Annotated in this window: 53 protein-coding genes (1 of these 53 running past the window's edge); 22 read left to right on the plus strand and 31 right to left on the minus strand. The window is 74.2% G+C overall.

Features of this window, described 5'->3' with window-relative positions; all coding sequences use genetic code 11:
* Positions 1–189: 189 nt before the first annotated feature.
* The 3 genes from hemQ to hemE are packed head-to-tail and all read right to left on the minus strand — an operon-like array spanning position 190 to position 3406.
* On the minus strand, positions 190–891 hold the full coding sequence (gene hemQ / locus ACIBTV_RS09235; RefSeq protein ID WP_396703516.1) for a hydrogen peroxide-dependent heme synthase: 702 nt from the start codon (positions 889–891) through the stop codon (positions 190–192).
* The gene (gene hemG, locus ACIBTV_RS09240) at positions 888–2294 is read right to left on the minus strand and encodes a protoporphyrinogen oxidase (protein ID WP_396703517.1); all 1407 of its coding nucleotides are present in this window, start codon (positions 2292–2294) and stop codon (positions 888–890) included. The genes hemQ and hemG overlap by 4 nt, the downstream gene beginning before the upstream one ends.
* Before the next feature lie 5 nt (positions 2295–2299).
* Positions 2300–3406 carry a uroporphyrinogen decarboxylase gene (gene hemE, locus ACIBTV_RS09245; RefSeq protein ID WP_396703518.1) on the minus strand — a complete coding sequence of 369 codons (1107 nt, stop codon included), beginning with the start codon at positions 3404–3406 and terminating at the stop codon, positions 2300–2302.
* Positions 3407–3523: 117 nt separating this feature from the next.
* Between hemE and ACIBTV_RS09250 the strand changes: the two genes are divergently transcribed.
* The 5 genes from ACIBTV_RS09250 (at position 3524) to ACIBTV_RS09270 (ending at position 10255) form a co-directional block, all read left to right on the plus strand.
* The gene (locus tag ACIBTV_RS09250; RefSeq protein WP_396703519.1) at positions 3524–4096 is read left to right on the plus strand and encodes a DUF3000 domain-containing protein; all 573 of its coding nucleotides are present in this window, start codon (positions 3524–3526) and stop codon (positions 4094–4096) included.
* A 138-nt stretch (positions 4097–4234) separates the two neighbouring features.
* Positions 4235–5569 (plus strand): HRDC domain-containing protein, encoded by a 1335-nt coding sequence (locus ACIBTV_RS09255; RefSeq protein WP_396703520.1) that lies wholly within the window; start codon positions 4235–4237, stop codon positions 5567–5569.
* 162 nt (positions 5570–5731) lie between these two features.
* Positions 5732–6928 carry a thiolase family protein gene (locus ACIBTV_RS09260; RefSeq protein WP_396703521.1) on the plus strand — a complete coding sequence of 399 codons (1197 nt, stop codon included), beginning with the start codon at positions 5732–5734 and terminating at the stop codon, positions 6926–6928.
* Positions 6925–8994: a 3-hydroxyacyl-CoA dehydrogenase NAD-binding domain-containing protein gene (locus ACIBTV_RS09265; protein ID WP_396703522.1), complete on the plus strand. Its 2070-nt coding sequence runs from the start codon at positions 6925–6927 to the stop codon at positions 8992–8994. Before ACIBTV_RS09260 ends, ACIBTV_RS09265 begins: the two co-directional genes overlap by 4 nt.
* A 163-nt stretch (positions 8995–9157) precedes the next feature.
* Positions 9158–10255, plus strand: coding sequence for a hypothetical protein (locus ACIBTV_RS09270; RefSeq protein WP_396703523.1), 1098 nt, complete (start codon positions 9158–9160; stop codon positions 10253–10255).
* Between the two features lie 51 nt (positions 10256–10306).
* Here the strand turns inward: ACIBTV_RS09270 and ACIBTV_RS09275 are convergent, their stop codons facing one another.
* On the minus strand, positions 10307–10810 hold the full coding sequence (locus ACIBTV_RS09275; RefSeq protein ID WP_396703524.1) for a levansucrase: 504 nt from the start codon (positions 10808–10810) through the stop codon (positions 10307–10309).
* A gap of 138 nt (positions 10811–10948) precedes the next feature.
* Between ACIBTV_RS09275 and ACIBTV_RS09280 the strand changes: the two genes are divergently transcribed.
* On the plus strand, positions 10949–11263 hold the full coding sequence (locus ACIBTV_RS09280) for a cold-shock protein (RefSeq protein WP_396703525.1): 315 nt from the start codon (positions 10949–10951) through the stop codon (positions 11261–11263).
* A gap of 55 nt (positions 11264–11318) precedes the next feature.
* On the opposite strand, the gene ACIBTV_RS09285 is transcribed toward ACIBTV_RS09280, so the two are convergent.
* The 3 genes from ACIBTV_RS09285 to ACIBTV_RS09295 are packed head-to-tail and all read right to left on the minus strand — an operon-like array spanning position 11319 to position 13588.
* Positions 11319–11714, minus strand: coding sequence for a VOC family protein (locus ACIBTV_RS09285; protein ID WP_396703526.1), 396 nt, complete (start codon positions 11712–11714; stop codon positions 11319–11321).
* A 21-nt stretch (positions 11715–11735) separates the two neighbouring features.
* Complete coding sequence (locus tag ACIBTV_RS09290; RefSeq protein ID WP_396703527.1) at positions 11736–12923, minus strand: sensor histidine kinase; 1188 nt, start codon at positions 12921–12923, stop codon at positions 11736–11738.
* On the minus strand, positions 12920–13588 hold the full coding sequence (locus ACIBTV_RS09295) for a response regulator transcription factor (protein ID WP_396703528.1): 669 nt from the start codon (positions 13586–13588) through the stop codon (positions 12920–12922). Before ACIBTV_RS09295 ends, ACIBTV_RS09290 begins: the two co-directional genes overlap by 4 nt.
* Positions 13589–13766: 178 nt before the next feature.
* Here ACIBTV_RS09295 and ACIBTV_RS09300 point away from each other — a divergent pair, with 178 nt between their 5' ends.
* Positions 13767–14966 (plus strand): C39 family peptidase, encoded by a 1200-nt coding sequence (locus ACIBTV_RS09300; protein WP_396703529.1) that lies wholly within the window; start codon positions 13767–13769, stop codon positions 14964–14966.
* Here the strand turns inward: ACIBTV_RS09300 and ACIBTV_RS09305 are convergent, their stop codons facing one another.
* Complete coding sequence (locus ACIBTV_RS09305; RefSeq protein WP_396703530.1) at positions 14967–16259, minus strand: PQQ-binding-like beta-propeller repeat protein; 1293 nt, start codon at positions 16257–16259, stop codon at positions 14967–14969.
* Positions 16247–17536 carry a PQQ-binding-like beta-propeller repeat protein gene (locus ACIBTV_RS09310; RefSeq protein ID WP_396703531.1) on the minus strand — a complete coding sequence of 430 codons (1290 nt, stop codon included), beginning with the start codon at positions 17534–17536 and terminating at the stop codon, positions 16247–16249. Before ACIBTV_RS09310 ends, ACIBTV_RS09305 begins: the two co-directional genes overlap by 13 nt.
* A 112-nt stretch (positions 17537–17648) precedes the next feature.
* On the opposite strand from ACIBTV_RS09310, the gene ACIBTV_RS09315 reads away from it, so the two are divergent.
* Positions 17649–19535: a hypothetical protein gene (locus tag ACIBTV_RS09315; protein ID WP_396703763.1), complete on the plus strand. Its 1887-nt coding sequence runs from the start codon at positions 17649–17651 to the stop codon at positions 19533–19535.
* A gap of 84 nt (positions 19536–19619) precedes the next feature.
* Here the strand turns inward: ACIBTV_RS09315 and ACIBTV_RS09320 are convergent, their stop codons facing one another.
* Both ACIBTV_RS09320 and ACIBTV_RS09325 read right to left on the minus strand, forming a co-directional pair.
* Complete coding sequence (locus ACIBTV_RS09320; protein ID WP_396703532.1) at positions 19620–21458, minus strand: hypothetical protein; 1839 nt, start codon at positions 21456–21458, stop codon at positions 19620–19622.
* Positions 21458–23281 carry a hypothetical protein gene (locus ACIBTV_RS09325; RefSeq protein WP_396703764.1) on the minus strand — a complete coding sequence of 608 codons (1824 nt, stop codon included), beginning with the start codon at positions 23279–23281 and terminating at the stop codon, positions 21458–21460. The genes ACIBTV_RS09320 and ACIBTV_RS09325 overlap by 1 nt, the downstream gene beginning before the upstream one ends.
* Before the next feature lie 293 nt (positions 23282–23574).
* On the opposite strand from ACIBTV_RS09325, the gene ACIBTV_RS09330 reads away from it, so the two are divergent.
* The gene (locus ACIBTV_RS09330; protein WP_396703533.1) at positions 23575–24768 is read left to right on the plus strand and encodes a hypothetical protein; all 1194 of its coding nucleotides are present in this window, start codon (positions 23575–23577) and stop codon (positions 24766–24768) included.
* Positions 24769–24851: 83 nt separating this feature from the next.
* Here the strand turns inward: ACIBTV_RS09330 and dxs are convergent, their stop codons facing one another.
* The 4 genes from dxs to ACIBTV_RS09350 all read right to left on the minus strand — a co-directional run bounded on the left by dxs (position 24852) and on the right by ACIBTV_RS09350 (position 31448).
* A complete protein-coding gene (gene dxs / locus ACIBTV_RS09335) occupies positions 24852–26807 on the minus strand; it encodes a 1-deoxy-D-xylulose-5-phosphate synthase (RefSeq protein WP_396703534.1) in 1956 nt (651 codons plus the stop codon).
* A 93-nt stretch (positions 26808–26900) separates the two neighbouring features.
* Complete coding sequence (locus tag ACIBTV_RS09340; RefSeq protein WP_396703535.1) at positions 26901–28079, minus strand: anhydro-N-acetylmuramic acid kinase; 1179 nt, start codon at positions 28077–28079, stop codon at positions 26901–26903.
* A 47-nt stretch (positions 28080–28126) separates the two neighbouring features.
* The gene (locus tag ACIBTV_RS09345; RefSeq protein WP_396703536.1) at positions 28127–29401 is read right to left on the minus strand and encodes a class I SAM-dependent RNA methyltransferase; all 1275 of its coding nucleotides are present in this window, start codon (positions 29399–29401) and stop codon (positions 28127–28129) included.
* Positions 29385–31448 (minus strand): APC family permease, encoded by a 2064-nt coding sequence (locus ACIBTV_RS09350; protein WP_396703537.1) that lies wholly within the window; start codon positions 31446–31448, stop codon positions 29385–29387. The genes ACIBTV_RS09345 and ACIBTV_RS09350 overlap by 17 nt, the downstream gene beginning before the upstream one ends.
* A gap of 155 nt (positions 31449–31603) precedes the next feature.
* Here ACIBTV_RS09350 and ACIBTV_RS09355 point away from each other — a divergent pair, with 155 nt between their 5' ends.
* Both ACIBTV_RS09355 and ACIBTV_RS09360 read left to right on the plus strand, forming a co-directional pair.
* Complete coding sequence (locus tag ACIBTV_RS09355; protein ID WP_396703538.1) at positions 31604–32269, plus strand: potassium channel family protein; 666 nt, start codon at positions 31604–31606, stop codon at positions 32267–32269.
* Positions 32270–32272: 3 nt separating this feature from the next.
* Entirely contained in the window at positions 32273–32962 is a 690-nt protein-coding gene (locus ACIBTV_RS09360; protein ID WP_091590665.1) for a TrkA family potassium uptake protein, read from the plus strand.
* 29 nt (positions 32963–32991) lie between these two features.
* On the opposite strand, the gene ACIBTV_RS09365 is transcribed toward ACIBTV_RS09360, so the two are convergent.
* From ACIBTV_RS09365 to dut, 4 genes are all read right to left on the minus strand, one after another.
* The gene (locus tag ACIBTV_RS09365) at positions 32992–33687 is read right to left on the minus strand and encodes a DUF3159 domain-containing protein (RefSeq protein ID WP_396703539.1); all 696 of its coding nucleotides are present in this window, start codon (positions 33685–33687) and stop codon (positions 32992–32994) included.
* A gap of 35 nt (positions 33688–33722) precedes the next feature.
* Entirely contained in the window at positions 33723–34103 is a 381-nt protein-coding gene (locus tag ACIBTV_RS09370; RefSeq protein WP_396703540.1) for an OB-fold nucleic acid binding domain-containing protein, read from the minus strand.
* 124 nt (positions 34104–34227) lie between these two features.
* Positions 34228–34896 (minus strand): DUF3710 domain-containing protein, encoded by a 669-nt coding sequence (locus ACIBTV_RS09375; protein WP_396703541.1) that lies wholly within the window; start codon positions 34894–34896, stop codon positions 34228–34230.
* A gap of 25 nt (positions 34897–34921) precedes the next feature.
* Positions 34922–35434 carry a dUTP diphosphatase gene (gene dut / locus ACIBTV_RS09380; RefSeq protein ID WP_396703542.1) on the minus strand — a complete coding sequence of 171 codons (513 nt, stop codon included), beginning with the start codon at positions 35432–35434 and terminating at the stop codon, positions 34922–34924.
* A gap of 82 nt (positions 35435–35516) precedes the next feature.
* On the opposite strand from dut, the gene ACIBTV_RS09385 reads away from it, so the two are divergent.
* Entirely contained in the window at positions 35517–36035 is a 519-nt protein-coding gene (locus tag ACIBTV_RS09385) for a DUF3093 domain-containing protein (RefSeq protein ID WP_396703543.1), read from the plus strand.
* Between the two features lie 130 nt (positions 36036–36165).
* Here the strand turns inward: ACIBTV_RS09385 and ACIBTV_RS09390 are convergent, their stop codons facing one another.
* Together ACIBTV_RS09390 and ACIBTV_RS09395 are read right to left on the minus strand one after the other, a co-directional pair.
* Positions 36166–36966, minus strand: coding sequence for a hypothetical protein (locus ACIBTV_RS09390; RefSeq protein ID WP_396703544.1), 801 nt, complete (start codon positions 36964–36966; stop codon positions 36166–36168).
* A 136-nt stretch (positions 36967–37102) separates the two neighbouring features.
* A complete protein-coding gene (locus ACIBTV_RS09395; RefSeq protein ID WP_007075406.1) occupies positions 37103–37399 on the minus strand; it encodes a DUF4193 domain-containing protein in 297 nt (98 codons plus the stop codon).
* Positions 37400–37833: 434 nt separating this feature from the next.
* On the opposite strand from ACIBTV_RS09395, the gene ACIBTV_RS09400 reads away from it, so the two are divergent.
* The gene (locus tag ACIBTV_RS09400) at positions 37834–38346 is read left to right on the plus strand and encodes a LytR C-terminal domain-containing protein (protein WP_396703765.1); all 513 of its coding nucleotides are present in this window, start codon (positions 37834–37836) and stop codon (positions 38344–38346) included.
* Between the two features lie 91 nt (positions 38347–38437).
* Here the strand turns inward: ACIBTV_RS09400 and ACIBTV_RS09405 are convergent, their stop codons facing one another.
* Positions 38438–39259, minus strand: a complete 822-nt coding sequence (locus tag ACIBTV_RS09405) for an inositol monophosphatase family protein (RefSeq protein ID WP_396703545.1) — start codon at positions 39257–39259, stop codon at positions 38438–38440.
* 287 nt (positions 39260–39546) lie between these two features.
* Between ACIBTV_RS09405 and ACIBTV_RS09410 the strand changes: the two genes are divergently transcribed.
* Together ACIBTV_RS09410 and ACIBTV_RS09415 are read left to right on the plus strand one after the other, a co-directional pair.
* Complete coding sequence (locus tag ACIBTV_RS09410; protein ID WP_396703546.1) at positions 39547–41163, plus strand: RNA polymerase sigma factor; 1617 nt, start codon at positions 39547–39549, stop codon at positions 41161–41163.
* 242 nt (positions 41164–41405) lie between these two features.
* Positions 41406–41639: a hypothetical protein gene (locus tag ACIBTV_RS09415; RefSeq protein WP_073835435.1), complete on the plus strand. Its 234-nt coding sequence runs from the start codon at positions 41406–41408 to the stop codon at positions 41637–41639.
* A gap of 177 nt (positions 41640–41816) precedes the next feature.
* On the opposite strand, the gene ACIBTV_RS09420 is transcribed toward ACIBTV_RS09415, so the two are convergent.
* The 3 genes from ACIBTV_RS09420 to ACIBTV_RS09430 form a co-directional block, all read right to left on the minus strand.
* Positions 41817–43550 (minus strand): DEAD/DEAH box helicase, encoded by a 1734-nt coding sequence (locus ACIBTV_RS09420; RefSeq protein WP_396703547.1) that lies wholly within the window; start codon positions 43548–43550, stop codon positions 41817–41819.
* 247 nt (positions 43551–43797) lie between these two features.
* Positions 43798–44454 (minus strand): trimeric intracellular cation channel family protein, encoded by a 657-nt coding sequence (locus tag ACIBTV_RS09425; protein WP_396703548.1) that lies wholly within the window; start codon positions 44452–44454, stop codon positions 43798–43800.
* Between the two features lie 39 nt (positions 44455–44493).
* The gene (locus ACIBTV_RS09430; RefSeq protein WP_091590693.1) at positions 44494–44712 is read right to left on the minus strand and encodes a DUF3039 domain-containing protein; all 219 of its coding nucleotides are present in this window, start codon (positions 44710–44712) and stop codon (positions 44494–44496) included.
* An 87-nt stretch (positions 44713–44799) separates the two neighbouring features.
* On the opposite strand from ACIBTV_RS09430, the gene ACIBTV_RS09435 reads away from it, so the two are divergent.
* Positions 44800–45732, plus strand: coding sequence for a pseudouridine-5'-phosphate glycosidase (locus tag ACIBTV_RS09435; protein ID WP_396703549.1), 933 nt, complete (start codon positions 44800–44802; stop codon positions 45730–45732).
* Positions 45729–46628 carry a carbohydrate kinase family protein gene (locus tag ACIBTV_RS09440; RefSeq protein WP_396703550.1) on the plus strand — a complete coding sequence of 300 codons (900 nt, stop codon included), beginning with the start codon at positions 45729–45731 and terminating at the stop codon, positions 46626–46628. The genes ACIBTV_RS09435 and ACIBTV_RS09440 overlap by 4 nt, the downstream gene beginning before the upstream one ends.
* 125 nt (positions 46629–46753) lie before the next feature.
* On the opposite strand, the gene ACIBTV_RS09445 is transcribed toward ACIBTV_RS09440, so the two are convergent.
* On the minus strand, positions 46754–47110 hold the full coding sequence (locus ACIBTV_RS09445; protein ID WP_396703766.1) for a DUF3099 domain-containing protein: 357 nt from the start codon (positions 47108–47110) through the stop codon (positions 46754–46756).
* A 105-nt stretch (positions 47111–47215) separates the two neighbouring features.
* On the opposite strand from ACIBTV_RS09445, the gene ACIBTV_RS09450 reads away from it, so the two are divergent.
* Together ACIBTV_RS09450 and ACIBTV_RS09455 are read left to right on the plus strand one after the other, a co-directional pair.
* Entirely contained in the window at positions 47216–47503 is a 288-nt protein-coding gene (locus ACIBTV_RS09450; RefSeq protein WP_231922366.1) for a hypothetical protein, read from the plus strand.
* Between the two features lie 12 nt (positions 47504–47515).
* Positions 47516–47827 (plus strand): hypothetical protein, encoded by a 312-nt coding sequence (locus ACIBTV_RS09455; protein ID WP_091590702.1) that lies wholly within the window; start codon positions 47516–47518, stop codon positions 47825–47827.
* 81 nt (positions 47828–47908) lie between these two features.
* Here the strand turns inward: ACIBTV_RS09455 and ACIBTV_RS09460 are convergent, their stop codons facing one another.
* Together ACIBTV_RS09460 and ACIBTV_RS09465 are read right to left on the minus strand one after the other, a co-directional pair.
* Complete coding sequence (locus ACIBTV_RS09460) at positions 47909–48487, minus strand: HhH-GPD-type base excision DNA repair protein (protein WP_396703551.1); 579 nt, start codon at positions 48485–48487, stop codon at positions 47909–47911.
* Between the two features lie 69 nt (positions 48488–48556).
* Entirely contained in the window at positions 48557–49774 is a 1218-nt protein-coding gene (locus tag ACIBTV_RS09465) for a S8 family peptidase (protein WP_396703552.1), read from the minus strand.
* A 190-nt stretch (positions 49775–49964) separates the two neighbouring features.
* Between ACIBTV_RS09465 and ACIBTV_RS09470 the strand changes: the two genes are divergently transcribed.
* Together ACIBTV_RS09470 and dtd are read left to right on the plus strand one after the other, a co-directional pair.
* Positions 49965–51449, plus strand: coding sequence for a methyltransferase (locus ACIBTV_RS09470; protein ID WP_396703553.1), 1485 nt, complete (start codon positions 49965–49967; stop codon positions 51447–51449).
* Positions 51449–51871 carry a D-aminoacyl-tRNA deacylase gene (dtd, locus tag ACIBTV_RS09475; protein WP_396703554.1) on the plus strand — a complete coding sequence of 141 codons (423 nt, stop codon included), beginning with the start codon at positions 51449–51451 and terminating at the stop codon, positions 51869–51871. Before ACIBTV_RS09470 ends, dtd begins: the two co-directional genes overlap by 1 nt.
* Before the next feature lie 22 nt (positions 51872–51893).
* On the opposite strand, the gene ACIBTV_RS09480 is transcribed toward dtd, so the two are convergent.
* Positions 51894–52682, minus strand: a complete 789-nt coding sequence (locus tag ACIBTV_RS09480) for a sporulation protein (RefSeq protein ID WP_396703555.1) — start codon at positions 52680–52682, stop codon at positions 51894–51896.
* Between the two features lie 311 nt (positions 52683–52993).
* On the opposite strand from ACIBTV_RS09480, the gene sigB reads away from it, so the two are divergent.
* Positions 52994–54010 carry an RNA polymerase sigma factor SigB gene (sigB, locus tag ACIBTV_RS09485; protein ID WP_396703556.1) on the plus strand — a complete coding sequence of 339 codons (1017 nt, stop codon included), beginning with the start codon at positions 52994–52996 and terminating at the stop codon, positions 54008–54010.
* A gap of 58 nt (positions 54011–54068) precedes the next feature.
* Here the strand turns inward: sigB and ACIBTV_RS09490 are convergent, their stop codons facing one another.
* On the minus strand, positions 54069–56621 hold the full coding sequence (locus ACIBTV_RS09490; protein ID WP_396703557.1) for a GNAT family N-acetyltransferase: 2553 nt from the start codon (positions 56619–56621) through the stop codon (positions 54069–54071).
* Between the two features lie 23 nt (positions 56622–56644).
* Positions 56645–56822, minus strand: the 3' portion of a protein-coding gene (locus ACIBTV_RS09495) for an acetoin utilization protein AcuC (protein WP_396703558.1). 1004 nt of this gene lie beyond the right edge of the window; 178 of the gene's 1182 nt are visible here — the last part of the coding sequence; the start codon falls outside the window, past its right edge — the gene reads right to left on this strand; its stop codon occupies positions 56645–56647.

A 56822-nucleotide genomic window follows, 5' to 3' on the forward strand; every position in this document is an offset into this window, starting at 1 on the left:
TTTCACCGGGGGGCCGGGCTGCCCCCCGCCCCCTGGTCTGGGGGGGGGGGCGGGCGGGGGGGGGGGGGGGGGGGGGGGGGGGGGGGGCCGCCCGCGGGGGGGGGCCCCCCCCCCCCGCGTCCGCGCACACCAGGGAAAGCCCGCGGAGAGATCACGAACCCGTCGCGGGGCGGCCCCGCCGCACCACCGTCAGACCAGGCAGCTGACGATCTCGCCGATCGAGCGGCGGCGGCCGGTGTAGAACGGGATCTCCTCCCGGACGTGCCGCCGCGCCCCCGAGGCGCGCAGGTCACGCATCAGGTCCACGATGCGGTGCAGCTCGTCCGCCTCGAAGGCGAGCATCCACTCGTAGTCGCCGAGCGCGAACGACGCCACCGTGTTGGCCCGCACGTCCGGGTAGCCCCGCGCCAGCCGGCCGTGCTCGGCGAGCATCTCGCGGCGCTCGGCGTCGGGCAGCAGGTACCACTCGTAGGAGCGGACGAACGGGTAGACGCAGAGGTAGTGGCGCGCCTTCTCGCCGGCCAGGAAGGCCGGGATGTGGCTCTTGTTGAACTCCGCCGGCCGGTGCAGGGCCATCTGCGACCAGACCGGGGCCATCGCGCGGCCGAGCGTGGTGCGGCGGAACCGCAGGTAGGCGTCCTGCAGCGCGTCGCTGGAGGACGAGTGCCACCAGATCATCAGGTCGGCGTCGGCGCGCAGGCCGGAGACGTCGTACGTGCCGCGGACCACCACGTCCTTGCCGGCCAGCTCGTCGAAGAGCGCCTGCACCTCGGCGGTGACGTTGTCCCGCAGCGACGGCAGCGGGTTGGTGGCCCGGAACACCGACCACATGGTGTAGCGGATGGTCTCGTTCAGCTCCCGCAGCCGGGCCGCGTTGGTCTGCTCGGTCATCTCCCCGATCCTCCCAGTGCAGTGATGATCTCGTCGGCCGCCGTCTCACCCGAACGGACGCAGACCGGGATGCCGACCCCGTCGTAGCCGGCACCGGCCAGGGCCAGCGTCGGATGGCTCGCCCGCAGCGCGGCCCGGACCCGGACCACCCGGTCGCCGTGCCCGGGGGTGTACTGGGGCAGCGCCCCGCCCCACCGTTGCACGTGCCCGTCCACCGGCGCGGGCAGTGGGACGCCGAGCACCGCCGACAGCTCCCGGTGCACGGTCGCGGCAAGATCCTCGTCGGAGCGTTGCAGGGACGCCTCCTCGCCGTACCGGCCGACGGAGGCCCGCACCAGGGCCAGGCCGTCGGGCCGACGCTGGTGCCCCCACTTCGTGGTGAAGAACGTGGACGCCTTGACCAGCAGGCCCTCGGTGCCGGGCACCAGGAAGCCCGAGAGCTCCGGCAGCTTCGGCTCCGGCAGCGCCAGGGTGACCAGGGCGACGCTGGCGTAGTCCAGCCCGCCGACGGTGCCGGCCAGCTCCGGTGCCGGGCCGGTGAGCAGCCGGGCGGCCGGGCGGGCCGGCACGGCGAGCACCACCGCGTCGACCTCGACGTGCTCCTCGTCGCGGGTCGGGCCGACGGTGAGCCGCCAACCGGTCGGCGTCGGGCGCAGCTCGCGGACCGCCGCGTCGGTGCGGATCGTCGCGCCGCTGTGCCGCGCCGCCGCCTCGATCAGGGTGCCGAGCCCGCCGGCGAGGGTGCCGAACACCGGGGCGCCGGGGGCGCGCGGCGCGGCGGCCTGCGCCGCGCGGACGGCACCGACCAGGGTGTGCTCCACCCGGGCCGTACGGGCCAGCGCCGGCATCGTCGTGGCCAGCGAGAGGTCGTCGGCCCGGCCCGCGTACACGCCGCCGAGCATCGGGTCGACCAGCCGGTCGACCACCTCGTCGCCGAACCGGGACCGCACCAGGGCACCGACGGCCACGTCCTCGTCCGGGCCGAGCAGCGGGCGGCCGGCGTCGCGGTCGGCGTCCGCGGCCGGCGTGGCGACCGTGCTCACCCGCGACAAGTCCCCGGGTACGCCGACCAGGGTCCCGCCGGGGATCGGGCGCAGCGCGCCGTCGACGGCGAGCGCGGCCTGCCCGACGGTGGGGTGGACGATGCGGTCGGCCAGCCCGAGCCGGCGGACCAGGGCGACGACGGCGGAGTCACCGCCGGCCGGGTCCCGCATCAGGAACGACTCGGCACCGAACTCGACCGGCCCACCGGCCAGCTCGCCGGTGCGCAGCTTGCCGCCGAGCGCGCCGGACTGCTCGTACACCGTGATCTCGGTGCCGGCGGGCGCCCGGTCGCGCAACCGGACCGCGGCGGCCAGCCCGGCGATCCCGCCGCCGACCACCGCCACCCGCCACGGCCACATGTCGCTCAGCTCCGGTCGGCCGGGGTGGCGGTCAGCTCGTGCACCAACGCGACCACCCGGGTCAGGACGTCGGGGTCGGTCTCCGGCAGCACACCGTGGCCAAGGTTGAAGACGTGCCCGGGCGCGGCCCGGCCCTCCGCGAGTACCCGGCGCACCTCGGCCTCGACCACCGGCCAGTCGGCGAGCAGGACGGCCGGGTCGAGGTTGCCCTGCACGGCCCGCTCCGGGCCGATCCGGCGGGTGGCGACGTCCAGCGGCGTACGCCAGTCGACGCCGACGACGTCCGCGCCGGCCTCGCCCATCGCCTCGAGCAGCTCGGCGGTGCCGACCCCGAAGTGGATCCGGGGCACGCCCGCGTCGGCCAGCCCGGTGAGCACGGCCGTGGAGTGGGGCAGCACGTAGCGGCGGTAGTCGGCCTGGGAGAGCGCGCCGGCCCACGAGTCGAACAGCTGCACGGCGGAGACCCCGGCCGCCACCTGGACGCGGAGGAAGGCCAGCGTGACCTCGGCCAGCCGGGAGCAGAGGGCGTGCCACAGGTCGGGGTCGCCGTACATGAGCGCCTTGGTCTTCGCGTGGGTACGCGACGGGCCGCCCTCGACGAGGTAGCTGGCCAGGGTGAAGGGCGCCCCGGCGAAGCCGATCAGCGGGGTGGCGCCCAGCTCGGCGACGAGCATCCGCACCGCCTCGTCCACGTACGCGACGTCGTCGCGGCCGATCGGGCGGATCCGCTCGACGTCCGCCGCGGTGCGCACCGGCTCGGCCACCACCGGCCCGGTGCCCGGCACGATGTCCAGGTCCACCCCGGCGGCGGCGACCGGCACCACGATGTCGCTGAACAGGATGGCCGCGTCGACGCCGTGGCGGCGCACCGGCTGGAGGGTGATCTCGGTGACCAGCTCCGGACGGCGGCAGGACTCCAGCATCGCCACGTTGGCCCGGATCTCCCGGTACTCCGGCAGGGATCGGCCGGCCTGACGCATGAACCAGACCGGGGTATGCGGGGCGGGCATCCGCCGGCACGCTCGGACGAAGGCCGAGTCTCCCGGTCCGGTGGGGGCGTTTTCTCCGTCTCGGGCGGCGGTGCCCGTGCTGTCCGTGGTCATCGCGGCCATCGTGCCACGCCGCACGCCGGCCCCGACGGGCCCCGCCCCGCTTTGTGACGCGCCGCGCCCGGCGGCCGTCGGCGCGCCGCCGCCACCGTCGCGGGGAAGGCGGCATAGGCTGCCGACATGGCCCCCCCGATCGCGCTCCCGGAGACGTTCGCCCGCGCGGTCGCCGGGCTGCGGTCCGCGGCGCCGCGGTCCGAGATCGTGCTCGAGGAGGTCGGTGCGCCGCAGCGGCTCGCGCCCTACTCCTTCGCCCTCTCCGCGGCCGTGCTGCGTGACGGGGACGAGGTCGCCACCGGGCGACTGATCCTGCTGCACGATCCGGCGGGACACGAGGCGTGGCAGGGCACCCTGCGGCTGGTCACCTACGTGACGGCCGAGCTGGAGGCCGACCTGGCCACCGACCCGCTGCTGCCCGGGGTGGGCTGGACGTGGCTGACCGACGCCCTGGACGCCCAGGAGGCAAGCCACCGGGCGATCGGCGGAACGGTCACCCAGACCATGTCGACCCGCTTCGGTGACCTGGCCGGCCCACCGACGGCCGGGGACGTCGAGATCCGCGCCTCGTGGACGCCGGTCGACGACGACCTGGCCCCTCACCTGCTCGCCTGGTGCGCCATGTTGGCGTCGACGGCCGGCCTGCCGCCGCCCGGGGTGACGGCGCTGCCGGAGCGCCGCCCCGCCGGCGCCGCCTGACCGCCGGCGGTCACCGCTGCGCGAACGCCCTCTCTCCGCCTCCGTGTCCGGCTCCGGACCGCGCCTGCGGGCCGCCCGGTCGACACGCACCCCGACCGGCTGCTCCCACGGGCACCCGCCGCGCACTAGGGTTGTCAGGTGACCGACGAACCACCCCTGCGCCGTCGGGCCGCCGAAAGCCGTACGGGAATCGACTCGCACCACCCGCCGTCGGCTCAGCCGGAGCCGGCGGGCGCGGGGCCCGACCCGAGCGACGGCGGCCCTGTTCCGCTGACCGCCCCCCGTGAGGGCACACCGCAGCCGGTGGCCACACCGGACGAGCTCGCCGAGGTCGTGGCCCGTTTCGCCGCCGGCAGCGGCCCGGTGGCCCTGGACGCGGAGCGTGCCTCCGGCTACCGCTACAGCCAGCGGGCCTACCTGGTGCAGCTGCGCCGCGCCGGCGCCGGCACGGTGCTGATCGACCCGCTGCCGCTGCCCGACCTGACCGCGCTCGACGAGGTGATCGGCGAGGCGGAGTGGGTGCTGCACGCCGCCAGCCAGGACCTGGCCTGTCTGGCCGAGGTCGGGCTGCGTCCACGCCGCCTGTTCGACACCGAGCTGGCCGCGCGGCTGGCCGGGTTCGAGCGGGTGGGCCTCGCCGCACTGACCGAGCAGCTGCTCGGGTTCACCCTGGAGAAGCACCACTCGGCGGCCGACTGGTCCACCCGTCCGCTGCCCGAGTCGTGGCTGACCTACGCGGCGCTCGACGTGGAGCTGCTCACCGACCTGCGGGACGCCCTCGACGAGGAGCTGACCCGACAGGGCAAGTCGGCGTGGGCGGCGGAGGAGTTCGCCGCGCTGGTCCGGGCCGGTGCCCGGCCGCCACGGGTGCGCGCGGAGCCGTGGCGGCGCACGTCCGGCATCCACCGTGTCCGCGGGGCGCGGGCCCAGGCGCGGGTCCGCTCGATGTGGTACGCCCGGGACCAGGTGGCCGCCCGCCGGGACGCCGCGCCGGGCCGGGTGCTGCCGGACTCGGCGATCATCGCCGCCGCCGAGCTGGATCCGAAGGACGAGAAGACCCTGCTCACGCTCCCCGGCTTCGGCGGCCGCTCGGTGCGGCGGCTGGCCCGCACCTGGCTGGCGGCGCTGGACGACGCGCGGCAGCTGCCGGACGACGCGCTGCCGGTGACGCCGGTGGTCGAGGGCCCGCCCCCGCCGCACCGGTGGGCCGAGCGGGATCCGGTGGCCGCCGGCCGGCTGGCCCGGTGTCGGGAGGTGGTGCTGCGGGTCTCCGGCGAGCACGGCCTGCCCGCGGAGAACCTCATCGCGCCGGACTCGGTGCGTCGGCTCGCCTGGGTGCCGCCGGAGGAGATCACCGAGGAGTCCGTACGCGAGACGCTGCGGGGCTTCGGCGCCCGTGAGTGGCAGATCGGCCTGCTGGTGAGCGACCTGGCCACCGCCCTGACCGATCCCCCGCCCGCGACCCCGGAGTAACGGCACCGTCCGGGTGTGGGGTGGGCCACACGGGGGGTGGTGTCCCAGTTGGTTACTGACGAGTAGCATCCGAGGGAAACGCCCGTGCCGGCGACCGTCGTCCGGTCCGTCGTGCCGCACCGCGGCACCGGGCCGGCGTCGGTCGGTAGAGGGAGGCTCAAAGTGCCCCGTGAAGTTCGGGATGTCGTCTTCGTCGACGGCGTCCGCACCCCGTTCGGCAAGGCGGGTGGCATGTACGCCAACACCCGCGCCGACGACCTGGTGATCCGCTGCATCCGTGAGCTGCTGCGCCGCAACCCGCAGCTGCCGCCGGAGCGGGTCGAGGAGGTCGCCATCGCCGCCACCACGCAGATCGGCGACCAGGGCCTCACCATCGGGCGGACCGCCGCGCTGCTGGCCGGCCTCCCCAAGACCGTTCCCGGCTTCGCGATCGACCGGATGTGCGCGGGCGCGATGACCGCGGTGACCACCGTGGCCGGTGGCATCGCGATGGGCGCGTACGACATCGCGATCGCCGGCGGCGTCGAGCACATGGGCCGCCACCCGATGGGTGAGGGCGTCGACCCCAACCCGCGGATCATCGCGGAGAAGCTGGTCGACCCGTCCGCGCTGGTCATGGGCGCCACCGCGGAGAACCTGCACGACCGCGTCCCGCGCATCACCAAGGAGCGCACCGACGCGTTCGCGCTCGCCTCGCAGCAGAAGACCGCCAAGGCGTACGCCAACGGCAAGCTCCAGGACGACCTGGTGCCCGTCGCGGTGCGTGACCCGGAGACCGGGTGGGGTCTGGCCACGGTGGACGAGGCGCCCCGGGACACCTCGATGGAGAAGCTCGCCACCCTCAAGACCCCGTTCCGCCCGCACGGCAAGGTCACCGCGGGCAACGCGGCCGGCCTCAACGACGGCGCGACCGCGAGCCTCATCGCCGCCGAGGAGACGGCCCGCGAGCTGGGCCTGCCGATCGCCATGCGGCTGGTGTCGTACGGCTTCGTCGGCGTCGAGCCCGAGGTGATGGGCATCGGCCCGATCCCGTCGACCGAGAAGGCGCTGCGCATCGCCGGCCTCACCATCGACGACATCGGCCTGTTCGAGCTGAACGAGGCGTTCGCCGTGCAGGTGCTCGCCTTCCTCGACCACTTCGGCATCGCCGACGACGACCCGCGGGTCAACCAGTGGGGCGGCGCCATCGCGATCGGGCACCCGCTCGCCTCCTCCGGTGTGCGGCTGATGACCCAGCTCGCCCGGCAGTTCGCCGAGCACCCCGAGGTCCGCTACGGCCTGACCGCCATGTGCATCGGCATCGGCATGGGCGGCACCGTGATCTGGGAGAACCCGCACTGGACGGAGGGCAACAAGTGAGCACGCTCGCCGCACCGAACGAGGTCGTCACCCGGGCGCTGCTGCGCCAGGTGAACGTGCCGGGGCTGGACCGCCCCGCCGCCCTGATCACCCTCGACAACGGCCTCGACCACACCAAGCCCAACACCTTCGGCCCGGCCGGTCTGACCAGCCTGGACGAGGCGATCACCGCCGCCCTGGCGGCGGACCCGGCGTTCATCGCGGTCACCGGCAAGCCGTACATCTTCTGCGTCGGCGCGGACATCGTCGGCCTGCCGCAGCTGGCGGACCGCGAGCAGGCGCTGGAGATCGGCCGGCTCGGCCATCGGGTCTTCGCCCGGCTCAAGGACAGCACGGTGCCCACCTTCGCGTTCGTCAACGGCGCGGCGATGGGCGGTGGCCTGGAGCTGGCGCTGCACTGTCACTACCGGACGCTCTCCGGTGGCGCGGCGGCGCTCGCCCTGCCCGAGGTGTCCCTCGGTCTGGTGCCCGGCTGGGGCGGCACCCAGCTGCTGCCGAACCTGATCGGCATCCCCGCCGCCACCCAGGTGATCATCCAGAACCCGCTGATGCAGAACAAGATGCTCAAGCCGAAGCAGGCCGCCGAGCTGGGCATCGCCGACATCCTGCTGGAGCCGGCCGACTTCCTGGAGCGGTCCCTCGAATGGGCGGCCGGTGTCGTCCGCGGCGAGGTCACCGTGACCCGGCCCGAGGTGGACCGGGACATGTGGGCGGGCGTGCTCTACTTCGCCCGGGAGACGCTGAACCAGCGGCTGCACGGCGCGGTTCCGGCCGCGTACAAGGCGCTGGACCTGCTGGAGACGGCGAAGGACGCCGACTTCGCGGCGGGCACCGCGGCCGAGGACGAGGCCCTCGCGGACCTGGTCTTCTCCGAGGAGCTGCGCAGCGGCCTGTACGCGTTCGACCTGGTGCAGCGGCGGGCCAAGCGGCCGGCCGGCGCGCCGGACAAGGGGCTGGCCCGCCCGGTCACCAAGGTCGGCATCGTCGGCGCCGGCCTGATGGCGAGCCAGCTCGCGCTGCTGTTCGCCCGCCGGCTCCAGGTGCCCGTCGTGATGACCGACCTGGACCAGTCGCGGGTGGACAAGGGCGTGGGCTACGTCCACACCCAGATCGAGAAGGCCGTCACCAAGGGCCGGATGGACAAGGGCACCGCCGCCAAGCTGTACGGCCTGGTCAGCGGCTCGGTCGACAAGGGCGCCTTCGCCGACGCCGACTTCGTCATCGAGGCGGTCTTCGAGGACCTCGGCGTGAAGAAGCAGGTGTGGGCCGAGCTGGAGAAGATCGTCAAGCCGGAGGCGGTGCTGGCGACGAACACCTCCTCGCTGTCGGTCACCGAGATGGCCGCGGACCTGGAGCACCCGGAGCGGGTGGTCGGGTTCCACTTCTTCAACCCGGTCGCCGTGCTGCCGCTGCTGGAGATCGTGCGGGGCGAGCGGACCGACGACGCCACCCTCGCCACCGCGTTCGCCGTCGGCAAGCAGCTGAAGAAGTCGTCGGTGCTGGTCAAGGACGCCCCCGCGTTCGTGGTCAACCGGCTGCTCACCCGATTCCTCGGCACGGTCTTCGCGGCCGTCGACGCCGGTACGCCGCTGGACGTGGCGAACAGCGCGCTGGACCCGCTGGGCCTGCCGATGCGCCCGCTCGCCCTGCTGCAGCTCGTCGGCCCCGCGGTCGCGTACCACGTGGGCGGCACCCTGCACGCCGCGTTCCCGGACCGGTTCGGTGTCAGCGAGAACCTCAAGCGCATCGCCGACTCGGGCCAGCCGATCGTCGTGGACGACGAGGTGAACCCGGAGGTGGCGAAGCTGCTGGTGGTGGGCGACAACCCGCTCACCGCCGAGCAGGTCCGGCAGAACGCCCTGGACGCGCTGGCGCAGGAGATCCGGCTGATGCTCGACGAGGGCGTCGTCGCCGAGGCGCAGGACATCGACCTGTGCATGATCCTCGGTGCCGGCTGGCCGTTCCACCTGGGTGGCGTCACGCCGTACCTGGATCGCACCGGCACCTCGAAGCGCGTCACCGGCCGGCGGTTCCTGCCGCTTGGCGCGGCGAGCCTTCCGGCCTGACCCGCACCGCTCCCCCACCTCGCGGTGGTCGGCGGCGTCCCACCCGACGCGGCCGGCCACCGCGAGCGTCTGTACGAGGGTCCCTGGCCGGTCGACGGACAGCGGCGGAGGCATCGGCCTGGCTAACATCACGCGTTCGGCATTTCTCACCTGGAGCTGACGCATGTCCTATCCGCCGGCCGATTCCTATCCCCCGCCCTCCGGGCCGGGCTCCTATCCCCCGCCCCGCCAGCCGGGCGGTTACCCACCGGCCGCGCAGGGCGGCCACCCCCAGCAGAGCGGCTACCCGCAACAGGGCGGCTACCCCCAGCAGGGTGGCTATCCGCAACAGGGTGGTTACCCGCAACAGGGCGGCTACCCCCAGCAAGGTGGCTACCCCGAGCAGGGCGGCTACCCCCAGCAAGGTGGTCACCCCGGCCCGCAGCAGGGCGGGCACCCCTACCAGGGCGGCGGGTACGCCGGCCCGCAGCAGGGCGGCGGGTACGCGAGCCCGCAGCAGGGCGGCTATCCGGACCAGTCCGACGCTTACGCGCAGCCCTCGCCGGACGGCGGCTACCAGCAGCAGGGCGGCGGCTACCCACCCCCGCCGGGTCAGCCGGGCGGCTACCCTTCGGCGCCGCAGGACGGTCCGCAGCCCTTCCCGCCGTCCGGGGACCCGAACGCCTCCGTCCCGCCACCGCGGAAGAGTCGCGTCGGCCGGATCGTCCTGATCGCGGTCGTGGCGGTCCTCGTGCTGTGCGGGGCCGGCGCGGGGATCACCTGGTTCGCGATCAAGGACGACGTGCAGGAAGGTGTCCAGGCGAGCCGCACCCGGCTCGAGGCGCCGGAGACGCTCGCCGGTCGACCGAAGATCACCGACCCGGCGATGCAGTCGCTCACCGACCAGATGGTCGCCGAGATGAAGAAGACGGCCCGCGGTGAGACCAGCGCGGTGGGCGCCTTCTACGGCGACCCCGCGAAGCAGGATCTGGTGATGGTCTTCGGGGTCTCCGGTGTGATGGCCGACCCGAAGAAGGAGCTGGACGACGCGGTCGCCGGCCTGGGCTCACAGTTCGGCATGAAGGGGATGAACCCGGTGGAGCCCGGTCCGCTGGGCGGCGAGGCCCGCTGCGGTGACGGGACGGCCGAGGGCGCCCCGCTCGGGGTCTGCATCTGGGCCGACAAGGGCAGCGTCGGCGCGATCGTCATGTTCTTCAAGACCGGCGAGCAGGCCGGGGCGGACTTCGCGGCGATGCGCAACGAGGTCGAGAAGCGCGACTGATCCGTACCGTGGGGCTCCGACGTCGACCGCCGGGGCCCCACGGCCCGACCGTCAGGCGGTCGGGAAGTACGTGTCGAGCTTGCGGCGAAGGTGCGCCGCGTAGAGGAAGCCGAGCATCGGGTTGCCCCGGAAGGCGCTCGCGGAGGCCGTCCCGGCGTCCACCACCACCGGCCGGCACAGCGCGGCGAACTTCAGCCGCTGCTTCTCCCGTGCCCAGGCAACGGCCGCCGGGTCGATCTCGGTGCCGACCAGCGCGGGGAAGACCGCCACGCCACTCTGCACGCCGCGCAGGCTCCCCTTGCGAGCGATCACGTAGTCCAGCGCGGAGGTGCTGAACGCCTCCAGGTCGGCGGCCGCGACCACCGTCGCCGGCGCGGCGATGGTGAACAGGTGCAGCTTGGTCGCCATCCACCGCAGCTTGAAGTCGGCCCGGTAGCCGACCAGCACCGGCACCCCGCCCCAGTCCTCAGTCCGCACCTCGCAGCCGTCGTCCCGCAACCGCTGCCCGGTCGCGCCCAGGTAACTCCGCACCGGCTCCGTCGCCGTGGTGTCCATGTGTCCTCGCCTTCCCGTCCTGCCGTCCCGGCGGCTCATCAAACACCACCACCGCCCGCGCCGCCGCCCCGCTGCGACGGCGCCGTCATCCGCGATCCGCCCCGCCCCAGCTCACGGTCCGTCGGGCACACTCGGCGCATGACGAGTACGGGGACCGTCCGGACGTGGAACGCCGACCAGGGTTGGGGCGTCATCGACGGGCCGGACGTGCCGGGCGGCTGCTGGGTGCACTTCTCAGCCGTCGCCGTGGACGGCTACCGGGATCTGGCCGGCGGGCAGCGGGTCACGTTCCGCGCCGAGGCGGAGGCCCAGGACGGCTTCGGCTACCGGGCCGTGAAGGTGTGGACGGGCGACACCGAGCCGGACGAGCGGCGGGACGACGAGCCGTCCGCCGCGTACCGGAGCAGCCTCACCGTGACCTTCGACGACCCGCCGGCGGCCGACGGTCACTGACCATCGGTCGGTCGTCCCGGGCGCGAACCGCCCCCAGGACGACCCGGGCGCGTCCTCAGGCGGGGGTGACGGCCCGCTCCGCCGCGCTGCGCTCCACGCAGAACTCGTTGCCCTCCGGGTCGGCGAGCACCGCCCAACCGGTGCCGTCCGGCTGACGGTGGTCGGTGAGCAGGGACGCGCCGAGACCGAGCAGCCGCTCAACCTCCTCGTCCCGGGTGCGGTCGGTGGGCTGGAGGTCCAGGTGCACCCGATTCTTCGCCACCTTGTCCTCCGGCACCCGCTGGAACAGCATGCCGCCCTCGACGATGTCCGCACCGGACAGCAGCGCGCACTCCTCCTCGCCCGGCGCGTTCTCCGGATGGTGTCGCAGCCCCGTCGCCTCGGCCCAGAAGCTCGCCATCGTGAAGGGGTCGGCGCAGTCGAAGTCGATCCAACGCACTCGCAGAGTCATGCCCCGAACCTCTCACGACGTTCAAACGGTTTTCGACGGCCGCGACGGGGCGGACGCCGCCGGGACGACATCCGCCGACGGGAGGGTGACGGTCACCTCCAGGCCACCGCCGGGCTGCGCGACCGCCTGCACGGTGCCGCCGTGCGCGTCACAGACCGCGCGGACGATGGACAGGCCCAGGCCGGAGCCGCGCGCGCCGGTACGCTCCCGCCCGCCACGTCGGAACGGCTCGAACAGGCCCGGCACGTCCGCCGGGTCCACCTCGAAGCCGGTGTTCCCCACCACGAGCCAGGAGCGCTCGCCATCCGAACCGGTCCGGACCCAGAGCCGCCCGTGCAGGTGGTTGTAGCGGACCGCGTTCTCGATGAGGTTGCCCGCCAGCCGGTCCAGCAGGCCCGGGTCGCCGACCACCGGTGCGGACTCCAACGAGGTCTGCACCCGCAGGCCGATCCGCTCCACCTCGCGCCGCACCGCCGACAGGGCATTGGCCGTGCCGGTGGCCAGGTCGCACTCCGTGCGGCGGCCGAGCCGGCGCCCGACCTGCGCCTCGCTGCGGGCCAGCACCAGCAGCGCGTCCACCAGACCGTTCGCCCGTTCCGAGGCGTCCCGGACCACCGTGGCCATCCGGCGGTACTCGGCGGCGTCCGCCTCGTCGTCGCTGAGGGTCACGTCGATCTCGGTGCGCATGACCGCGAGGGGGGTCCGCAGCTCGTGCGAGGCGTTGGCCACGAAGCGCTTCTGCGCCTCGAACGCGTCGGTGATCCGGTCCAGCATCGCGTCGAACGTCTTCGCCAGCTCGGCCACCTCGTCGTCGGCTCCGGAGTAGCCGATCCGCTGGTCGAGGGTGGCCTCACCGAGCCGCTGGGCGGTGGCGGTCACCTGGTGCAGCGGGCGCAGCGCCCGCCCCGCGACCGCGTACGCGCCGGCCACCCCGACCACGCTGATCGCCAGCAACGCCACGAGCCCCTTGGCCAGCAGCTCGCCGGAGGCCGCGTCGACCAGCTGCCGCTGCCATTCGGCGGCGTCGAGGGTACGGCCGTCGGCGAGCACCACGGTGGTGCCGGGCAGCAGCTCGTCGGTGGGGCGCAGCGCGTCGCGCACCAGCAGCCAGGCGAGCAGCACGAGAATCGCCCCGGCGCCGACCAGCAGCACGCCGTTGAGCAGCGTGAGCCGCAGCCGCAACGTGGGCCGCAACCGTGGCCGGGTCACGCCGCGACCTCGGCGGTGCGGTAGCCGGCGCCGACCACCGTCTCGATCAGCGGCGGGTCGCCGAGCTTCTTGCGCAGCGTCATCACGGTGACCCGGACGATCGTGGTGAACGGGTCGGTGTTCGCGTCCCACACCCGCTCCAGCAGCTCCTCGCTGGAGACCACCGCGCCGCGCGCCTTCAGCAGCTCGCGGAGCACACCGAACTCCTTGTTCGTCAGGTCGACGGGCGCCCCGGCCCGGGTGACGACCCGCCGGGCCGGGTCCAGGACCAGGTCGGCCACGGCGAGCACCGGCGGGGCGGCCGGGGTGGCCCGCCGGCCCAGCGCCTGCACGCGGGCGACCAGCTCGTCGAAGGCGAACGGCTTGGGCAGGTAGTCGTCGGCGCCGAGCTGGAGGCCCTCGACCCGGTCGGCGACCGTGCCGCTGGCGGTCAGCATCAGCACCCGGGTCAGCGTGCCCGAGGCGGCCAGCTCGGCGCAGATCTGGTCGCCGTGCACGCCCGGCAGGTCCCGGTCCAGCACCACCACGTCGTAGCGGGTGACGAAGGCCATCTCGTGCCCGGTGTCGCCGTCGTAGGCCACGTCGACCGCCAGGCCCCGCTTGCGCAGCCCCCGCGCGATCGCGTCGGCGAGGTTGCGCTCGTCCTCCACCACCAGTACCCGCATGCCGGCCTCCTCCTGCTGACCACCGACAACGCCGACCCCCGACGACGCTGACCACCGACAACCTAGTGCCGGCCACCAAACCAGCGTCCCTCGCCGCCCGGGTCGGCCGCCGATTGCCCGAACCCCCGGCGTACGCGAGGCTTGCCGCAGCCCAGCGCCACCCGACGGAGGACGTGCCATGACCACAGCGACCCTGCGGAACATCGCCTACCGGGGTTTCCGGTTCCCGGGCGACGAGACCGGCGGCGTCACGGTCGGGCTACGGGCCGGGGCGTACGGGCTGGTGCTGGCGGGGCCGGCCGGCGACCGGGTGCGTCCCGGCCCGGACGGCGACGACCGGCGCTACGAGTGGGGCCATTGGACCGCGCCGCCGACGCCGTGCGGGTTCCGCGTGGCCGAGGTGGTGCCGTCCTGGACGGCGGACACCCCGGACGGCTGCTGGATCGAGGTCGAGCTGCGCGGCTGGCACGACGACACCCCCACCACGGGCTGGTACGTGCTGGGCCGCTGGTCCGCCGACGACCGGTCGCTGCGCCGGACCTCGGTGCCGGGGCAGCGCGACGGCGGTGCCCGGGTCTCGACCGACACGCTCGTGGTCGACGACGCCACGGTGACCGGCTGGCAGGTGCGGGTCACCCTGCTGCGACCGGCCGGCAGCCCGCTCACCCCGACGCTGCGCACCGTCGGCGCGGTCGCCTCCGGCCGTGACGACGCCGAGCCGCACCCGACGTCGCCGGCGCAGCGGCCACCGTCCGGGACGGGCACCGCCTGGGGCGTGGTGCTGGAGGTGCCGCGCTACTCCCAGCGGCGCCACGGCGCGTACCCGCGCTGGGGCGGGGGCGGCGACTCCTGGTGCAGCCCGACCTGCACGTCGATGGTGCTGGAGTTCTGGGGCGCCGCGCCGTCGCCCGAGCGGTACGCCTGGGTCGACCCGCCCGGCCCGCGGCCGGTGGTCGTGCACGCCGCCCGGCACTGTTTCGACCACGCCTACGCGGGGGCCGGCAACTGGTCGTTCAACACCGCGTACGCGGGGCTGCACGGCGTCGACGCCTTCGTCACCCGGCTGCGGTCGCTGGCCGAGGCGGAGGCGTTCATCGCCGCCGGCATCCCGCTGGTGGTGTCCGCGGCGTTCACCCGGGGCGAGGTGCCGGGGCTGGACTACGACACGAAGGGGCACCTGATCGTGCTGGTCGGCTTCTCCGCCGACGGCGACCCGGTGCTCAACGACCCGTACGCCCCGGACGACGAGGCGGTGCGGCGGACGGTGGACCGGGCCCGGTTCGAGGCGGTGTGGCAGCGGGGCAGCGGTGGGATGGCGTACGTCATCCGACCGCCCGGGGTGCCGCTGCCGTCGGCGCCCGCGCAGCCCAACTGGTGATCAGCGGCGGGGCCACCACACCCCGTACGCGCCGTCCGTGCGCCGGCAGAGCAGCCGGTCCCCGTTGCCCTGGCACTCCCCGCCGGCGTCGGAGAGCACGTCCAGCAGACGGGCGGTGCCGGCGCCGGCGTCCAGTTCGGCGACGAGCAGGCCGCCGTCCGGGTGCCGGCGGGTGCCGACCAGCGGCTGGTCGCGCCGCGCCGGGAACGCCATCTCCCAGAGCCCCAGCTCGCCGAGGACGGCGCCGGTGCTGGGGTCGAGCACGGCGAGCTGCTCGGCGCCCGGGCCGGCGGTGCTCGCCGCGCCGACCAGCAGCCGGCCACCGGTCGACCAGACCCCGGCCCACCGGTCGTCGGTCCACAGCTGCCGCCCGGTGGCCGGGTCGAGCACCCACAGCCCGACGTCCCGGCCCCCGACACAGATGACCGGGTCGCACTCCCCGGCGTAGAGCGCGTCACCGACCCGGGTCTGCCAGCGCCGCTGCAGCCGATCCAGGTCGTAGCCGGTCACCGTGCCCGGTGTGTCGCCGACGGCGACCAGCAGGTCCCCGATGAGCTGCACGTTGACGTTGCGCTCCCCCTGCCAGAGGTCCGCGCCGACCCGCAGCGCGCCGGTGACCGCGTCGAAGACCTCGACCCGGCCCTCGGCGCTGATCAGCGCGATCCGGTCCACCCCGGTGCCCGTGTAGCGGTAGACGACCTGGTGGCCGGCGACCGGGATCGTCCAGCGCGGCGCGCCGCAGCAGGGGTCGACCGCCCGCAGCGTGCCGCTCAGGTCGGGGTCGATCGACTCCAGCAGCAGGTTGCCGTCCGCGAGCTCCAGCGGTCTGCCCGGCTGCTGCCACCGGTAGGCCCCGGTCTCCAGGTCCAGCACCACCGTGAGGCTGCGCTCGACACCGGAGCCGCCCTGGTGGCCGGTCACCACCAGCATCCCGCCCACCGACGACATCCCCCAGTAGCGGCCCTGCGCCGGCAGGCTCGACTCCCACGCCGGCTCTCCACCGGGCAGCCGGTAGGCGGCCAGCCGACGGTCGCCGGACCCGTCGAACGGGTCGATGATCATGACCAGGTCGCCGACGAGGAGGGCATCCGCTCCCAGCCGGGCCGGCAGGACGACCTCGGCGCGCTCCAGGGTCGGTACGCTGCCGGTGAGGCACGCCAGCAGCAGGACGAGCGCCAGGGCGCAGCGCAGCGGCCGACCGACGGCGCGCGGCGGCCGGGGCAGCCGATCGGGCTCCGGCTCGTGCCGCAGCTCCCCGAGATCGATCATCGGGCCGCTGGTCACCGTCGCCACCGCCACACTCCGAACGAGCCGTCCCTGCGGCGACACACCATCGCGTCCTCCCCGCTCTGGCAGACTCCCGACGCGTCGTCGATCACGCCGATCAGCCGCGGTCCGACCGCGGCATCCCACTCGACGACGACGAGCCGCCCGTCGTCGGCCCGCCGATAGCTGACCGGCGGCCGCTCCGCCCCGGCCGAGGCCATCGGCTGCCACGTGCCCCACTCGGCCACCACCGCGCCGGTGTCGGCGTCCAGGGCCGCGTACACCTCGCCCGCCGGCTCGGAGGTGGTCACCAGCACCCGGCCCGCCCCGCTGGCCAGCACCCCGCTCCACGCCGGAGCGGTCCACCGGGTGACGCCGGTCGCCGGGTCGAGGGCCTGGATCGCGCCGGGCGCGGTGTCGGCGCAGAGCACCCCGCCGCACGGCAGCACGTACGACACCTGCGGCGCGTCGACCGACCAGCGCGGCTCCAGCCGCTCCAGGTCGAACGCCCGCAGCACCGCGCCGTCCATGACGATCAGCAGGTCACCGACGACCTGGTGGCGGGACTGCTCCGGGGTGGCCACGCCGCGCGTCACGGTGGCGCGGCGCACCACGGCGCCGGTCGCGGCGTCCCGCAGCTCGGCCGTCCCGTCGTATCCGAGCAGCAGGACCCGGTCGATGATCCCGTCCCGCATCCGGTACTGGGCGCCGGGCGGGAGCGGGCCGGGTGTGGACCAGATCGTCCGCCCCGAGGCGAGGTCGACCGCACTGACCGTCCGCTGACCGACCGGCCGTTCCAGCAGCAGCCGTCCGCTCGCGTCGAGCTGGCTGAAGCCGGGCTGCCGCCAGCGGAGCCGCCCGGTCGCCGCGTCCAGGACGACCGTCTCCGGCTCGCCGTCCGGGGCGATGTTGGCGGAGAGGACCAGCGCGTCGTCGGCCGCCGCCACCCGCCACAGCTCACCGACGACAGGCACCCGGACCCGCCACCGGGGCGCGGGCCGCTGGGCGGTGGTGGCGGCCCGCTCGGGCAGCGGGTAGGCGACCAGGTCACGGCTCCCGTCGGTCACGCCCTCGGCGGGGCGGGCGATGAGGAGCAGGTCGCCGGCGAGGAACGCCTCGGCGTCCGGGGCGCCGGGCACGACGGCCCGCACCCGGCCCGCTGCCGGTGCCGCGGCGGCCAGGGTCACCAGCGCGACCGCACCCACCAGGAGCATCCGCAGTGGACGGCGCAGGATCGGGCGTCGGCGCGGGGTCGGGGCCGGGACCGGGTCGGCACGAAGTTCGCCCAGGTCGATGAGCGTCATGACCGTCCTCCCGTCACCTCGTCGCGACGGGTGCGAACCGGCAAACCGGCTGCGACCGCCACGGCCCGGCAAAAGCGACGCATCCCCGCCTGTACGATGGCGCGTCGTGGCTGTGCCGGTCGTAGATCCCTCGCTGAATCCCGTTGCCGACGCCGATCCGGTCGAGGCCGAGCCGTCGCGACGGCCCCGACGCCGGCCGGCTCGCGCCGACCTGTTGGCTCTCGGAGCCTATGTGGTGCTCGGCGTTCTCGTCTGCCTCAACTACTGGGAGGACGTGCAGGGCACCGTCTCCTCGCACCTGCCCACGGACCACAGCTGGTTCGAGTGGCTCTTCGCGCACGGCGCCTACTCCGTCCAGCACCTGGAGAACCCCCTCTTCACCACCCGCCAGAACGCCCCGGACGGGGTGAACATGATGGCGAACACCTCGCTGCTGGGGATGACGCTGCCGCTGGCACCGCTGACGATGCTGCTCGGCCCGCAGGTGATGTACGCGCTCTACCTCGGTGGCGCGCTGGCGGCGACCGCCGCGACCAGCTACTGGGTGCTCTCCCGGTACCTGGTCCACTCGCGGGCGGCGGCGTTCGTCGGCGGCGGGTTCCTCGGTTTCGCACCGGGCGTCGTGCACCACGCGAACGGGCAGCCCAACTTCGTCTCCAACTTCCTGCTGCCGCTGATCGTGGCGCGGGTGCTGCGGCTGTCCGAGCCGGGCCGGTGGCGACGCAACGGGCTGGTGCTGGGCCTGCTGGTGGCGTACCAGATCTTCATCAACGAGGAGATGCTGCTGCTCACCGCGCTGGCCTGCCTGGTCGTGGTGCTCGCCTACGCGGTGCAGCGGCCGCGGGACGCGTGGGCGCGGGCCGGAACGTTCGCCGCCGCGCTCGGTGTGGGCGGCGGGGTGGCGCTGCTGCTCACCGCCTACCCCATCTGGTTCCAGTTCAACGGCCCGCAGTCCTACCGCGGGCTGCAGGGCGGGGTGTTCCACAACTGGGGCGAGGACCTGGCGGCGTTCGTGACCTTCCCCCGCGACAGCTGGGCGGGTGACCCCGCGGTGGAGCAGACCATCGGGTTGACCGAGCAGAACACCTGGTTCGGCTGGCCGCTGGTGCTGGTCGCCCTGGTGGCCCTGGTGCTGCTGGTCCGCCGGTCGCTCGCGGCCCGGATCCTCGCGGTGCTGGTGGTCGTCTTCACCGTGGGCTCGCTCGGGCCGCGCATCCGGCTCAACGGCGTGGAGACCGAGGTCAACGGGCCGTGGCACTACGTACGGGACGATCTGCCGATGGTCGAGATGATGATGCCGACCCGATTGACGCTGGTGGTCGCCGGCGCGGTGGGCGTCCTGCTCGCGCTGGCCTGGGACCGGCTGGCCCGCCTCGGCCGCCCGGCCGCGGCGGTCCGGGTGCCGGCGCAGCGCACGGCCGAGGCGGACGAGACCGCCCCGGCCACCCCGACGACCGCCGGGCCCGCCCGGCGACGCTGGGTCCGCTTCGTCGGCTACGCGGCCATCGCGGCCGCCGTGCTGCCGCTGCTGCCCCGGCCGCTGCCGGCCCAGCCGGTGGACCCGCCGCCGCACTTCATCACCGCCGGCGGCTGGCGGCCGTACGTCCCGGACGGGCGCACGCTCGTGCCGGTGCCCATCCCCAGCAACGTGCACGGGCTGCCGACGCTGCGCTGGAGCGCGCTGACCGGCCAGGAGTTCCCGGTGCCGGGCGGCTACTTCATCGGCCCGAACGAGAAGGGCGAGGGTGTCTTCGGGGCGCCGAACCGCCCCACCAGCACGCTCATCTACTCCACGATGGACACCGGCACCGTGCCGGCGCTCACCGACGAGAACCGTCGCCAGGCGGTGGAGGACCTGCGCTGGTGGCGCGCCTCCGTGGTGGTGCTCGGCGCGCATCCCCGGGAGACCGTGCTGCGGGAGTTGATGACCGACCTGCTCGGCGCGCCGCAGCGGGTCGACGACGTCTGGGTCTGGGACGTCCGCCCGCTGGTGGACTGATCCGCACCGCCGCGCGGGCCGGGGCCGGCGGTGACGGCCCCGGCCCGCGCCGGGGCCGGGCCGCCCGGGGCGGCCTCGCGGCGGTCAGCCGACGAGGGCCCGGACGTCCCACACCCAGGCGTCGCCGATCTGCCGGCCCGGGCCGAGCAGGCGGTCGAGCGTGTCCCGGACCGGGTCGGCGTGGCGCAGCCCGCTCTGCACCACCACCGCCGCCTGCCAGTGCCGCAGGTCCGCCACGGCCTGCCGACGGTCCGCGTCGGTGACGACCGGCGCGACGCCGGTCTCGGCCACCCGGCGCAGCAGCGCCGACGTCGGCCGGTCCGGGGAACCCCAGCGGGCGCTCGGGTCGTCCGGCGCGCTCGGCCCGATGAAGAAGCCGCCGGGCGAGCGGAAGACCAGGCCGGTCCGGGCCGACCACAGCATCGCCGGGCTGACCGCCGCGCCGGTGACCGGCGGGACCGGGACCACGGTCCGGCCGGCCGGCACGTACGCCCGCCAGCCGCCGTCGCTCAGGAACGACGGGACCGGCGCGGCCGGCACCGTGCGGATCGGGGTCGGCGTGAGGGGCAGCAGCACAACAGCCACCGCGCCGGCGCAGAGCAGCCGAACCGGGGCGTGCTCCCGCGCGGGCGCCGGACGCTCCGCGCCGGCCGCAAGCGCGGCCGCGCGGCGGGCGGGCCGGTGCGCCCGAGCGGGCCCGCGCACCCGGTCCATCCAGAGCGCGAGCAGGACCCCGAGCACCGGGACGCAGACCAGCGCGAAGCGCGCCGGCACCGCCAGGTCGAGCAGCGGCAGGTCGGCGACCAGCCGGAACGGGCCGGGCAGCCCGGTCGCGTCCCCGTTGACCCGGATCCGCACGCCGAGCGAGAGCAGCGCGAAGACCACACCGCAGCCGGCCAGGGCACGGACCAGCGCCGACCGCCGAAGCCAGACGACGATCACCACGGCGAGCACCAGCAGGCCGGGCCCGAAGAACGAGTTCTCCTCGGTGGGGTTCGGCGCGAGCAGCCCCGGCACGTGGTCGTCGCCGACGACGGTCTGCCGGGCGGCGGCGGTGAACGACGCCGCGTCGAGCTGGAAGGCGTACGCGGCGAACGCCATCCCCCGGTAGTGCTGCGGCCCGAGGAACTGGAACCACAGCGGGTACGCCAGCAGCGCGCCCGCCACCGCCGCGCCGATCCCGACCCGGGCCGCCACGGCCGGCGCCGCACGGCGGGCGGCGGCGCGGTCGGCCAGCGCGTACCCGACCACGAACACCCCGACGGCGAGGGCCAGGAAGACCAGCACCTCCTCGCCGAGGAAGACCTGCCAGGTGACCACCAGGCCGAGCAGCACCCCGTCCCGGCGTAGCCGGCCCCGGTCGGGCCGCAGCAGCAACGCGAGGATCACCGGCACCAGGAACTGCGCGGCGATGTGCGGATGCGCGCCGGCCTGCGCCACCATGCCCGGGGCGAAGCCGCAGAACAGCCCGCCGACCGCGGCGGCGGCCCGTGAGCTGACGAGCCGGCGGCGCAGCAGCGCGTACCAGGCGGTGGCCGTGCCGGCCAGGCAGCACACGACCACCACGAGGAAGGTGACCTGCGGCCCGAACAGCAGGGTGACGGGGGCCAGCGGCACACCCAGTCCGAGCACCGAGGTGTTCGCCATCAGGTTCACCCCGTCGGGGGCGTTGAGGGCGGTGCTGTAGAGCGGGTTCTCCAGCGCGAACACGGCCCGGGCCGCCCGGGCCAGCATCCATTCGAAGAGGACCTGGTCGCCCGCCTGGTGGAACAGCCGGTCGGGGCGCAGCCACTGCCCGCTGGTCAGCAGCACGGCCAGGCCCAGGTAACCGGCGACCACCAGGGCGTCGGTCGTCCACACCGGACGGGAGCGGCGCGGCGGCGCGGCGGCGGCCTCGGGCGCGACCGCGGTCCGGGTGGCCATCAGGCTGTGCGGTCGGTCAACGCCCGCACGTCCCAGACCCAGACGTCCAGCTCCTGTCGGCCGGGGCCGACCAACTGCTCGACGGTACGCCGCAACGGCTCGGCGTTGGGCTGGCGCAGCGGCAGCACGAGGATCGCCGCGCGCCAGTGCCGCAGTTCGTCCAGCGACCGCCGGCGCTGGCGGTCGTCCAGCTGCGGGGTACGCCCGGTCGTCGCCACCTCCTCCAGCAGCTGGCCCACCCCGCTCGGCCGGCCGCCGAACCGGCCCGGGTCACCGGTGGTGGCGTTGCGCGGGGCGAGGAAGTAACCACCTGGGATCTTGAAATCGAGGTTGGTGGCCGCCGCCCAGCGCATGCCGTTGGTGTTGCCCATGCTCGGCACCGGGATCGGCACCAGCGTCTGGTCCGGCCCCACGTACGCCCGCCACCGGTCGGCGGTGATGAAGTCCGGCACCGGCGGCCGGGAGACCACCGGCAGGGGCATCGGCGCGATCGGCAGCAGCGCGAACACGAGACCGGCGACGGTGAGCGTCCGGACCGTACGCCGATCACCGCTGCGCAGCGCCCAGGCCCGGTCGACGGCGAGGGCCAGCAGCAGGGCGACCACGACGCTGGTGATCATGCCGAACCGGGTGGGCACCACCGCGTCGAGCAGCGGCACCTTCACCAGCAGCTCCCACGGGCCGGGGAAGAGCTCCCGGTCCCACCAGCTGATCCGCTCGCCCAGCGAGAGCACGGCGAACAGGACGCCGGTCGCCCCGAGCGCCCGGACCACCAGCTCCCGCCGCAGCCACACGACGACCCCGATGGCGAGCAGCGCCAGGCTCCACCCGAAGAAGGCGTTCTCCTCGGAGTAGTTCGGCGCGAGGTTGACGTTGGCCCGCTGGTTGCCGCCGAGCGTCGGGGAGCCCTGGGCGAAGAAGGCGGCGATGTCGTTGCCGTAGTCGGGCACCGCGTCGCTGAGCCCGTGGTAGGCCATCGGCCCGGCGAACTGGACGTAGAGCGGGTACGCCAGCAGCGCCCCGGCCAGCACCGCGCAGGACGACAGCCCGACGGCCAACGGCCGCCACGCCGCCGCCAGCCGGGACGGCTGCTGCACCACCACGGCGAGCAGGAACACCCCGCAGGCCAGCGCGGTGAACAGCAGGATCTCCTCGTTGATGAACGCCTGGACGGTCACCAACACCGCCAGCAGCAGCCCGTCCCGCACCGGGCGCCGGGAGCGGGTGAGCACGAGCACCCGCCACACGATGAACGGCAGCAGGAACTGGCTGATGATGTTCGGGTGCCAACTGGCGTGCGAGAGCATGGCCGGCGCGAACCCGCAGAACCAGCCGCCGACCACCGCGGCGAGCGGCGACCGGACCAGGTGCCGGGAGAGCACGTGGTACCACGCGGCGGCGGTGCCGGCGAGGCCGAGCGTCACCAGCACGACGAAGGTGACCGCCGGCCCGAAGAGCAGCGTCACCGGCACCATCGGAATACCGAGCGCGAGGATGGCGGTGTTCGCCATCAGGTTGACGCCGTCCGGGTAGTTGAACTGGTCGGTGTAGAACGGGAACTCCCCGTGCAGCACCACCCGCACCGAGTGCGCCAGGAAGAACTGCACCTGCGCCGGGTCGCTGCTGTACAACGCGGCCACCCGGCCGGCCGGGTCCAGCCAGATCCGGCTGGTCACCCAGAGCGCGGTGAGCAGGAAGAGCGCGTACACCGCCAGGTCCCGGCGGCGACGGGTCCACCGGAAGCGGCGTACCGGCGCGGGCGCGGCGGCGACCTCGGCGGCCGGGGGCGCGTCGTCGAGGACGACCGGCGGGGCGGCGTTCACCTCCGGCCGGGGCTCCTCGACGGCCGGCTCCACCGGCGGGTCCAGGACCGGCGGGAGGGTCGCCACGGCACCGACGGGCAGCGGATCGGACCGGACGCCCCCGGCGGCGTCGATCTCCGGAACGGACTCGGCGCGGGGCTCGGCAGGCGTCACAGTCGGCGGAGTCTACCCGAAAGGTGACAAGAGTCCGCAGTCGTGTCCGGGCGGTTGAGGGCAGAGCCGCCAGACCACTCTGGTCGGACATCTCGTACCATGACGCTTCCGACCAAGGCCGAGCGATCGGGGGCGTACAGGTGGTTCGACTCCGCACCGGCGGCAGGACGGCCACCGCGCTGCTCACCACGCTGCTCGCCGTGACCGGGTGCGGCCCCGTCGCCGACCGGACGGCTTCCGACCTGCGGGCCGGCTACGACAGCCTGGACGGATCGCTCGCGGTGTGGCCGCCCCGGGGCGGCCTGGCCGCGGACGCCGCGGTCACCGCGGCGGTGAGCGACGCCGTACGCGCCTGGCGGTCTCCCGTGGACGACCGCGTCCACCTGCCCTCCTCCGGCATCCTCTTCTCCGGCGAGGTCGACGGCGCACCGCTCGCCCTGGTCGCCGCGGACGTGCCCGGCGAGAGCGCCTCGTGGTTGTTGCAACTGACCGGCGAGGGTGGCCGCTACCGGGTCACGCGGGCCAGCGACTACACCTCGCCGGGCTACCTCGTCTACTCCGACGTGCTGCCGGTCCAGACCGCGGCCGGGCGGCGCTACCTGACCTCCGCGCGGGTGGAGCGTCTACTGGGGCCGGACGGCCGCGCGCTGACCGTCCGCGACGGCCTCACCGCGCCGGTCGACGTGCCGCCCTGCCGGGCGGTGCCGGTGACGGCGACCCTGCGGGTCACCGAGTCGCTGCCCCGGGGCCGGGCGGCGGACCGGCTGCTCGACCTCGGCACGGACACCACCGATCCGCGCTATCCACTGGTCCGCGACGAGACCGGCTCTGGCCGGCGGGCGCTGTCCGGGTTGGACACCTGCGTGTTGTCCGGTGAGCGCGGGCCGTTCGGCAGCATCGCGCGGCGGGTCGGCGATCGGGACGCACCGGAGTCGGTGCCGGACTCGTGGCCGCTGGCCAAGGTGTCCGCCCGGTCGCTCGGTGAGGTGGCCCTCGGCGGCGGCGAGCCGGCCGAGTTGGAGCAGCTCAACTGGGAGAGCCCGAGCGGGACGATGACCGCCGCGGTCTACCGGCCGGCGGGCGGCGGCACGCCGGTGTTCTCCCCGGCCGACCGGGCCAACCCGCTGCAGGCCTACCGGCTGCCGGTGCCCGGCCAGCCGCTGGTCGTGCTCAGTTGGCGGGCCAGCCGGGACAGCTCCCTGTCGGTGCCGCCGGACACGCCGGTGCTGGTGGAGCGGCCGGGGCTGGCGGTCGTGCCGGAGCCGGAGCGGCCCAGGACGTTCAGCGTGGCCGTGACGGACAAGACGCACTACCGGTCGGTCGGCGGCCGCTGACCGGCGGCGCGCCGGTCACCTCTCCTCATCGAACGACGCGGCGGGCGGTCCCGGTTGCCCGGGGCCGCCCGCCTCGTCGTGGTTCAGTTCTTCGCGGCCGTGTCGTCGGCGGTGAGCCGGACCGGCTCGACCGACCCGCCGTCCAGCCCGGAGATCCAGCCGGTGACGTCGCGGGCCACGTCCTGCGCGGTGAGACCCAGGTCGGCGAGGATCTGCGCCCGTGTGCCGTGCGGGTGCCAGTCGGCCGGCACACCCAGGTCACGCAGCGGCACCCGGACGTCGGCGTCACGCATCGCCTGTGCGAGGGCGTCGCCGACCCCGCCGACGCGTACGCCGTCCTCCACGGTCACCACGAGCCGGTGCCCGGCGGCCATCTCGACCAGCTCGGCCGGGACCGGGCGGACCCAGCGCGGGTCGACGACGGTGACGCCGTAGCCCTGCTCGGCGACCCGGGCGGCGACCTCCATGCCGAGATGTCCGAACGCGCCCACGGCGACCAGCAGGACGTCCGTGCGCGCCGCCTCGGCCAGCACGTCGACCTGGCCGACCCGGCGCAGGGCCGGCAGGTCGGCGGCGACGGAGCCGGTCGGGAAGCGGATCACCGTCGGCCCGTCGTCGACCCCGACGGCCTCGCGCAGCTCCTCGCGCAGCGAGGCGGCGTCGCGGGGCGCGGCGATCCGCAGGCCCGGCACCACACCGAACACCGACATGTCCCAGATGCCGTAATGGCTGGGCCCGTCCGGGCCGGTGATGCCGGCGCGGTCGAGCACGAAGGTCACCGGGAGCTTGTGCATCGCCACGTCGAGCAGCACCTGGTCGAAGGCCCGGTTGAGGAAGGTCGCGTAGACCGCCACGACCGGGTGCAGGCCACCCAGCGCGAGGCCCGCCGCCGAGGTGGCGGCGTGCTGCTCGGCGATGCCGACGTCGTACACCCGCTCCGGGTACTTGCGGGCCAGCTTGGCGATGCCCGTCGGCTCGGCCATCGCGGCGGTGATGCCCACCACGTCCGGCCGCTCGTCGGCGACCGCGACCAGCTCGTCGGCGAAGACATGCGTCCACTTCACCGACGGCGCGGCGACCAGCTGGCCGGTCTCGACGTCGAAGGCGCCACCCGGGCCGTGCAGGCAGTCCGCCTCGTCCTCCTCGGCCGGGCGGTAGCCGTAGCCCTTGCGGGTGACCGCGTGCACGATCACCGGGCCGCCGAACTGCTTCGCCGCCCGCAGCGCCGACTCGACGGCGGCGATGTCGTGCCCGTCGACCGGGCCGACGTACTTGATGCCGAGGTCCTCGAACATCGCCTGCGGGGCGACCGCGTCCTTGATGCCCTTCTTGACCGCGTGCAGCACCTCGTACATGGGCCGGCCGACGAGCGGCGTGGAGCCGAGCGCCTCCTTGACAGTGTCGAGGACCTTCTCGTAGCCCGGGTTGAGCCGCAGCGACGAGAGGTGGTCGGCGAGGCCGCCGATGGTCGGCGAGTAGGACCGGCCGTTGTCGTTGACCACGATGACGAGCGGGTTGCCGGCGGTCGCGATGTTGTTCAGCGCCTCCCAGCACATGCCGCCGGTGAGCGCTCCGTCACCCACCACGGCGACCACGGCGCGCGACTCGCCGCGCAGCGCGTAGGCCTTGGCCAGGCCGTCCGCGTACGACAGGGCGGTGGAGGCGTGCGAGTTCTCGATGAGGTCGTGCTCGCTCTCGGCCTGGTTGGGGTAGCCGGAGAGGCCGCCACGCTGGCGCAGCCGGTCGAAGCCGGCCTGCCGACCGGTGACGATCTTGTGCACGTACGCCTGGTGACCGGTGTCGAACAGGAGACGGTCCCGGGGCGAGTCGAAGACCCGGTGCATGGCGAGTGTCAGCTCGACCACGCCCAGGTTGGGACCGATGTGCCCCCCGGTGCGGGAGACCTTCGCGATCAGGAAGTCACGGATCTCGGCGGCGAGAATGTCCAACTGCTCGGCAGACATCCGCTTGACGTCCTGCGGACCGCGCACCGTGGCGAGCAGGCGACCCTGATTGGCCGTGTCCTCTTCAACGCTCATGACCGCAGAGTCTATCGGCCGGCCGACACTCCGCAGCCCGACCCGAGGACCCTTCGCCTCTCGGACCGGGCGCGTCCGGGCCTGAGCAGGCGTTCAGGTGCGGATTCGCAATCGGCGCGGCGGCCGTGCGGGCGTGGCCCCCGCCGGCGGCCCCGAGGGCGTCCAGGAGCCGAGCACGGTGGGCCGGGCCGCCCCGGTCACCGAGGGGATCGCGCCGGGCAGGCCGTGCCAGGAGAGCCACCCGAGCAGGGCGAACGCGTACGCCTCCTTGGCCTGGGTCGGCACACCAAGCTCGTCGGTGCCGCGCAGCCGCCAGCGACCGGCTCCGAGCGCCGCGATCCGGCCGCACAGCGTCCGGTTGCGCAGTCCGCCGCCGGCGGCCAGCACCTCGACCACCCCGTGCCGGTCGCACTCGGCGGCCACCACCCGCGCGGTCAGCTCGGTGAGCGTCGCCAGCAGGTCGTCCACCGGCACGGGCTCGCCGAGCGCGGCCAGCCGCTCATCCAGGTAGCCCCCGTGGAACAGCTCCTTGCCGGTCGACTTCGGCGGCGGCGCGGCGTAGTACGGCTCGGCGAGCAGCGCCGCCAGCAGCCCCGGGTGCACCCGGCCGGCCGCCGCCCGGGCGCCGTCGAGGTCGCAGGGCCGGTCCAGGAACCGCCGGGCGGCCGCGTCCAGCAGCGCGTTGGCGGGCCCGATGTCGTACCCGAGCACGGGCGCCCCCGGCGCGACCACGGTGAGGTTGGCGATGCCGCCGAGGTTCAGCGCCGCCCGGGGCTCGGCCGGCGCGGTCCCGGCGTCGTCCGCCGCCAGCAGCAGCACGTCGAAGGCCGGCACCAGGGGCGCGCCCTGGCCGCCGGCGGCGATGTCCGCCGAGCGCAGGTCGCTGAGCACGGGTGCGCCGACCCGCGCGGCCACCCGGGCCACCGCGCCGAGCTGGAGCGTGCCCCGGGCGACTCCCTCCTCCACCCAGTGGAAGACCGTCTGCCCCGGCGAGACCACCAGGTCGGCCGTGCCGCCGGCCAGCTCCAGACCGACCGCCGCCGCCTCGGCGAACACCTCGCCCAGCCGGTTGTCGAGCCGACAGACCGCCTCGATCGTGGTGGCCGCCGGCGGCAGCAGCGCGCCGATGCGTTCCCGCAGCTCGTCGTCGTAGTCCAGCCCGCGGTGACCCAACGGACGCAGCCAGAGCGTGTCCCGCTCGACGGTGAACTCGGCGGCCGCCACGTCCACCCCGTCGTACGACGTGCCCGACATCAACCCGACGATCTTCACCGCGCCAGGCTACGGCGCTGCGCCGCCCGCGTCGCGCCCGAGCGCGATCACTCGGCGGGCAACAGCAGGCCGACCAGCTCGACGTGCTGGGTCATCGGGAACAGGTCGAAGCCGCGCAGCGCGGCGAGCCGCCAGCCCAGACCGGTGAAGGTGCGGACGTCCCGGGCGAAGGCGGCCGGGTCGCAGGCCACGTACCCGATCGCCCGCGGCCCGACGGCGGCCAGCTCACGCACCACGCGGGCGCCGGCGCCGGTCCGCGGTGGGTCGAGCACCACCACGTCGACCGGGCCGGTGATCCGCCGACGGGTCAGCGCGGTCTCCACCCGGGCCTCGACGACCTCGACCCGGGGCAGGTCGCGCAGGTTCTCCCGGGCCGCCGCGACGCCCTGCGGGGCCGCCTCGACCAGGGTCACCCGGCCGGTGTCACCGACCCGGCCGGCCAGCGCGGCGGCGAACAGGCCCGCCCCGCCGTAGAGGTCCCACGCCGACTCCCCCGGCCGCGGGTCGACCAGGTCCAGCACCGCCCCGACCAGGGTGTCCGCCGCCGCGGGGTGGACCTGCCAGAAGGCGCTCGCGGGCAGGTGCCAGTCCCGGTCGACGGCCACCTCGCGCACCGTCTCCGGCCCGCGCACCGGCGTGCTCACGCCGTCGGCCACCGCCGCGACGGCCACGTCGCCGCCGGTGGAGGCGACCGTCTCCACCGCCTCGGCGTCCGGCCAGCGGGTGCCGCTGGGCGTCAGAACCGGCAGCTCCTGGATCGCCGGGTGCGCGATCAGGCACCGGTCGATCGGCACCACCTCGTGCGAGCGGTGCTTGAGCAGCCCCGCCCGGTCGGCGCCGTCCACCGCGTACCGGACCCGCGACCGCCAGCCCAGCGGCCCGCCCGGCAGCGCCTCGACCCGCACTCCGAGCCCGTCCAGCTCGGCGTCGGTGAGCCCACCGAGCCGGGTCAACTGCTCGCGGACCACCGCGGTCTTCCAGGCGAGCTGCGCGGCCGGCGCCACGTGTTGCAGGTCGCAGCCGCCGCAGCGGCCCGGCCTCGCGTACGGGCAGGGCGGCTCGACACGGTCCGGTGAGGCGGTCAGCACGCGTACGGCGTCGGCGCGGACGAAACCCTTGTGCACCTCGGTGACCTCGGCGACCACCCGCTCACCGGGCAGCGCGTGCCGGACGAAGACCACCTGCCCGTCCACCCGGGCCACGCAGTGACCACCCGGCGCGACCGCGTCGACGGTCAGCTCGACACGCTCCGCCTCGGCCAGGCCCGCGCCCCCCTCGGTGGCGGGAGTCCGGCCCGTCGTCGGCTCAGTCACGGCCGCCACCCTCCCCCGGCGGTGCCGAGACCACCGGCGGGACGCTCGGCGGCAGCGTGCTGCGCGGCGCCACCCGGGGGCCACGGGCCGGACCGCGCGAGAGCGTGGCGTCCAGCCGGTCCAGGTCCTTGCTGGCGGTCGAGGCGAGCTGCCACGGCACACTGGTCACCATCACGCCCGGCTCGAACAGCAGCCGGGTCTTGAGCCGCAGCGCACTCTGGTTGTGCAGCAGGTTCTCCCACCAGCGGCCGACGACGTACTCCGGAATGAAGACGGTGACCACGTCGCGCGGCGACTCCCGGCGGGTGTTCGCCACGAAGTCCAGGATCGGCCGGGTGATCTCCCGGTACGGCGAGTCGACCACGGTCAGCGGCACCGGCAGCTCACGCCGCTCCCACTCCTCCTGGAGGTCCCGGGTGTCCTTCTCGTCCACGTTCACCGTCACCGCCGTGAGCGTGTCGGGACGGGTGGCACGGGCGTACGCGATGGCCCGCAGGGTCGGCTGGTGCAGCTTGCTGACCAGCACGATGGCGTGGTTGCGGGCGGGCAGCATGGGTCGGCCCTCGTCCGGCGGGGTCAGCTCCCGCGCGACCCGGTCGTAGTGCCGGCGGATGGCCAGCATCAGGACGTAGATCACCGCCATCGCGGCGATCGCGATCCAGGCGCCGAGCAGGAACTTGGTGATCAGCACGATCACCAGCACAGTGCCGGTCAGGCCCATGCCGAACGTGTTGATCGCCCGGGAGCGGAGCATCCGACGGCGCGCCTCCGGGTCCCGCTCGTGCTTCAGGTGCCGGTTCCAGTGCCGGATCATGCCGGCCTGGGAGAGGGTGAAGGAGACGAAGACCCCGACGATGTAGAGCTGGATCAGCCGGGTCACCTCGGCCTGGAAGCCGACGATCAGCACGATCGCGAAGACGGCCAGGAAGACGATGCCGTTGGAGAAGGCCAGCCGGTCGCCCCGGGTGTGCAGCTGCCGGGGCAGGTAGCGGTCCTGGGCGAGGATCGAGCCGAGCACCGGGAAGCCGTTGAACGCGGTGTTAGCGGCCAGAAACAGGATCAGCGCGGTCATCCCGGCCACCACGTAGAGCAGGATCGAGCCGGAGCCGAACACCGCCTCGCCGAGCTGGGTGGTGACGGTCTTCTGCACGTAACCGTCGGGGCTGGACACGATCTGCAGGGCCGGGTCCTCGACGAACTGGAGGTGGGTCAGCCGGGCCAGCCAGATGATCCCGACCAGCAGGCTCACCGCGATCCCGCCGAGCAGCAGCAGGGTGGTGGCCGCGTTGCGGCTCTTCGGCGCCTTGAACGCCGGTACGCCGTTGGAGATCGCCTCGACGCCGGTGAGCGCGGCGGCGCCCGAGCTGAACGTCCGCAGCAGCAGGAAGACCAGGGCGAACCCGGTCACGCTGTGCTCGGCCTGGATGACCAGGTCGGCGCTGGGGGCGCGGAGGTCGTCGCCGAGCACGAAGACCCGGACGAGGCCGGTGAGCAGCATCCCACCGATCACGATCACGAAGCCGTACGTGGGGATGGCGAAGGCGGTGCCCGACTCGCGCAGGCCGCGCAGGTTCACCGCGGTCAGCAGCACCACCGCGATGACCGCGATCATGACCTTGTGGGTGGCCACGAAGGGCACCACCGAGCCGAGGTTCGCCACCCCGGAGGAAACGGACACGGCCACCGTCAGGACGTAGTCGACCAGCAGCGCGCTGGCCACCCCGACACCGAACTTCGGGCCGAGGTTGACCGTGGCCACCTCGTAGTCCCCGCCGCCGGAGGGGTAGGCGTGGACGTTCTGCCGGTAGCTGGCCACCACCGTCAGCATGACCACCACCACCGCCAGCGCGATCCACGGCGAGTAGAAGTACGCCGACGCCCCGGCGATGGAGAGCGTCAGCAGGATCTCGTCGGGCGCGTACGCGACGCTGGACAGCGCGTCGGAGGCGAAGACGGGCAGCGCGATGCGCTTCGGCAGGAGGGTGTGCTGCAGCCGGTCGGACCGGAACGGTCGACCGAGGAGCAGCCGCTTCAGCAGCGAGGTGGGACTGGCCACGAACGCCAAGAGTACGGCCACCGCGCGCGAGGTGCGGGGGTGGGAGATCACCGCCCCCGAGCCGGCGGTACCGTCGGTCCCCGTTCCCGGCCGGGACGTGGCAGGCTCGCACTCGACGGGTCCGGCACGGACGGGTACGCACCGTGGGAGGAAGCGTGCATGTCGTGATCATGGGATGTGGCCGGGTCGGCTCGACCCTCGCCCACAGCCTGGAGTCCCGGGGGCACTCGGTCGCCGTGATCGACCACGACGCCGACGCCTTCCGCCGCCTCGGCCCGGACTTCGCCGGGATCACCGTCACCGGCGCCGGTTTCGACGGCGACGTGCTTCGGCAGGCCGGCATCGAGCGGGCCGACGCGTTCGCCGCCGTGTCCAGCGGCGACAACTCCAACATCATCTCCGCCCGGCTGGCCCGGGAGACGTTCGGCGTGTCCCGGGTGGCCGCCCGCATCTACGACCAGCGCCGGGCGCAGGTCTACGAGCGGCTCGGCATCCCCACCGTGGCCACCGTCCGGTGGACCGCCGACCGGATGCTGCGACACCTGGTGCCCGAGGGGAACGTCGAGATCTTCCGCGACCCGACGAGCACCGTGTCGATCGTCGAGGTGCCGGTGCACAAGGAATGGGTCGGCCGGTCCGCCCGAGCGCTGGAGGAGGCCGCCGGGGCGCGGGTCGCGTACCTGATCCGCTTCGGCATCGGCACGCTGCCCACCGCGTCCACCCTCCTGCAGGAGGGTGACCAGGTGTTCATGCTGGTCACCGACGACATCGCGGGCACGGTCACGTCGGTGGCGGCCACGCCGCCGGAAGGGGGGCACTGAGCCATGCGGATCGCCATCGCCGGCGCCGGCAACGTGGGCCGCTCGATCGCCCAGGAGCTGATCGACAACGGCCACCAGGTGATGCTCATCGAGCGCCAGCCGAAGATGCTGCGGCCCGACCGGGTGCCCGCCGCCGACTGGGTGCTCGCCGACGCGTGCGAGCTGACCAGCCTGGAGGAGGCCAACCTCGCCGGCTGTGACGTGGTGGTCGCCGCCACCGGCGACGACAAGGTCAACCTCGTGGTGTCGCTGCTGGCCAAGACCGAGTTCGCGGTGCCCCGCGTCGTCGCCCGCGTCAACCGGGCGGAGAACGAGTGGCTCTTCACCGAGCAGTGGGGGGTCGACGTCGCGGTGAGCAAGCCGCGCGTGATGGCCGCGCTGGTCGAGGAGGCGGTCACCGTCGGCGATCTGGTCCGCCTGATGACCTTCCGGCAGGGCGAGGCGAACCTCGTGGAGATCACCCTGCCGCCGAACGCGCCCTACGTCGGCCAGCCGATCCACGCCGTGCCGCTGCCCCGCGACGCCGCCCTGGTGGCGATCCTGCGCGGCAAGCGGGTGCTGGTGCCCAGCCCGGACGACCCGATCGAGGCCGGCGACGAACTGATCTTCGTGTGCACGGCCGAGGTGGAGGACGCGGTCCGCGCCGTGATCCTCGGCCCCGACAGCGTGGAGCGCACCCGCGAGACGAGCTGACCCGACCGCGGCCCACCCGGCCCGGTCGGTCAGCTGCCCGGCAGCGGCTCCGGATTCGTCTCCCGGGTGACCCGGCGCACCGTCCAGACGGTGATCAGCAGCAGCAGCGCGTACGGCGGGTAGCCGAGCACCAGCCGGGCCACCCCGAGCGCCGTGTCCTGGTGGGCGAGGTAGAGCCCGGCCTGCACGCCGACCTTCGCCAGCCAGACCACGCCCCAGAGCACGGTCAGCGAGGTGAACGTCCGCACCAGGCGGGGGTCGTCCCGCCACTCGGAGCGCCCCTTGGCGACCAGCACCGACCAGATCCAGCCCACCAGCGGCTGCCGGATGGCGGCCGAGAGCAGCAGCACCAGGCCGTAGCCGATGCCGTAGAGGATGCCGGGCAGGTAGAAGTCACGTTCGTTGCCGGTGCGCCAGGCGATGGCCGCGCCGATGGCGATGCCGAACAGCCCGTTGACCGCGTGCCGGACCGGGCGGCGCTGGGCCAGCCGCAGACCGGCGATGAGCAGCGCCACCGCCACCGAGGCGATCACCGCGGGCCGCAGCTCGCCGATGACGTTGGCGACCACGAAGACGACCACCGGGATGCTCGACTCCACGAGCCCCCGCCAACCGCCGAGCTGGTCGGCCATCTGCTCGGCGATGGTCGGCAGCCGCTCCTCGTCGTCCGGCCCGGCCCCCGGGCCGGTCTGTGGCCCGGCGGCGTGCTGCTGTCCGGTCGTCATCGGCCCTCGTCCGTCCGCCGTGCCCACCCCGTCGCTCACTTCGGGGTGTCCAGCTCGTAGTACGGGTTGTAGATCACCTTGCGGTCGTCGCGGATGGCGACCCGGCCCCGGGCGGTGAGGTGGCGGCCCGGCTCGATGCCGGCGATGTGCCGCCGACCCAGCCACACCAGCGTCACCACGTCGCTGCCGTCGTAGAGGTCCGCCTCCAGCGTGGGCAGGTTGGTGCGGGGCGTGTAGACCACCGTGCGCAGCCGCCCGGCCACCGAGACCACCTGGCCGCGAGAGCACTGTCGGGCGGGCGTGCCGCCGCACTCGGCGCTCTCGCGTTGCAGCTCCTGTGCGTCGATCTCGGCTTCGCTCGCGGTGAGCCGTCGCAGGATGCCCCGCAGCGACACCCGGCCCTCCTCGGTCGTCATGACCCCCGCGTCACCCTCTCCACGCCCGCCGGCCCGCGCCGGCTCCGCCGCGGCCCGACGTCGCCGGGACCGTCCCGCCAGCGTACGCCGATCGGGCCGGCCCCGGTGGATCGGTGACCGGCGGTCAGACCTGGCGGGACTGAGCCGCCGGTCGGTCGCCGTCCGGCGTGGCCGCGTCCTCCTGCTCGCCGGCCTCGCGGGGCAGGCGCAGCGGCAGCGGCTCCCGGACCGGCTTGGCCTCCTGACCCCGGTCGACCACGAGGCCGTACAGGCACTCGGCCAGCGGGCCGGCGGCGGCCGGGTCGACGGCCGCGGCACCCTGGAAGACGCCGCGGACCATCCAGCGCGGGCCGTCGACGCCCACGAAGCGCAGGTCGGTCGGCCCGTCGTCGGTGCGGATCTGGGCGCGCAGCTCGATGCCGTACTCGCCCTCCACCTCCTCGGCGGCGACGCCGTCACCGAGCAGCGACTGCCGGATCTCCTCGCGCACCTCGTCCCAGATCCCCTCCGAGCGGGGCGCGGCGAAGACGCCGAGCTGGAGCGCGTTCGCGCCGTGCACCAGCACCACCTGCTGGATCACACCCTGCTGGTCGGCCTGCACCCGCACCTCGACCTCGGGCACCGCGGGGATGTGCAGGCTGCCGAGGTCCAGGCGGGCCACCCCGGCCGGGGCCTCGGAGATGTCGTACGGGCCACGGGTGAGGGTCGGCGGGGTCACCGCGTCGAGCTCGTTCTCGTCGAGGACGACCTGCTCGTCCCGCCCGTCACCGGCCCGCTTCCGCGAGAAGATCACTGCGTCCACCCTCCGCTGTTCGCGCTCACCCTGTCACCTGTTCGCTGCGCCGGTCCGGCCCGGACGGGCCCACCGGCGGCGGCACCAGCCCGGCGTGCCCGCCGGTGGAGCCGTGTCCACCCGTTCCCCGACGGGACGCGGGCAGCTCGGCCACCGGCTGGAAGTCCGCCCGTGCCACCCGCTGCACAACGAGCTGGGCGATCCGGTCGCCACGGGAGATCTTCGCGGGCGTGGCCCGATCGTGGTTGATCAGGTTCACCATGATCTCCCCCCGGTAGCCGGCGTCGACCGTACCGGGCGCGTTGAGCACCGTCACACCGAGCCTGGCCGCGAGCCCCGAACGGGGGTGGACCAGGCCCACGTACCCCTCCGGGAGCGCGATCGCGACGCCGGTCGGGACCAGGGCGCGCCCACCGGGCGGCAGCTCGACGTCCGCGGCGGCCACCAGGTCGGCGCCGGCGTCGCCGGGATGGGCGTACGCCGGCAGCGGCAGCTCGGGGTCGAGCTGGCGTACGGGCACGGGTACGACGTCGGTCACGGTTCCCCTCTTCCCTCGGTCATGGGGTTGACCCTGCCATCCTGCCGGGTACCCCGGCCGCCGTCCGCCGTACCCTCGGACTGTGAGCCTGTCGCCGTCCTCGCCGTCCCCGGCACCGCCCGCCGCCCACTCCGAGCGGCTCGGCCTGTCCTGGTGGCTCTGGCTGGCCGGGCTGGCCGTCGCCGGCCTGCTGGCCGTCGAGATCTGGATGGGCGCTTCCGGGTTGCGCTCCTGGCTGCCGTTCGCGGTCCTGCCGCCGGCCACCGCCGCCGGCCTGTGGTGGCTCGGCCGCATCCGGGTCGCCGTACGCGACGGCGAGCTGCGGGTCGACGACGCCCGGCTGCCGGTGCGGTACGTCGCCGACGTGGTGCCGCTGGACGCCGCGGGCCGCCGGGAGGTGCTCGGCGTCGGCGCCGACCCGCTCGCGTTCGTGGTGCAGCGCCCCTGGATCGGCGGCGCCGTGCAGGTGGTGCTGAACGACCCGGCCGACCCGACGCCGTTCTGGGTGGTCAGCACCCGCCGGCCGGTCGAGCTCGCGGAGGCGCTCCTCGCCGCCCGCGACGCCAGCCTGACGGACCTGGCCGCCCGCGACGCCGGCTGACGCGCCTCGCCGCTCGCGACACGGGCCGACGGGGCCCGCCGCCCGTGACACGGCTGACGGGACGCGGCTCAGGGCCGCCGGGCCGAACGCCACGCCCGCAGGCTTGGGATCCGGGCTGGCGGGCCGGGGATCAGGGCTGGCCGGGCGCCGGGGGCAGGCTACGGGCCGGCGGGTCGGGCAGCGCCCGACGCTTGCGGCGCAGGTCGTCGCGGACCTGGTCGCCGAGGGACCGGGTGGCGCGCCGGTTGAGGTAGCCGGCGACGGCCGCGCCGGTGAGGAACGGGCCGAGCGTGGTGAGGTTGCGGCCGAGGCGCCGCATCAGGGTGTCCCGCAGCTCCCGCCGGGCCGCGGTGCCGAGCACGGCGCCCACGCCGGCGCCCGGCATCATCGGGTTGACGCCCCGCTGGGTGGCCCAGCCGTGCACCAGGGCGACGGTGCGCTGGCTGCCACCGCTGGGCAGCGGGACGCCGTAGATCTCGTGCAGCTCGCCGACCAGCTTGAGCTCGATCGCGACGACGGCGACGGTCTCGGCGGCGAGCAGAATCGGCGCGGAGAGCAGGGTCGGCGTGACCGTCCACTCCACGGCGGCCACGCCGCCACCGGCCGCGCCGATCCCGGCGGTCGCCCGGGCCGCGTTGCGCACCAGCCGGTCGGCCAGCGCCTCGTCGTCGAGTCCCTCGAAGTGCCGACGCAGGGTCGCCAGATCGCGGATCGGCACGTGCGGAGCGACCTCCGCGACCGTGTCGACCATCCAGCGGACCGCGGCGCGGGGCTTGAACAGGTCGCCGAGACCCCGGGCCCGGGCCTGGCCGACGAGCCGGGTCAGCAGCTGCCGCCGCCGGGCCGGCGCGATGTCGTCCTCGGTCAACGCCGCGACGGTGGCGCCCAGCTCCGCCGGGTCGCGCTCGGGCGCGTCGCCTCGCTCGCTCATCTCGGTCCCGACCTCCCGGTTGCCGGCGCCCTCGCGCCTACCCGTCACGAGTCAAGCAGTTCCCGGCCGGCGGCGCATGGTGACGTCGACAGCGGCGGCCTCGATCGGAGGCCGCCGCTGGTGTGGACAGAGGTGGTCAGACGCACTCGCGGCAGATCAGCTCGCCGTTGCGCTCGACAGCCAGCTGGCTGCGGTGATGCACCAGGAAGCAGCGGGCACAGCGGAACTCGTCCTGCTGCATCGGCAGCACCTTGACCGTGAGCTCCTCGTCGGCCAGGTCGGCTCCGGGCAGCTCGAAGCTCTCGGCCACCTCGGCCTCGTCGACGTCCACGGCGCCCGACTGTGAGTCGACGCGCCGGGCCTTGAGCTCTTCCAGGCTGTCCTCGCCGAGGTCGACCTCGTCGCGACGCGGGGCGTCGTAGTCGGTGGCCATCGGTTTCACTCTCCCATATCGATGTTGTCGCTTCCGGTTGTAACGCCGGACGACGCTGTTTCGGTTCCGCTGGCCGGCCACGCGTTGTGTCGGTCACCCGACCCAGAGATGTTTCCGGATCGGGGCCGCCAGGAAACCCCCCAGCGAGCGCGGTACCTTACCCCCCCTTTGGGCGAGGCATGTATACCGCCCTCGTGGCAGAGATGTACGCCCCCGCACGGGAAGTTGTTCCCAATGTGACTCAGGCGACACGAAGATAGGGGTAGTAGTACCTGGTTCCCGGGCGGCGCGCCGCCATGTCCGGCTGTTTCCACGCGACGGCCGGACAACCGTTAACCTCAGCGGCGTACCCGGCGGCCCCCCGGGCGGTGTGTCCGCCGGCGGCCGCCGCCACCCTCTGAAGTCCGGGGAGCGCCCAGATGAGTTTTGCGCGAGTGCGGGCACTCGTTGTCGTCGGCCTGCTGGCGGTCACCGCCCTGGTCTTCGTGGTGGTCGCGGTGGTGCGTGACAGCCAGGGCAACGCCGGCACCGCCAAGGGCTGCCCCGACGGTTGGCCGCTCGCCGACATCGCCCTGCGCGACCGGAAGGACGTCAAGCTCAACGTCCTGAACGGCACCGACCAGCCCGGCCTCGCCCGCCAGGTCGCCGACGAGTTCCGCAACCGGCAGTTCCAGATCAAGAAGGTCGCGAACGAGAAGCCGATCGACGACATCGCGGTGCTGCGCTACGGCCCGAAGGGCGTGGGCTCCGCACACCTGCTGCGGGCCTACTTCCTCAACAACGCCGAGACCAAGTACCAGCCCGAGCGCCAGGACGACAGCGTCGACGTGGTGCTCGGCAACGGCTTCCAGCAGCTCGCCACCACCACCGAGGTGAACCAGTCCCTCGGCGACCTGGGCGGGGCCGAGGCGCCGCCCGGCACCTGCCCGATGCCGGTCAAGAAGTAGCCGTACCGCCGAACGCGACGGCCCGACCGGCGGAGAGCCGGTCGGGCCGGGCGGATGAGCTGAACGGGCGGGCAGGCCGGGGCCCGAGGCGTCACGGGCCGCCCGAGGCGTCGAGGTCGGCGAGCCGGTCGTGCAGCGGCGCGAAGAGCGCCGGCGGCGCCGCCACCACCAGGTCCGGGCCGGCCGGCCGACCGCGCAGCCCGGCCACCCGCAGGCCGGCCTCGGTGGCGACCAGTGCCCCGGCCGCCTGGTCCCAGGCGGCGAGCCCCTTCTCGTAGTACGCGTCCACCCGCCCCTCGGCGGCGAGGCACAGGTCCAGCGCGGCGGCGCCGAGCCGGCGGATGTCACGCACGTGCGGGATCAGTTCGGCGACCACCCGGGCCTGGTGCGCCCGGCGCTTCGGGTCGTAGCCGAATCCGGTCGCGATCAACGCCTGGCCGAGGTCTGTCTCGGTGGAGCAGCTCAGCCGCTCACCGTCGCGCCACGCGCCACCGCCGGCGGTCGCGGTCCACTCCTCCCCGGTGGCCACGTTGCGGACGACCCCCGCGACCACCTCGCCGTCCACCTCCGCGGCGAGCGACACCGCGCAGTACGGCAGCCCGTAGAGGTAGTTGACGGTGCCGTCGATCGGGTCGACGATCCACCGCACGCCGCCGGCGACCACCGGTCCGGTGTCGCCGTCGCCGTACTCCTCCCCGAACACCGCGTCGTCCGGCCGGAGCCGGCGCAACGCGTCGAGGACCTGCCGCTCGACGGCCCGGTCGGCGGCGGTCACCACGTCCGTCACCGTGCTCTTGGTGGCGGCGACGGAGACGCCCTCGGCCCGCATCCGGTGCGCGGTCGCGGCGGCGTCCCGGGCGACCGTGACCGCGATCTCCAGCAGTTCCCGCGGCGCGGGCGGCGTACGATCCATCGTTCGTCCCCTTCCCACGCGACCGGGACGTTGCGGATCGCGCGCGGGTATCATCCTTACAAAGTCCACATCTGCGCCGAATTGGCGGTCCCCGCACCCTGCACGCCGTGCGGCGCGGGTCGATCGCCGCAGACGGCGTTACAATTCACCCCTGCCCACGCGCCACGGACGACCGAACGACCGGCCGACCGGGACACGGGGGTTCCTCAAACACTCGCCCGGCGCGGTAACCCCAGCTGCGCCGGACGACCCGGCCGTGCTCGCACTTCGCCTCCGGAAGGTCATTCGTGACAGAACCCCGCCAGACCGGCGCCGACGTTCGCTCGCTCACCGACACCCTGATCGCTCACGCGCAGAGCGCCGGCGGTCAGCTCACGTCGGCCCAGCTCGCGCGCACCGTCGAGGCCGCCGAGGTGACTCCGGCCCAGGCCAAGAAGATCCTCCGGGCGCTCTCGGAGGCGGGCGTGACCGTGGTCGTGGACGGCTCGGCCAGCACCCGCCGCCGTGTCGCCGCCGCCCGTTCCGCCACCCCGGCGTCGCGGGCCACCACCGCCAAGACCACCAAGAAGGCCGCCCCGCCGGCTCCGAAGCAGGCGCCCGTCTCCGGCGAGGCGCCGGCGCCGGCCCCCCGGAAGGCCGCCACCGCGCGCAAGGCCGCCGGCACCACCGCCGAGGTGGCCGCCAAGGCGGCGGCGCCGGCCAAGGCCACGAAGTCGACCCGGGCCACCAAGGCGACCGTCGCGGCGGCCGGCAAGCCGGCCAAGGCCGGGGTGGCGACCAAGGGCAAGGGTGAGGACGCCGACGGCGACATCGATCCGGAGGAGCTCGCCGCCGAGATCGAGGACGTGGTGGTCGAGGAGCCGGCCGAGCTGACCCAGGCCGCCGAGACCGACGCGGCGGCCTCCGCCACCGACAACGACTTCGAGTGGGACGACGAGGAGTCCGAGGCACTCAAGCAGGCTCGGCGCGACGCCGAGCTGACCGCGTCCGCCGACTCGGTCCGGGCCTACCTCAAGCAGATCGGCAAGGTTCCGCTGCTCAACGCGGAGCAGGAGGTGGAGCTGGCCAAGCGGATCGAGGCCGGGCTCTACGCCGCCGAGCGGCTGCGCGCCGCCGAGGAGGGCGAGGAGAAGCTCACCCGCGAGATGCAGCGCGACCTGATGTGGATCTCGCGCGACGGTGAGCGGGCCAAGAACCACCTGCTCGAGGCGAACCTCCGACTGGTCGTCTCGCTGGCCAAGCGCTACACCGGCCGCGGCATGGCGTTCCTCGACCTGATCCAGGAGGGCAACCTCGGCCTCATCCGGGCCGTCGAGAAGTTCGACTACACCAAGGGCTACAAGTTCTCCACCTACGCCACCTGGTGGATCCGCCAGGCCATCACCCGCGCCATGGCCGACCAGGCCCGCACCATCCGCATCCCGGTGCACATGGTCGAGGTGATCAACAAACTCGGCCGGATCCAGCGCGAGCTGCTCCAGGACCTGGGCCGCGAGCCCACCCCGGAGGAGCTGGCCAAGGAGATGGACATCACACCGGAGAAGGTGCTGGAGATCCAGCAGTACGCCCGGGAGCCCATCTCGCTCGACCAGACCATCGGCGACGAGGGTGACAGCCAGCTCGGTGACTTCATCGAGGACTCGGAGGCCGTGGTCGCGGTCGACGCGGTCTCGTTCTCCCTGTTGCAGGACCAGCTCCAGCAGGTGCTGCAGACGCTCTCCGAGCGTGAGGCGGGTGTGGTACGCCTGCGTTTCGGCCTGACCGACGGCCAGCCGCGCACGCTGGACGAGATCGGCCAGGTCTACGGGGTGACCCGGGAACGGATCCGGCAGATCGAGTCGAAGACCATGTCCAAGCTGCGCCACCCGTCGCGGTCGCAGGTCCTCCGGGACTACCTGGACTGACCCGGTAACGTCAACCCGACGTGTCGCTTTGGTCACCTGGCGTGCAACGCCGGATGGTGATCGGCTGGTTGCACGATTGTGATCGTTGACGTGGCACCCTGGGAACACGGCACACTGTCCCTGCCATGTGTGACCTCGGTCCCCCGCGGGCACACAGGGAAGGCCAGGCGCTACAAGGATGTTGCACGATAGGTGAGCAACCGAAGAGAGTGTTCATCGGTGACGACCAGAGGAGGAAGGCGATGACCCCGACCCTCACGCCGCCGCCCGAGACGGTGAGCCCCCCGGCCGCCGATGAACGGTGCGACCGCTGCAATGCTGCCGGCAAGCTCCGGATCACTCTGGCGGGTGGGAGCGAGTTGGTGTTCTGTGGGCACCACGCGAACAAGTACGCGGAGGATCTCGTGAAGATCACCGTGCGGTACGCGACGGACCCCGAGTTCAGCTGGCGTGGCGCCGATCTGATGGCGAACTGAGTCCAGTAACCCGACATAAGCCGGCCGGAGGCACCCAGGTGCCTCCGGCCGGCTTTTTCACACCCGGACCCCGTCCCTCCCGCTCCCCCTCGCACTCGCCCCGGTGATCAGAGGTCGCGATTTCTGACGCAAACCTCGTGATCACCGCAGACGGGACGCCGGCGCGGACGCCGGAGGTCAGAGGGTCTGGACGGTGGCGATGCGTTCCTCGAGCTGCTCGATCGTCGCCTGGGCGCTGGGCGGGCCACCACAGAGCCGACGCAGCTCGGCGTGGATCTTGCCGTGGGGTTGGCCGGTGCGGTGGTGCCGGGCCGCCACGAGCGCGTTGAGCTGACGCCGGAGGGCCACCCGTCGCTGGGCCGCACTCATCGGTGCCGGCGGCGCTTGCGGGGCCGCAGCGGCCGGCTCAGCCGTCCGCGCGGCCGCCCTGCGCCGCTGGGCGGCCAACTGGTCCGCCTGCCGCTTCGTGAGCAGCAGGGCGACCTGGTCGGCGGTGAGCAGGCCGGGCAGGCCGAGGTACTCCTCCTCCTCGGGAGTGCCGGCCTGGGCCGCGGTGCCGAACGACGCGCCGTCGAAGATCACCTGGTCGAGCTCGGCCGTGGCGGAGAGCGCCGCGAACCGCTTCTCCAACTCCCCGCTGGCCTGGTCGTCACGCTGCGCCCGCTCCAGCAGGCCGTCGTCGAAGCCGTCGTCGTCCTTCGGCTTGCCCAGCACGTGGTCGCGCTCGGCCTCCATCTCGCTGGCCAGCCCGAGCAGGTGCGGCACGCTCGGCAGGAAGACCGACGCGGTCTCCCCCGGCCGACGGGCCCGCACGAACCGGCCGATCGCCTGCGCGAAGTAGAGCGGGGTGCTGGCGCTGGTGGCGTAGACCCCCACCGCGAGACGCGGGATGTCCACCCCCTCGGAGACCATCCGCACCGCCACGAGCCACCGCTGGTCGGACGCCGAGAACGTGGCGATCCGGGCGGAGGCGCCGGCGTCGTCGGAGAGGACCACCGCGGCCTTCTCGCCGGTCAACCGCTCGATCAGCTTCGCGTACGCGCGGGCGGTCTGCTGGTCGGTGGCGATGACCAGCCCGCCGGCGTCGCTCATGCCGGCCTCCCGCAGCACCGTGAGCCGGGCGTCGGCGGCCCGCAGCACCTGGGGCATCCAGTCCCCGGCCGGGTCGAGCGCGGTGCGCCAGGCCTGGGCGATCAGGTCCTGCGTCATCGGCTCGCCCAGGCGGGCCGCCAGCTCGTCCCCGGCGTTGGTCCGCCACCGGGTCTCCCCGGAGTACGCGAGGAACAGCACCGGCCGCACGACGCCGTCGCGGAGCGCGTCGGAGTACCCGTAGACCGAGTCGGCGCGGGAGCGCAGCAGCCCGTCACCGCCCCGCTCGTAGGTGACGAACGGGATCGGGTTGTCGTCGGAGCGGAACGGCGTACCGGTGAGCATCAGCCGGCGTACGGCGGGCTCGAACGCCGCCTTCACCCCGTCACCCCAGGAGCGGGAGTCACCGGCGTGGTGGATCTCGTCGAGGATGACCAGGGTGCGCCGGGTCATGGTGCGCCGACGGTGCACCTGCGGAGCCATGCCCACCTGGGCGTATGTGACGACGGCCCCGTGGAAGTCGGCCGACGAGTGCAGGTCGGCGTTGCGGAAGGCGGCGTCCAGCTGGATGCCGACCCGGGCGGCCGACTCGGCCCACTGGTTCTTCAGGTGCTCGGTCGGGGCGACCACGGTGACCGCCTCGACCGTGCCGTCGGCCAGCAGTTCGGCGGCGATGCGCAGGGCGAAGGTCGTCTTGCCCGCGCCCGGCGTGGCGACCGCCGTGAAGTCCTCGGCGCGCCGGCGCAGGTACTCCACCAGCGCCTTGCGCTGCCAGGCGCGGAGTGCCGGAAACGTCTCGATCGCCGGCAACCGGGCTGCCACGCGAGGCTCCTCTCCGACCGCACGAAGGCGGACCCCGGCCGAGGGCCACGGGTGCCGCCGCCCATGAAAACGCCTCCGCGCCGAAGATGCCGCGAAGGCCGAATCAGCATAACCAGCGGGCGCCGTCCGGCCCAGGCGACGCCACGCTGGTCACATCGCCCGCTGCCGTGCCATCGGTCACCCCCGCCGCACTCCCCGGGTCGCCGAGCCGGGGCCCGAGGGGCGGATCACCGCAGGTCCGGGTGCGTCACCACTGCGGGTCCGGTCCCGGCCCCCGGGTGCGGGGCGGGCGAAGCCGCGCCACCGGCGCGCCCCAACGCCGCCGCAGCGCCACCAGCCGCAGCGCGAAGATCAGCACGGCCGCCGTGACCAGCGGGATCGGCCCGGTGTAGCCGAGGCCGTGCAGCCCCGCCACCACGATCGAGCCGGCGAGCGCGGCCACTGCGTAGATCTCTCGGCGCAGCACCACGGGGATCTCGCCGGTCAGCAGGTCCCGGCCCAGCCCACCGCCGATCGCGGTCAGCATGCCGATGACGCAGGCCCCCACCGCCGGGACCCCGGCTTCGAGAGCCTTGAGCGTGCCGGTGACCGTGAAGAGACCGAGACCGGCCGCGTCCAGCACCAGCACGGTGGTGCGCAGCCGCGCCAACTGGGGATGCAACCAGAACACGGCGACGGCGGTGACCGCCGCGGCCGTCGCGTACCGCCAGTCGGCGAAGGCCAGCGGCGGCGCCTCGTCGATGACCAGGTCACGGAAGATCCCGCCGCCCAGGGCGGCCACGAAGCCGACGAAGACCACGCCGAACAGGTCGAGCCGTTTCGCCACCGCCGCGGAGGCACCGGACGCGGCGAAGACCGCGACGCCGACGAGGTCAGCCGTGAGCAGGGCGGCGGAGGTGGTCACCGCCGAAGGCTACGCGGGCGGGCGGGACTGCGACGCGGTTCAGTCGCCCCAGGAGTCGTAGATCTCCTTGCACTTCGGGCAGACCGGAGAACCCGGCTTGGCGGCCTTGGTGACCGGGAAGGTCTCCCCGCAGAGCGCGACGACGAACGTGCCCATGACGGCACTCTCGGCGATCTTGTCCTTGCGGACGTAGTGGAACATCTCGGGGCCGGTGTCGGCGTCCTTCAGCTCCGGACGCTCCAGGACCTGTGTGCTCACGTGTGCACCTCCAACCGACAAGTTTGGCAGGTCACCGCAGTCCGGTCCACTTCACCCCGGTACACCACTGGCCGTACGGTGATCACTGTGACCAATTTTCACATCCGTTACGGCACGGAGGTGGCCGACGCCCTGCGCGCCGGGCGCCCCGTCGTCGCCCTGGAGAGCACGATCGTCTCGCACGGCCTCCCCCGCCCGGAGAACCTGCGGGTGGCCCGGCAGATCGAGTCGGCCGTCCGGGACGCCGGTGCGGTGCCGGCCACCATCGGCATGGTCGGCGGCGAACTGGTGGTGGGCCTCGACGACGCACAGCTGACCCGCCTCGCCACCGTCGACGGTGTGGCGAAGCTCTCCGTACGCGACCTGGCGGTGGCCGCCGCGACCGGCGCGGACGGCGCCACCACCGTGGCGGCGACCAGCGCGGTCGCCGCGGCGGCGGGGATCGCGGTCTTCGCCACCGGCGGCCTGGGCGGGGTGCACCGGGAGGCGGCGCACACGTTCGACGAGTCGGCGGACCTGGTCACGCTCGCCCGGACACCGATCGCGGTGGTCTGCGCCGGGGTCAAGTCGATCCTCGACGTGGGCGCGACGCTGGAGCGGCTGGAGACCCTCGGTGTGGGTGTGGTCGGCTACCGCACCCGCCGGTTCCCCGGCTTCTACCTCACCGACGGCGGCTTCGACCTGGACTGGTCGGTCGACTCACCCGAACAGGTCGCCGACGTGCTCGCGGCGCGGACCCGGCACGGCCTGCCGGGCGGCGGGCTGATCGTGGCCAACCCGCTCCCCGTCGACGAGCAGCTCGACCCGGCGCTGCACGACCGTACGCTCGCCGAGGGCCTGGCGCTGCTGGAGCGTGACGGGATCACCGGCAAGGCCGTCACGCCGTACCTGCTCGCCCACTTCCACTCGGCCACCGAGGGCGCGAGCCTGGCGGTGAACGTGCGGATCATCCTGCGCAACGCCGACCTCGCCGCCCGGATCGCGGTGGCCGCCGCCGGTCGCGCCGACACCCGGGCATGACCCGGCCGCCCCGCATTCTCGTCGTCGGCGACGTGATCACCGACGTCGTCGCGGTGCTGTCCGGCCCACTCGCCAATGGCACGGACACCGCCGCCGAGATCCGGTTCAGCGGTGGCGGGCAGGCGGCCAACACCGCCGCGTGGATCGCCGCCCAGGGGGTGCCGGTGACGCTGGTCGGGGCGGTCGGCGACGACCCGGCCGGGCGGGACCGGCTGACCGAGCTGGAACGCAGCGGCGTCGACTGCGCGGTCGACCGCGTCGAGGACGCCAGCACCGGCACGGTCATCGTGCTCGCCACCGACGGCGAGCGGACGATGGTCAGCCAACGCGGCGCCAACCTGCGGCTGACCGCGGAGCACGTCGACCGGGCCGTGGCGGCGGCGGCCGACGCGGGGCACCTGCACCTGTCCGCGTACACCCTGCTCGACGCCGGGTCGCGCGGCGCCGGGCTGCGCGCGCTGGCCGCCGCCCGCGAGCGCGGGCTCACCACCAGCGTCGACGCGGCGTCCGCAGGGCCGCTGCGGCGGGTGGGGTCGGCGGCGTTCCTGGCCTGGGTACGCGACGTCGACCTGCTGCTGGTCAACGCGGACGAGGCGGGCGTGCTGGCCGGCGGGCTGGACCCGGCCGCGCAGGCGCGGGCGCTGTCGGCGGCGGCCCGCCGGGTCGTCGTCAAGCGCGGGGCGGCCGGCGCGGTCTGGGCCGACCGGACCGCGACGGTGTCGGTGGCGCCGACCCGTCGGGTGGCGGTGGTGGACGTCACCGGCGCGGGCGACGCGTTCGCGGCCGGGCTGCTGACCGCCTGGCTGGCCGGCGCCGAGCCGCGCGCGGCCCTCAACCGGGCCGGCGACCTCGGCGCCCTGGCCGTGGCAAAGGTGGGCGCGCGCCCCAACCCCTGACCCACCCGCTCCCCCGTCCCCTCCCTCCTCTCCGCGATCTTGCAGTTTGCGCCCCCGGCGGGTCCGTTCTGAGCGGGTTCGCCGGGGCGGCAAGTGCAAGATCGCGGGTGAGGGCGGGGTGGGGGTCAGAGTTCGGCGTCGATGATTTTGTGGGGGCGCTCTTCGGCCGTCAGGCTCATCGGCGGGGTCTCGTCGCGCTGCTGGTGGTGGAACCGGTTGGCCAGCCGATGCTCCTCCTTCGGCGGCCGGTCGTTGGCCAGCAGCACGGCCAGCCACGGGATGAGCACCATGCCGAGGCCGCACAGCGACAGCCACAGCCAGAGCAGGGGTGCCTGCACGCCGACCAGGATCGCGCCCACGACCAGGCACGCGACCCGAATGCCCATCATGAGCACGTAGCGTCGCTGTCGAGTGGTGAGTTGATCGTCCTGACTGCGTGGGGCGTCGGTGATCAGGATCGGCTCGTACGCCTGACGCTTCACCACGGACCTCCTCGAGGGATTACACCTCATCCTGTCACTTCCCCACCGTGATCAGCGAGAATCGACCCGACGGCGGTCGTGTTACGAGCGTGGTACGCTGCCGCCGTGGGCAGCAGGTTCAGCTTCACCGACGAAGCCTTGGCCAACCTGAAGGTCTACGACGTCACACCGGGGGAAGTCTGGGAGGCGCTGCACAGCGCCCGACGGATCATCCGTCACCTGGGCGACGACGTGATGGTGGTCTACGCCGCCGCCCGGCGGGGCCGCCGGTTGGCCGTGCTGCTCGCCGAGGCGGACGGCACCGACAACGACTGGGACATCCTCTCCGCCCGCGAGCTGAGTGACGCCGAGTCCAAGCGCTACGACGAGGCCGTGCGGAGATTTCGCCGATGAGGAGGCGGGACGATGCACCGTAACGACGCGACCAAGCAGTTCCACAGCGGCGACGACCGGCTCGCGGAGCTGATCGACGAGAGCCAGCCGGTGGAGCTGCCCACCCCCGACACCGACGTGCCGATGGTGAGCCGCTCGGTCCGGTTGCCGCTGGAGACGTACGAGCGGGTCCGGGCGGCTGCCGACGCCCGCGGCATCGGTGTGACCACCCTCATGCGGCAGTGGATCGAAGCGGGCCTGGCCGACCTGGACGACTCGGCGACGGTGTCGCTGGCCGACGTGCGGCGGGCGCTCGCCTCGCTGGCCCACCCGACCGCCGCCTGAGGCTCCCGCGCCGACGCCGCGCGGCGGCCGGGACGGCACGCACGCGGCACCGGAAACCGGCACCGGCACGCGCCGTCCGGGTCAGCGCGCCGTCTTCGCCTTGGCCGCGGCCTTCATCTGCTGCTTGTACTCCCGCACGCGGCGCAGCGACTCCGCGTCGGTCACGTCCGCCACCGACCGGTACGCCTCGGCGTCCCCGTAGCCGCCGGCGGCCTCACGCCAGCCCTCCGGCCGCACGTCGAAGCGCTTGCCGAGCAGGGCGAGGAAGATCTGCGCCTTCTGCGCGCCGAAGCCGGGCAGCTCGGCGATGCGGCGCAGCAGCTCGGCGCCGTCGGTCATGCCGGCCCACAGCCCGGCCGCGTCGCCGTCGTAGCGGTCGACGAGCACCCGGCACACCTCCTGCACCCGGGCCGCCATCGCCTTCGGGAACCGGTGCAGCGCGGGTGGCTGGGCGAAGAGGGCGACCAGCTTCTCCGGGTCGTACTCCGCCAACTCCCGGGCGTCGAGGTCGTGGCCGAGCCGCTGCGTCAGCACGTAAGGGGAGGAGAACGCCTTCTCCATCGGCACCTGCTGGTCCAGGACCATCCCGAGCAGACGGGCCAGCGCGTCCCGGTTGAGGAGCTCGTTGGCCGCCGGGTCGATCGGAAGAGTCAGCGCCATGCCGTCATGCTGCCAGACCGGGCCGGGCCCGGCGGCACGGCAGGCCGCACCGCCGGGCACGTCACGCGGTCAGTTGACCACGAACAGCAGCCGGTTGGGCGAGCCGGAGCCCGGGTTGGTCACCCGGCCGGTGGTCGCGTTGCTGGTCAGCGAGCTGGCGACCTGCGCCGGGGTGAAGCTCGGGTTGGCCGACAGCACGAGGGCCGCGGCGCCGGCGACGTGCGGCGAGGCCATCGAGGTGCCGCTCAGCGTGCTGGTCGCGGTGTCGCTGGTCCGGTAGGCCGAGAGGATGCTGGACCCGGGGGCGAACAGGTCGACGCAGGAGCCGTAGTTGGAGAACGACGACCGGGCGTCGGTGCTGGTGGTGGAGCCGACGGTGATCGCCGAGGCGGTCCGCGCCGGCGAGTAGTTGCAGGCGTTGGCGCTGGAGTTGCCGGCCGCCACGGCGTACGTGACGCCCGAGCTGATCGAGTTGGCCACCGCGTTGTCGATGGCGGTGCTGGCGCCGCCGCCGAGGCTCATGTTGGCCACCGCCGGCTTCACCGCGTTGGCGGTGACCCAGTTCACGCCGTTGACCACGCTGGTGGTGCTGCCGCTGCCGGAGCAGTTGAGCACCTTGACGGCGACCAGCCGCACCGCCTTGGCCACCCCGTACGTCGAACCGCCGACGGTGCCGGCGACGTGCGTGCCGTGGCCGTTGCAGTCGGTGTTGTTGCTGTCCACCGTGTTCGTGCCCCAGGTGGCGCGGCCGCCGAACTGGGTGTGCGTGGTGCGGATGCCGGTGTCGATGATGTATGCCCGCACGTTGGAGGCGGTGTTCGGGTAGGTGAAGCTGGCGCTCAGGGGCAGGGCCCGCTGGTCGATGCGGTCCAGACCCCACGGCGGGTTGCTCTGCGTGGCCGAGGCGGTGATCACCTGGTCCTGCTCCACGTACGCCACGGCCGGGTCGGCAGCGAGGCGGCCGGCCTGGGCGGGCGTCATCCGGGCGCTGAAGCCGGTGAGCGCGGCGCTGTACACGTCGGCGACGCTGCCGCCGTACCGCTTGGCCAGGGCGGTGGCCCGCTGCGGGACGGCCGCCCGGGCGGCCGGGGTGCCCGCGGCTCCCACCGTGTCGCCGCGCAGGACGACGAGGTAGCTACCGCTGATCGCGTTCGGCGCGCCGGCGCCCCGGATCTCTCCGGTGGGCGCCGCCGTGGCGGGGGTGGTGGCCGCGGCGACAGCGGCTACGCCGGCGGCGACGGCGAGCGCCCCGAGAAGACGCCGCCGCGGAACGGACCCTGCTGGCATCGTGTGCCTCCCTACGGGCGCGCCGGCCCGGCCGTCCGGCCGCACGGGTCGCACCCTCGACGTGTGGTGGCCCGAATGGTAGTCGTCACATCGACGTTTATAAAAGAGATCTCTTTCAATAGATCCTGTTGCCGGTATGGATGTTCCGGGTGGGCCCGCCCGCCCGGGAGGCACGAGGCAGGATGGCGAGGTGGCTGAACACGACATGCTGCTCTCCCCCGCCGGAGTCGAGGCGCTGCGGACGGCGCTGACCCGGGCCCGGTTCACCTCCAACGGCATCGCCGACCGGCTCGGTCCGCAGGCGACCGGCGGGGTCGCCCGCAACGACTTCCGGGCCGCGCTGCGGGCCACCGAGGAGCGCGACCCGTTGGGCACCCTGATCCGGGTGTTCATCTGCGACCAGACCGAGACGGAGGAGACGGTGGCCGCCGCGCTGGCCCCGCTCGACCTCGCCGAGGCGCTCGCCGGCGGGCTGGTCGAACGGCACGGGGACGGGCTGCGCGCCGGCGTCGACCTGGAGCCGTACGGCGACGACTGGTGGGTGCTCGCCGACGTGCCGGCCAGCGCGCGACCGGGCCGGCCGCTGCACGCGGAGCACGTGCTCGGCATCGGCGGCGCGACCCAGACGCTCATCGGGGCGACCGTCCGGCAGCCCGTCGACACCGCGCTCGACCTCGGCACCGGGTCCGGTGTGCAGGCCCTGCACCTGGCCACCCACGCCCGTTCGGTCACCGCCACCGACGTCTCCGCGCGGGCGCTGCGCTTCGCCGCCACGACGGCCGCCCTCAACGGGCAGAGCTGGGAGCTGCTCCGCGGCGACATGGTCGCGCCCGTGGCCGGACGCCGGTTCGACCTGGTGGTGAGCAACCCGCCGTTCGTGGTCGGCCCCGGCACCACCACGCACGTCTACCGGGACTCCGGCCGGGTCGGCGACGCGATGGGCTCCGAGTTGGCCGCCGCCGCGCCCGACCTGCTCACCGAGGGCGGCACCATGCAGTACCTCGCCAACTGGGTGCACGTCGCGGGCGAGGAGTGGGACGAGCGGGTGGCGGGCTGGTTCGCCGGCACCGGCCTGGACGCCTGGGTGATCCAGCGCGAGGTGGCCGACCCCATGGCGTACGTGAACCTCTGGCTGACCGACGTCGGCGAGAGCACCGACCCGCAGCGGATGGCCGCCTGGCTGGACTGGTTCGACGCGCACAAGGTGGAGGCGATCGGCTTCGGCATCGTGTCGCTGCGCCGCGGCGGGCACGCCGACCCGGTGGTCCGGGTGGAGGACCTGCGGCAGCGGGTGGAGCCGCCGCTGGGCGACCAGGTCGCCGCCTGGTTCGACCGGCAGGACTTCCTCCGCGTACGCGACACCGCCGGGCTGCTCGCCGAGCGCTACCGGGCCGCCGACGGGCTCCAGCTGCGGCAGGAGGCGACCATGGGCGAGGACGGCTGGGCGGTGGACCGGCAGGTCCTGGCCATGCCGCGCGGGCTGCGCTGGACCGAGGAGATCGACCCGCTGGTGCTGGCCCTGGTCGGCGGCGCCGACGGCCGGCTGCCGCTGCGCGACCAGCTCGCCCTGCTGGCGGCGGCGCACGACGTGGCCGTCGACGAGCTGGCCGAGGCCGCCGGGCCGATCGTCGCGCACCTGGTGGAGCGGGGCTTCATCGAGCCGGTGGTCGGCTGATGCGGGCGGTGGTGCAGACCGTCGGTCGGGCCAGCGTGACCGTCGACGGTGAGGTGGTCGGCGCGATCGACGACGGGCTGCTGGTGCTGCTCGGGGTGACCCACTCGGACACGGTGGAGACCGCCCGGACGATGGCCCGCAAGGTTCACGAGCTGCGCATCCTCGACGACGAACGCTCCGCCGCCGACACCGGCGCGCCGGTGCTGGTGGTGAGCCAGTTCACGCTCTACGGCGACGCCCGCAAGGGGCGCCGGCCGAGCTGGACGGCCGCCGCCCCGGCCGAGGTCGCCGAGCCCCTGGTCACCGAGGTCGTCGAGGCCCTGCGCGCTCGAGGTGCCACGGTGGAGACCGGCCGCTTCCGCACCCACATGCTGGTGGAGAGCCTGAACGTAGGGCCCCGCACCATCCTCCTGGACCTGTAACCGACCGCGACCCTCCCCCGCGTCAGAAGAAGAGGCCTCGGCGTTGGACGGACTGGCGGAGCCAGCCGTCGAGCTGCGCCGCCCAGTCGGCGCGATCCAGGGTGGCGTAGTCAACGGTGAACCGGCCGAACGCGTCCCGGCCCTCGCTGAGCAGGCCACCCCGCTTGTCCAGCTCCAGCACCACCTGCATCTGCCGCGCGTCGGCGACGAAGGTGACCTCCAGCTGATTGATCGCGCGCGCGTACTGGGGCGCCGGGTAGAACTCGATCTCCTGGTAGAACGGCAGCGTCTGGTGGACGCCGTAGATGTGGCCCCGCTCGACGTCGGCCCGGCTGAACCGAAAACCCAACCGCAGCAGGGCCTCCAGCAGCCGCTCCTGCGCCGGCAGCGGGTGCACCGACACCGCGTCCAGGTCGCTCTTGTCGACCGCGCGGGCCACCTCCAACTCCGTACGCAGACCCATGGTCATGCCGTGCAGGTGCTGCCCGTACAGCTCGGTGACCGGCGTCTCCCACGGCACGTCGAAGCGGAACGGGATGTCGTGGCGCTGCCCCGGCTCCAGCCGGAACGCGCCGGTGACGGCCTGCCGGTGGAACTCCTGGTTGGTGTTGTACTCGCTGTCGCCGCTCTCCACCTCGACCCGGGTGACCAGGCCGAGCGCCACGTACTCGACGTCGACCTGGTGGTCGCCGCCGGCCACCTGGATCCGCCCCTCCAGAACCCCGCCCGGGCGGCAGTTCGGGTTGGCCAGCACGGTTTCCACCGACGGGCCACCCACGCCCATCGCCTGCATGAGTCGCTTGAACACCACAACACCCTCCGTAGCCTGGTCCGGGCCGATCCCGTCGGCCGGTCGCTGGCACCGTAACCGGGTGTCGCAAGACCGCCGGGCCGACACACCCGGCCCGTCGCCGCAGCCCACCGGCACGGCGGGCGCCGGCCGCCGATCGCGGCGCGGCCGACGCCGGTGACGGAGAGCGCCGGATGCGGCACCGCCGACCGGACCGGATTGCTGTCGGGTCCCCGATCGCCTCACTCCCGTTTTACGCCCCGCCCGCCAAGCTGTGTGTCACCGGCGGCACTGGGCCGGGAACCGCACGACGCACACGGGGAGAGACGACGATGGCGCTGCAGATGACGGAGCACCGGACGCGCCCGGCAGCGGGCACCCAGCACGACCCGGCCGACGAGACCCTGACCGACCTGGACGCCACCGACGAGCGCGGCATCTCCACGGACCTGGTCCGGGCGTACCTGAACGGCATCGGCCGCACGAAGCTGCTGACCGCGGCCCAGGAGGTCGACCTGGCCCGGCGGATCGAGGCCGGGCTGTTCGCCGAGGAGAAGCTGGCGACCTGCACCCCTGTCTCCTCGGAGCTGAAGGCGGACCTGGAGCTGATCGTCGCCGAGGGGCGGGCCGCCAAGGACCACCTGCTCGAGGCGAACCTGCGGTTGGTGGTGAGCATCGCGAAGCGCTACACCGGGCGCGGCATGGCGTTCCTGGACCTGATCCAGGAGGGCAACCTCGGTCTCATCCGCGCGGTGGAGAAGTTCGACTACGCCAAGGGCTACAAGTTCTCCACCTACGCCACCTGGTGGATCCGCCAGGCCATCACCCGCGCCATGGCCGACCAGGCCCGCACCATCCGCATCCCGGTGCACATGGTCGAGCAGGTCAACCGGATGGTCCGGGCCCGCCGCGAACTGTCGGTGTCGCTCGGCCGTGAGCCCACCGTCGCCGAGGTCGCCCGGGCGCTCGACATCCCCGAGTTCCAGGTGATCGAGCTGATCTCGTACGACCGGGAGCCGGTGAGCCTCGACCAGGCGGTCGGCGAAGACGGCGAGAGCGCGCTCGGCGACTTCGTGGCCGCGGTGGACCCGCGCGACGAGCCGGGCGACGCCGCGGCGCAGGGTGAGCTGCGCAACGAGGTCCGGATCGTGCTGGCCAGCCTCTCGCAGCGCGAGCAGGCGGTGATCCGGCTCCGCTTCGGGCTGGACGACGGCCGGCAGCGCACCCTCGACGAGGTCGGCCGCGAGTTCGGCCTCTCCCGGGAGCGGATCCGGCAGATCGAGAAGGTGACGCTGCTGAAGCTCCGCGCTCCCGAGCGGGCGCAGCGCCTGGCGGCGTACGCCTGCTGATCCGGATGTGCACGTGGGGCCTCGGCGGTTCGCCGGGGCCCCACACCTGTTCCGGGGCTCAGAGGCGGCGGGGGCCGGTGTCCGGGCGGTCCAGGGCGGAGCCGACGCGGATCCAGGCGTGCAGCACCGACAGGCCGGTGGGGCGTACGAGCACCGGGTTCAGGGTCAGCGCCCGCACCCGGGGCTGCTCGTCGGCGAGCCGCCCGACCCGCAGCAGCAGGTCGCTCAGGGCGGCACGGTCCACCGGCGCCGCGCCCCGGTGACCGTGCAGCAGGGGTGCCGCCCGCGGCTCGTCCACCAGTTCGGCGGCGTCCCGGTCGGTCAGCGGCACCGCCCGCCACGCCCGGTCGCCGAGCAGTTCGGTGGCCACCCCGCCCAGCCCGAACCCGACCACCGGCCCGAACGCCGGATCCTCGACCAGCTCCACCACACAGGCCACGCCGGGCGGGACCATCGGCTGGACCAGCACGTCGGCGCCGAAGACCGCCGACATCTCGGCGTACGCGCGCCGGACGGTCGCCGCGTCGGGCAGGTCGAGCCGGACCGCGCCCAGGTCGAGTCGGTGCCGCAGCCCCGGTGCCGCCGCCTTCAGGGCCACCGGGAAGCCGAGCTCCGCCGCCGCGCCGGCCGCCTCGTCGGCGGAGCGCGCCGGCACCGAGGCCACCAGGTCGATGCCGTACGCGGCGAGCAGGGCCGCGACCTCCGCTGCACCGTCGCGACGCAACGCGGCCTGACCGGCGGCGCGGTCGATCCCCGGCAACTGCGGCAACGTGCCGGGCGGGCGGCGCAGCCAGTCGGCGTACCGGTGCACCCGGCCCAGGGCCCGGATCGCCTCCTCCACACCCCCGTACGTCGGCATCCCGGCCGGCGTCCGCCCGGCCAGGACCGTCGTCACGGCCGGCTTGCCGCCGCCGAGCGCGGCCGGCAGCGCGACGGTGAGGTCGGCGTCGGCCGGCTGCCCGGGCAGCGGCGGGGCGACCAGCACCGCGAGCGCGTCCACCCGCTCGTCCGCGGCGGCGCCGGCCAGCGCGGCGGCGAACTCCGTCGCGCCGGCGTTCGGGCCGAGGTCACGCGGGTAGCCGTCGGCGAGCGTGAGGCCCTGCGCCGCGCAGGCGGTGGCCGCGAGCCCGGTCAGCGCGGACGAGTTGCCCACCACGGCCACCCGCGGGCCGGCCGGCAGCGGCTGGTTGGCCAGCAGCACCCCGACGTCCAGCAGCTCGGCGACCGTGTCGACGCGGATCACCCCGGACTGGGCGAAGAGCGCGGCCACCGCCACCTCGTCCGGGCCGGCCGCGGGACCGACACCGCCGGGCCGGGCCGGGGAGGCGAGCGCCACCACCGGCTTGGCCCGCCCGATCCGCCGCACCAGCCGGGCGAACTTGCGCGGGTTGCCGAACGTCTCCAGGTACAACATGATCATGTCGGTGCCGGGGTCGTCCTGCCAGTACTGGAGCAGGTCGTTGCCGGACACGTCGGCCCGGTTGCCGGCCGACACGAAGGTGGACAGGCCGAGGCCGCGCCGGTCCGCCTCGGCCAGCAACGCCACCCCGAACGCGCCGGACTGGCTGAAGATGCCGACCCGTCCGGGCGGCGGCAGCGCCGGGGCGAGGGTGGCGTTGAGGCGTACCGCCGGGTCGGTGTTCGCCACGCCCAGGCAGTTCGGGCCGACCACCCGCATGCCCGCGGCGTGCGCGGCCCGGACCAGGGCCCGCTGCGCGGCGGCGCCCTCCGCACCGGACTCGGCGAAGCCGGCCGAGATCACCACCAGACCGTGCACCCCGGCGGCGGCCGCGTCGGCGACCACCGCCGGTGCCGCGTCCGGCGGCACCGCCACCACCGCCAGGTCGACGGGCACACCGGCGTCGGCCGCGGACGGGTACGCGGGCAGCCCGGCGACGGTCGCCGCGCTCGGGTGCACCGGCACGACCGCACCGGCGAAGCCGCCGTCCCGCAGGTGCCCGAGCACCGCCGCGCCCACCCCCTGCCCGGTGGCGCTCGCGCCGTAGACAGCGACGCCGCGCGGGGCGAGCAGCCGGGCGATCGACCGGGCCTCGGTGCGGTGCTCCCGGCCGCGCTGCACCTCGAGGGTCGCCTCGGTGGGCGCGATCGGGAAGGTCAGGTGCACCACGCCGTCGGCGAACTGGCGCTGCATCTGGTAGCCGAAGTCGGAGAAGACCCGCAGCATCGCCCCGTTGGCCGGGAGCACCTCCGCCACGAAGTGCACGATGCCGACCCGGCGGGCCGCGTCGGCCAGGTGCTCCAACAGCACCGAACCGATGCCCCGCCCCTGGTAGGCGTCCTCCACCACGAACGCCACCTCGGCCTCGGGGGCCTGCGGGCCGAGCCGCTCGTACCGGCCGACGGCGACGATTCCCCCGCCGACGAGCACCACGAACGCCTCCCGGTCCCGGTGGTCGACGGTCACGAAGCGCTGGAGGTCCCGGTCGGGGATCCGGGGGTACGGAGAGAAGTAGCGCAGGTAGCGGGTGCGCTCGGAGAAGCGCGAGTGCATCGCCACGATCCCCGGCGCGTCCTCCGGACGGATCTGTCGCAGCTGGACGGTCGTGCCGTCGCTGAGCAGCACGTCCACCGGTTGGTCCACGGTCGTCACCGGCCGGCCCTCCTCCGGCCGGTTCAGTCGCGCGGGTCGTGCGGGTCGAGCCCGAGCAGGGGGAACACCGTCTTGCGGGTGGCCGCGATGGCCCGCTCCACGGCGCTCGGCTCGCCCGTCGGCTGCCACGGCTCGTACGACGGGTCGACGTCGTCGGTCATCCGCAGCGGCACGTCCCGGCCCGGCCGACGCACGGCGGCC

This window comes from Micromonospora sp. NPDC049366 (assembly GCF_044466625.1).
In the GTDB taxonomy this organism is placed as follows: Bacteria; Actinomycetota; Actinomycetes; order Mycobacteriales; family Micromonosporaceae; genus Micromonospora.

Coding starts and splice junctions, on each gene's coding strand:
- hemQ (WP_396703516.1), bottom strand. CDS start 891: ATGACCGAGCAGACCAACGCGGCCCGGCTGCGGGAGCTGAACGAGACC.
- hemG (WP_396703517.1), bottom strand. CDS start 2,294: ATGTGGCCGTGGCGGGTGGCGGTGGTCGGCGGCGGGATCGCCGGGCTG.
- hemE (WP_396703518.1), bottom strand. CDS start 3,406: ATGGCCGCGATGACCACGGACAGCACGGGCACCGCCGCCCGAGACGGA.
- ACIBTV_RS09250 (WP_396703519.1), top strand. CDS start 3,524: ATGGCCCCCCCGATCGCGCTCCCGGAGACGTTCGCCCGCGCGGTCGCC.
- ACIBTV_RS09270 (WP_396703523.1), top strand. CDS start 9,158: ATGTCCTATCCGCCGGCCGATTCCTATCCCCCGCCCTCCGGGCCGGGC.
- ACIBTV_RS09275 (WP_396703524.1), bottom strand. CDS start 10,810: ATGGACACCACGGCGACGGAGCCGGTGCGGAGTTACCTGGGCGCGACC.
- ACIBTV_RS09280 (WP_396703525.1), top strand. CDS start 10,949: ATGACGAGTACGGGGACCGTCCGGACGTGGAACGCCGACCAGGGTTGG.
- ACIBTV_RS09285 (WP_396703526.1), bottom strand. CDS start 11,714: ATGACTCTGCGAGTGCGTTGGATCGACTTCGACTGCGCCGACCCCTTC.
- ACIBTV_RS09295 (WP_396703528.1), bottom strand. CDS start 13,588: ATGCGGGTACTGGTGGTGGAGGACGAGCGCAACCTCGCCGACGCGATC.
- ACIBTV_RS09300 (WP_396703529.1), top strand. CDS start 13,767: ATGACCACAGCGACCCTGCGGAACATCGCCTACCGGGGTTTCCGGTTC.
- ACIBTV_RS09310 (WP_396703531.1), bottom strand. CDS start 17,536: ATGACGCTCATCGACCTGGGCGAACTTCGTGCCGACCCGGTCCCGGCC.
- ACIBTV_RS09320 (WP_396703532.1), bottom strand. CDS start 21,458: ATGGCCACCCGGACCGCGGTCGCGCCCGAGGCCGCCGCCGCGCCGCCG.
- dxs (WP_396703534.1), bottom strand. CDS start 26,807: ATGAGCGTTGAAGAGGACACGGCCAATCAGGGTCGCCTGCTCGCCACG.
- ACIBTV_RS09360 (WP_091590665.1), top strand. CDS start 32,273: ATGCGGATCGCCATCGCCGGCGCCGGCAACGTGGGCCGCTCGATCGCC.
- ACIBTV_RS09365 (WP_396703539.1), bottom strand. CDS start 33,687: ATGACGACCGGACAGCAGCACGCCGCCGGGCCACAGACCGGCCCGGGG.
- ACIBTV_RS09370 (WP_396703540.1), bottom strand. CDS start 34,103: ATGACGACCGAGGAGGGCCGGGTGTCGCTGCGGGGCATCCTGCGACGG.
- ACIBTV_RS09390 (WP_396703544.1), bottom strand. CDS start 36,966: ATGAGCGAGCGAGGCGACGCGCCCGAGCGCGACCCGGCGGAGCTGGGC.
- ACIBTV_RS09395 (WP_007075406.1), bottom strand. CDS start 37,399: ATGGCCACCGACTACGACGCCCCGCGTCGCGACGAGGTCGACCTCGGC.
- ACIBTV_RS09405 (WP_396703545.1), bottom strand. CDS start 39,259: ATGGATCGTACGCCGCCCGCGCCGCGGGAACTGCTGGAGATCGCGGTC.
- ACIBTV_RS09415 (WP_073835435.1), top strand. CDS start 41,406: ATGACCCCGACCCTCACGCCGCCGCCCGAGACGGTGAGCCCCCCGGCC.
- ACIBTV_RS09440 (WP_396703550.1), top strand. CDS start 45,729: ATGACCCGGCCGCCCCGCATTCTCGTCGTCGGCGACGTGATCACCGAC.
- ACIBTV_RS09455 (WP_091590702.1), top strand. CDS start 47,516: ATGCACCGTAACGACGCGACCAAGCAGTTCCACAGCGGCGACGACCGG.
- ACIBTV_RS09460 (WP_396703551.1), bottom strand. CDS start 48,487: ATGGCGCTGACTCTTCCGATCGACCCGGCGGCCAACGAGCTCCTCAAC.
- ACIBTV_RS09465 (WP_396703552.1), bottom strand. CDS start 49,774: ATGCCAGCAGGGTCCGTTCCGCGGCGGCGTCTTCTCGGGGCGCTCGCC.
- dtd (WP_396703554.1), top strand. CDS start 51,449: ATGCGGGCGGTGGTGCAGACCGTCGGTCGGGCCAGCGTGACCGTCGAC.
- sigB (WP_396703556.1), top strand. CDS start 52,994: ATGGCGCTGCAGATGACGGAGCACCGGACGCGCCCGGCAGCGGGCACC.